The following is a 57,671-nucleotide window of genomic DNA, read 5'->3' as shown; positions in this document are numbered from 1 at the left end:
GCCTACTCGATCAAGTGACCGTTAGCGGCAAGCAAAATGAACGACAGTGCAAAAAATAAACTATGCCGATAATAATTGATAACATAGAATTAGACGAAACAAATGTTGAATTCAATTATGCTTCTGACTTTGTAAAGCATACGGATAGACTTGTTTATTTAACTGGTAAAGCAGGTACTGGAAAAACTACATTTTTAAAGTATCTAAGAGAGACAACCACAAAAAACACTGTAATCCTTGCTCCGACAGGTGTAGCGGCAGTAAACGCAGGAGGACAGACAATTCATTCTTTTTTTCAAATTAGACCAAGCGTTTATGTTCCAAATGATAAAAGATTGAGAACAAAACCTGATTTGAATGACCCTGACCGTAGTACCATATTCGACCATTTCAAGTATTTCAAAGAAAAAATAGGGATTATTAGAGGTATGGAACTTCTAATAATTGATGAAATTTCAATGGTAAGGTGTGATTTAATTGATGTTGTCGATAAATTGCTTCGTGTTTTCAGGAAAAAGGAGAATGAGCCATTTGGAGGTGTGCAAGTAATTTTAATTGGAGATACTTTCCAGTTAGCACCTATCGCACGAACTGACGAATGGAATATACTTAAAGAATTTTACTCAACAGAGTTTTTCTTTGGCTCAAAAGTAATTGAGAATAATAAGCCTGTTTATATTGAGTTAAAGAAAATATATCGGCAAAATGAGCAAGAATTCATAGACCTATTAAATAGAGTTCGTGTAAACCAAGTTACTGCAAATGAATTAGGGATACTAAACTCAAAGTTTAATCCAACCTTCTCACCTGAAAATGGTTCCAACTATATTACTCTTGCAACTCATAATAAAATAGTTGACAGCACCAACCTTACGAAATTAGCAGAATTAGAAACGGAGTTAAAATTATTTGAAGCGACAGTTACAGGAACTTTTCCTGAAAACATAATGCCAACTGAAAGAATCTTACAATTAAAGCAAGGCGCACAGATTATATTCATCAAAAATGACAGAGCCAAAAGATACTTTAATGGAAAGATTGCTAAAATTAAATCAATAGAAAATAACACGATAATTGTTGAGTTTTCTGAAGGAAATGAAATAACAGTTGAAAAACAGGAGTGGGAAAATATTCGATATAAATGGAATAAAGAGGAAAAGAAAATTGAAGAAGAAATAATCGGAACATTTACTCAATTTCCAATCAAATTAGCTTGGGCAATTACGGTTCATAAAAGCCAAGGTTTAACATTTGAAAAAGTAATAGCTGATTTAGGAGCTGCATTTGCATCAGGTCAAGTTTATGTTGCTTTAAGTCGTTGCACAACTTTTAATGGATTGGTACTAAAGACTAAAATCTACAACAATGCAATAAAAACAGACCCTAAAGTTTTAAGTTTTGCTCAAAACGAAACTCCAAGCACATTGATAGTTCAAGAACTAAATGCTGGAAAAGCTGATTTCTATTACAAAAAATCAAGAGAAGCAATTCAAAAATATGATTTCAATGCTGCTTATGACAATTTTACTCAAGCAATTAAATACAGGAATGACATTGAAACCAGTGGATTTAAAAAATATTTTATCACGATTGCATCAAGGATTTCTTCATTTAAAAGCAAATACCTGGGACTAGGAGAAGTATATGAGGAATTAGTCCAGTGCAAAACGGAAATTGAAAGCAGAAACAATGAATTGCAAAAGGAAAATTCTGAGTATGCAGAAAAAACAACTCAACAGAACGATTCGATAAAATTATTACTTGACAGAGTACAAGAGTTTGAAAGACTGACCAATCAACAAAAAGGAGAAATAAATGATTTAATTGATAAAGTGAACAATCAGGAAAGGATAATTAATGATAAGGATTCAATTATTGGTCAACAGAAAAAGGCGATTTCAGAATTAGAGCAAATATTGAAGAATAAAGAGAATGAAATAATTAGATTAAGAAATTTAAAATGGCATCAGAAATTACTTGGAAAAAAATAATGCCAGCCACTAATAATTAAGCGTTCGAGCCGCGCGCAGCGCAGAGCTTGAACGCGGTGTTGACGTAAACCGGGATTAATAGCCGAAACAAGTATTATGGGTTTTCCGATTGGGAATAAGCTATTTTGCCTGACCACGATGGTCGGGTTTTTTATTTCCGGCCTGCCCCTTGTTTGAGCGAAGCGGTGACGAGGGGTGACGAGGGGTTCGCTGTTTGTCGTTTGCAACGACACTATTGAAACTTGCTGCAAGCATTCGCCTTAGCACAGCTTACAAGCTTGCATGAGCTCTCCCGCACTTCCGGGAGTGCAAAAAAAAAACAGGTGTTGTGGCTGCCCGCTGATTTGCCATAATCCATAAATTTTAACAATTTAGGTCTCGCTCACTGTCAAGAATACACTATAAATGCCGCTTTTGAAACAGTAAAACGAACCAAATTAAACCAATTAAAATGAAATGAATCATCGAGTTACGGAATTTAGCGATGCCTGTCGAGTCTGTTTAGCCATAAGTCTCGATTTTGTCGCATTTTAGATGTGTTTAAAGCACTTTTTTTGATATTTATGCGAAAAAAAAAGCGCTTAAATTATTGAATTTAAGCGCTTTTAATGTTATTTGGTATTTCTCCTGGTACCCCGGACGGGATTCGAACCCATGACCTACTGCTTAGAAGGCAGTTGCTCTATCCAACTGAGCTACCGAGGCATCCTTAAAGCGGTTGCAAAGATATAAAAATATCAAAAAAAGCAATCACCCCAAAGCACTTTTTACTCCTTATAGCGTGCAGCTTGTTTTAAACAAGATGAATGTTGTGTTTTCGGCACTGCTCGTACATTTCGTTGGGCCAGATACTCGACTGAATTTCACCGATATGTGCTTTCCGAAGGAAATACATGCAAATACGAGACTGCCCTATTCCTCCTCCAATTGAGAGCGGAAATTCATTATTCAGCAAACGTTTGTGCCATAGTAAGTCTTTCCGATCCTCGTTTCCAGTCAACTTTAGCTGGTGCAGCAGCGCCTCCTTGTCTACTCGAATTCCCATGGAAGATATTTCGAACGAGCTCTGCAGGGTGGGGTTCCAGATAACAATATCGCCATTCAAGCCCTTATATCCGGCTTTTGTTTCCGTCGACCAGTCATCGTAGTCAGGGGCGCGCCCATCATGCTTTTCGCCACCGGGCAGTGAGCCTCCAATTCCGATAATGAATACGGCTCCGTATTTCTCAGCTATCTCATTTTCGCGCTCTTTGGATGTAAGCGTAGGATACTCGGCTTCCAGATCTTCGGCATGGATAAACGTAATTTCTTCCGGCAATATCGGCTTGATTTGAGGATAATGCTCATAGACAAAAAACTCGGTTCGCAACAAGACGGTATAAATTTTACGGACTACCTTTTTCAAAAAATCCAGATTCCTTTCTTCATCCGAGATCACACGTTCCCAATCCCATTGATCAACGTATAATGAGTGGATGTTGGTCAGCTCTTCATCCGGGCGAATGGCGTTCATGTCGGTGTAAATCCCATAGCCCTGGTCAACATCTAAATCAGCCAATGTCATTCGCTTCCACTTGGCCAATGAATGAACAACTTCGGCAACCTGATCATTTAATTCTTTTACGGGGAAAGTAACCGGACGCTCTATTCCATTTAAATCATCATTAATACCAGTTCCTTTCATAACAAAAAGAGGAGCGGTAATTCGACTCAACTTCAGCTCGGAAGACAGATCTTGCTGGAAAAAATCCTTCACTAACTTGATGGCCTTTTCTGTCTGTTTTAAGTCCAGATGAGACTTGTAGTTTTCTGGAAAATATAATTTCATAGTGTACAAATTAGAACTGTCAGTCGACAGCAACGAATTCAATTAATAATTACTTCGTGCTAAAATTAGGAAGAATCTTTCAGTTTAATAAAAAACAGATCTTTAAATTGAAAATTCGAAAGAGATATAGCCTTTTCGAGATTCACTCACCAATTCTGATTGTTCACCGGTAAAGTTGTTATTTTTGCTGCGTCATGAATCTGTTTAGACATCCAAATATTGTCAACCTTTACCTGATTAAATTCTCTAAGTGGTTCAACTTGGTGATGCCTGTTGTGGTCATTTTTTACCAGGAGAATGGATTGAGCATGCAAGAAATTTTCTGGCTCAAATCCATTTATTCGGTTGCTATTGTGGCCATGGAAATTCCATCGGGTTATCTGGCTGATGTTTGGGGACGTAAAAAGACCTTGATTCTGGGAGCACTGTTAGGATCGGCAGGGTTTGCAATGTATAGTTTTTCGTTTGGATTTTGGGCTTTTGCCATTGCTGAAATCGTTTTAGGTATTGGGCACAGCTTTGTTTCGGGAGCAGATACAGCCATGCTTTATGACACCCTAAAGGTTTCGAAACGAGAGGGCGAATACATGAAACAGGAAGGATGGATTACTTCGTCAGGGAACTTTGCTGAAGCCATTGCCGGAGTTAGTGGCGGATTGTTAGCCACCCTCAGCTTACGGATGCCCTTTTATTTTCAATTCGCTGTGGCGTCAGTTGCCATTCCGGCAGCGTTTCTTTTAACAGAACCTCAAACACAAGTTAAAGCAATCGCTAAAAATTTCAGTAGCATTCTAAAAACTATTCGTCAAACTTTTCAACACCGCGAATTACGGTCAGCATTGCTGGTTTCTTCATTTACCGGAACTGCATCGCTGACCTTTGCGTGGTTTGTTCAACCCTATTTTAAAGCAATAAATTTACCACTTCCGCTATTTGGTACGATGTGGACTTTACTGAACCTTTCGGTTGGGCTTTCATCCATGATATCGTATAAAGTAGAAAGCAAATTAGGACAGCGAAAATCACTGCTGTTAATTATCATCGGATTGTCACTTGGATATTTACTTTCAGCTTGGCAAGTCAGTCTGGCCGGATTATCAATCCTGTTCTTCTTTTACCTCATTAGGGGCATTGCACATCCGATCCTTAAAAACTATATTAATGGCTATACTCAGTCCGAAGTGAGGGCTACCATCTTATCAATTCGAAATTTTGTAATCCGTATCAACTTTGCTGTAATTGGTCCCGCACTGGGGTATTTAACCGATCAGTTCAACTTATCAACCGCCTTGTTTTGTGCCGGAATAAGCTATTTGATTGTTACACTAATTGTTGCACTTCCTCTTCTTAAAAAGTAATGCCGGAAACGATTCATATACTCAGCTTTAACCCATCGTAGGCCAGGTGCACATTGGCAGGCAGTTGTTTCTCCACGTCCTCATGAAGCCCCATCAAGTGCGAAATATGTGTCAGGTAGGCTTGTTTTGGTTTTACTTCTTCAATCAGCTCCAATGCCTCTTCTAAATTGAAGTGAGAAATGTGCTTTTCAATTCGAAGCGCATTAACCACCAGCACATCCAAATCGCGGAGTTTTTGCTTCTCTTCGTCTTCAATTCGATTAATATCGGTGAGGTAAGCCATTTTACCAATCCGGAAACCAAACACCGGGAGTTTATGATGATAGCCGCGAATTGGAATTACATCAATCGAATTCACTTTGAATGGTTTGTTGTTAACCAAATGTAGATTCATTTGCGGAATCCCCGGATACTTATTTTTTTCGAACACGTAATCGAAAACCCGCTTGATGGAGTTTTGAACCCGCTGCTCGGCATAAATATCAGTCGGATGTTTTTGCACCCAATTAAAAGCCCGGATGTCATCCAAACCAAAAATATGATCGGTATGCTCGTGGGTAATTAAGATAGCATCCATCTTCTTCAATCCAATTCGCAACATTTGCTGTCGAAAGTCAGGCCCTGCATCAATCACAATTTTCTGGCCGTCAGTCTCAATAAAAAGTGCCGACCTCAGGCGTTTATCTCTGGCATTAGTCGATTGGCATATCGCACAATCGCATGCTACCACCGGAACTCCCTGCGAAGTCCCTGTTCCTAAAAATTCGATTTTTAAATTCAATGCTTTCTCCATGTACTTGGGCAAAACTACAAAAAATAGATTTTCTTATGTGGGGTGTGTAAATTAATTAATTTTGAAGAAAATTTGAACTATGGCAAGCTTGTATCTCATCCCAATTACTTTGGGCGATAGTGAACTGAATACCGTTATTCCGGAAAATCACAAGAAAATCATTCTTTCAATCTCTCATTTTATTGTAGAAAATATTCGTACGGCACGTCGTTTTCTTAAAAAAGTGGATCGGAATATTGACATTGATTCTCTTCAGTTTTACGAATTGAATAAACATACCAATAAGAATCAACTCCACTCGTATTTAGACCCCGTAACCCAAAACTTGCCAGTAGGGATTATGTCGGAAGCCGGATGCCCCGGTGTTGCTGATCCTGGAGCCGAGGTTGTTCGAATTGCCCATGAACAAAGTGTCCGCGTAGTTCCACTTGTTGGACCATCATCCATTTTATTAGCTATGATGGCCTCGGGAATGAACGGACAGAATTTTGCATTCAACGGCTACCTGCCCATCAAAAAGGGAGAAAAGGCTACACAAATTAAGCACCTCGAAAGTAGAATTTACAGTGAAAACCAAAGCCAGCTTTTTATTGAGGCTCCTTATCGCAATTTACAGCTACTCGATGACTTGCTGCAAAACTGCCAGCCGCAAACGAAGTTATGCGTGGCCTGTGATTTAACCCTGAAAACTGAATTCATTAAAACGCAAAGTATTTCGAACTGGAAGAAGTCGAAACCAGACATCCAGAAACGACCGGCAATCTTTATTTTGGGGAAATAAGTTTCTTTTTGAAGTGAGTTTCAACGAAAGAACAACTTAAATTCGTGTTCGAAATTTGGGGTGAAAATGCTTTTTCCTAAACTATTTGCAAGCTGCTTTTCTGTCCAAAATCGGCCCTCTGTTACTTCATCCGAATGAAGATGGATTCCTTTAAAATCGTTGGTGACAAACACATAAACCAACTCGCGTTCCAATTCGGATTCCCAAATGTATTGTTTGATTAGTTTTGCTGAGAATTCTTTTAACCCAATCTCTTCCCAGGCTTCGCGCTTTAAGGCAGTTTGCAAGTCCTCCCCAAACGAGATATGTCCACCAACGGCCGTATCCCATTTTCCGGGTTGCACCAGCTTATCAATGGGGCGTTTCTGCAAGTAAATATCACCTTTGCGGTTCAATACATGCAAATGCACAACGGGATGAAGCAATTTTTCGCCATTGTGACATACCGAACGTGGAGCTTTGCCAAGCACTTTCCCCTGTTCGTCGACTATGGGTAGCTGTTCTTCGGTTGAAAGCTGTTTCTGTTTTCTTTTCTGCTTTGCAAATTCAATAATAAATACCACCACCCCAAACAAGATATAAAACAAACCACCACTTATAAATGCCCATGCCTCGTTTGACATGTAAAACACCGCATAAAAAACGAAAGCTGTATGCGCCATAAAAACAAAAAACATCAGCCTTAAACTCTGCCGCATTTTATTCATTTGGACTTCCGATATTTCCATATCCTTCATGTATCGGCGGCTCATCAGTTCAACGACATTAACCTTTGAAAAGGCAGATAAGGCTAAAACGGCGCAAAGGATAAGTTCTATCAGTGCAGGCTTTAATTTGAAAAAAATATCGTTGTCCAGGAGAATTGAAATTCCTCCCAAAGCGATCAACAGTAGCGTATCAAAAAGAACAAAGCGATCAAAGCGTTTTTCCTTCACTCCAATCCAAGCCATTTCAATTATACCAATGATCAAGGCGGCAATTACCCCGGCTTTCGTTCCCCAAACTTCGTCAATGACTATAAAAGCAAATAAAGGGATAAAGCCCGGTAGTAACTTCTTTAGAAGTTCTATTCGTTGGTTTTGCATCTAAAAATAAAACCCGCAAAAGCGGGTTTCAAAATTATTTAGTTTGAAGTATTATCTAATCTATAATGCTTATAAACCTCCACATCAAATATTAAGGTTGAAAAGCGGGGAAGTCCAGAAGATGTTGTGGCTCCATATGCTAAATTTGAAGGAATAATTAAAGTAGCCTCACCCCCTTGCCTCATGTGGGTAAGCCCCTCACTGAGGCCAGTAATCACGTCGGAGCTTCCAACAATAACATCATAAGGTTCAAAGTCGCCTGTTGAACCTGCAGAATAGGCACTATCAATAGTCATTCCTGAATAAAAAATCTTTACACGATCACCGACTTTTATTAAAGAATCACCTGTTCCTTCTACATGCTCGATATAGTACAAGCCCGACTCGGTGGGCTCTGTCGTAATTCCGTTAGCCTCAATGTACTCATTGAGCCTAGCCAGTTCTTCTGCTCTTAACTTATCTAAATCAAGACCACTATCCTTACATGAAACGGCTGCAACCAAGGCACAACCCAAAAGAGCAAAAAAGAAAAACAACTTTTTCATATGATTATAATTGTTTGTTTAAAAAGGTTTCATATGTCACTTGCTTGATAATAACTTCTTGGATTGAAACCTATTTATCGAGCTTGTTTCATATAAAATTCCGATCTGTTTTATTCGTAAATATCTTCTAACTTTATAACAAATGCTAATGTGGTGAATGGTGGAATTGAGTTATTACCTCTTGAACCGTAAGCATAATCAGAGGGAATAACAAATATCCCTTCAGCTCCTTTATTCAAATGCATTAAAGCATCATCGAATCCAGCAATCAATCCGCCTGGAGTGAACGTAAATTTCCAAATACTATCAGCATAATGATACGCTGATGCATCAAAAATCCTTCCGTTATCAGGTCTAAATCCTTGGTAGTTGACCCCAATAGAATCACCTGTTTGAACGAAATCTCCTTCTCCTTCTTTCGTAATTGAATAATAAACACCCAGGTCAGTCGTGTCTATATCATATCCTCTGTCCATCAACGTGTCTAAATACTCACCAAGCAATGCATCTTCGCGAGCTGCAGTATAATTAATCGGGTCAACAATAGGATCATCATTAAAGCATGAGTATGCACTTACAACAATAACAGCGAGCAATAAAAATTTTAAGAACTTCATTTTTTTCATTATTACGATTTTGTTTTAACTAATTTTTCCTGATAAACCGGAAGCAGTTTCCTGTATTTATCAAGGGTTTCGGTTAATGATGCATAAATCTCCCCTCCGGCTGCGTTGCAATGTCCTCCTCCATTAAAATTTTCGGAGGCAAACTCATTAACAGCAAATTCGCCCTTTGATCTAAAAGACGCTTTTACCATTCCATCCTTTTCTGAAAAAAGGGTGCTAAAATGGATTCCACGAATCGACAAGGGATAATTCACAAAGCCTTCGCTGTCTCCTTTTACAAAGTTAAATTTAGCTTGCGTTTCCTTGGTCAAATAAATAACTGCTGCATGGTGTTCCGGGAAAACCTCCATACACTCGTTCAGGCAATATCCCAGTAGCCGCATGCGATCGGCAGAATAATTATCAAACACCTGGCTATGAATATAATCCTGATCAATGCCAAATTTTAGCAATTCTCCTACAGTCTGAAACGTTTGCGGATCAGAAACATTGTAATCAAACGATCCGGTATCGGTCATTATACCACAAAAAAGGCATTCGGCCGCACTCTTATTCATGTATTGTTCAAAATCGAGTGCCCTGATAACGTGAAAGACCAACTCTGCTGTTGATGAGCATTCCGGGTGAGAGATGATAATATCAGCAAAATCCTGTGGGTACGGATGGTGATCAATCAGTACCGTTGATTTTGAATAGTTCTCAATCAATTCTTTCATCTTTCCGGTTCTTGAAAGATGATTGAAGTCCAGGCAAATTAACAGGTCTGAATCGTCCAAAAGCTGCTCGACCTTTTTGGGATCAGACGAATAAAAAGTAACTGATTCCTGATCGTCCATCCACTTAAAAAAATCAGCATATTCATTAACACAAACAACATTTACCTGTAACCCGGAGGTTTTTAAGATGTGTGCCATTCCTAAAGCTGACCCGATTGCATCTCCATCAGGGTTTACATGAGGTAAAATAACAACACGTTGATTGGGCTCAACAATGAGCTCCTTAAAAGCGTTTATTAAATCTAATTTCAGTTCTTTCAAAATTCAAATATTTTAACCGGCTACAAATATAAAAATAATGCACCCGGTATTTAATTTTAGTTAATTAATTTTCTATTTTCGTTTGATTTATCAAACCTAACACAAATTACACAAAATGGCTGGAAAACGAACTCTTACCATCATCAAACCAGGTGCCGTTGAACGAAACCTGATTGGGCCAATCCTGGCAAAAGTTAATGAAGCAGGATTTGTTATTAAAGCTTTAAAGTACACCAAGTTAAAAAAAGAACAAGCAGGTGCTTTTTATGCGGTACATAAAGACAGGCCGTTCTATAAAGATTTAGTGAAATTTATGAGCTCTGCACCAATCGTTGTAGCTATTCTTGAAAAAGAAAATGCTGTTGAAGATTTCCGTGCTTTAATCGGAGCAACAGATCCTTTAGAGGCCGAAGAAGGTACGATTCGCAAAATATTTGCGGAATCGAAAACCCACAATGCTATTCATGGATCAGATAGCGATGAAAATGCAATTAAGGAAAGTGATTTTTTCTTTTCCCGAGTTGAACGATTTTCAATTTAACGAAAAATAATCTCTTTGATTATATCTTCGCCCGCTTGTTCATTCAAGCGGGCTTTTAATTGCTCTTTCATCATTACCAACTCACTTCGCAAAGCCGGAGAACTGCTTTTTACAAACAAGGTTCCGTTGTTAATTCGCAACGACTCCGTGTATTTGGCAATCATCGGTCCAACCACTTTTTCCCACGAAGCAATCAAGTCAACTTCTGTCAGTTTTTTTCCAAGTCTGTTTTCCTCGATATAATCCTTTAATATGTCACTCAGTTTTTGTGTATTGCTTCGTCTCATTTTGTTACCTCGTTTACTGTTCCGTCGTTCACCTGAAAAATTTTAAAATCAGCTTCGATCTCCTCAATCATCTGATCTAAATGCTCCCGATTGGTATCGGTTATAAATATCTGTCCAAAATGATCGTCGGCCACTAATTTCACAATTTGCTCTACCCGGTATTTATCCAGTTTATCAAAAATATCATCTAATAGAAGGATAGGGGTCATTCCCGATAAATCCTTGATAAAATCAAACTGAGCGAGCTTTAGAGCGACCAAATAGGTTTTCTTTTGCCCTTGTGATCCAATCTTCTTAATGGGATAATCTCCTAAATTGAAAAGAATATCATCCTTATGAATTCCAACCGAAGTATATTGTAATAGGCGGTCTTTAGGTATCGACTCTTTTAACAGCTCGGCAAAGTCGTGGTCGTAAAGTTTCGATTCGTGTACCATCTCAATTCGTTCTTTCCCTGAAGAAATCAACTCATAATAGTGCTGAAATATGGGCTGTAATTTTTGCAAATATTCAACCCTTTTTTCATGAATCAGTTTTCCGTAATGAACCATTTGGTCACTCCATACCTCAAGGCTTTCTTCGCTATAAAAGCGGTCGGCAGCAAACTGTTTCAATAGTTTATTACGCTGTAATAATGCCCTGTTGTAACGAATCAAATTATCAAGATAAACCTGATCATACTGCGAAATAATTGAATCAAGAAAACGCCTGCGTTCATCACTGCCTCCTAAGATCAGATTCATATCTGATGGCGTGACAATAATCAGCGGAAGCAAACCGATATGCTCCGATAATTTTTTGTACTCTTTCTTATTTCGTTTGAAATGTTTCTTTTGCCCCCGCTTCAGTCCACAATAGATATTTTCTTCATTCTCCAGTCGATGGTACCTACCGTGAATGACAAAAAAATCCTGATCATGCATAATATTCAGCCCATCAATGGAGCTGATAAAACTCTTGCAAAACGATAAATAAAAAATCGCATCCATCAAATTTGTTTTTCCGGCTCCATTATTACCGATAAAACAATTCAGATTTGCGGAAAACTTCAGATCGGCTTCCTCGAAATTTTTAAAATTAACCAGCGATAGATTTTTAATATACATGAAGAAAATTCTTTAGGCTAAACAAAACTAAGAAAATAAAAAATGAAGCAGGAGGCATTTCGTTTACTGTTGAAAAAAATAATTCATTACTCCAGTATTCGTGCCTGAATATGAAATTCATTGGTTTTGGAAACGATAATAACAGCGACATGTTGATTAATATTAAATTTTATAAACCTTTCCTGCTCTTTATTTTATAAAAAAACATATTTTTGCGTCACGAAATTGGAATAATCTATTTAAAAGATGGCAAAAAATAAGGACACCAGAGAGCAAGACAGCTTTTCAGAAGTTGAAAGTACGTTGACAAAAACGGAGCAAATCATTGAAGACAACCAAAAAATTCTAGTAATTGTTGTTGGAGTAATTGTCGCAATTGTAGTCGCTTACCTTGGTTTTACAAAATTATATATTCAGCCTCGTGAACTGGACGCTCAAGAGCAAATGTTCATGGCAGAGCAGTATTTTGAAAAAGATTCTTTTAATCTGGCGATTAATGGAGATGGCAATTATCTCGGATTCCTGGATATTATAGAAGACTACGGAATGACCGATGCTGGAAATCTGTCTAATTATTACACCGGAATCTCGTATTTGAAATTAGGAGAATATGAAGCAGCGTTGGATTATTTGAACGAGTTTGATACGGATGATCTGTTGTTAGTTCCGGTTACCGAAGGAGCAAAGGGCGATGCCTATCTCGAACTTGGAGAATCCGACAAAGCGCTGTCGGCCTATAAAAATGCATACAAAGCTTCAGAAAACGAATTCACCACGCCTATTTACATGATGAAAGCGGCTAACTTATTGGAAGAAGAAGGGAATTTGGACGATGCGTTAGAGATTTATCAAACTATAAAGGAAGAGTACCCAACGTCAAATGAAGGACGAAGCGTTGCAAAATACATCGCTCGCGTAGAAATTAAGCAGAATAAATAATTTCAATTAATATATTTCTGAAAATCCCCTCATCGCAGGGGATTTTTTATTTTTGTAGAAAAATTAAAGGTATGGCAACAAAAAATTTATCAGCATACGACATCGAATCTGTTCCTTCGGCAAAAGGTTATAAAGTTGGAATTGTAGTCGCTGAGTGGAATTATGAAATTACAGGCGCTCTCGCACAGGGAGCTATTGACACTTTAAAGAAGCATGATGTTGAAGACGATGACATCCAGATAAAGCATGTGCCGGGAACTTTTGAGCTTCCACTGGGGGGGCAATTTTTTGCTGAGTACAGCGATGTGGATGCAATCATACTGATTGGTTGTGTTATTCAGGGAGACACTCGTCATTTCGATTTTATTTGCGATGGCGTAACTGCTGGAACAACTGATTTGAACCTGAAATACAATAAGCCCTTTATTTTTGGGGTTTTAACCACCAACAACGAACAGCAGGCTTTGGATCGTGCCGGCGGCAAATTAGGCAACAAAGGCGACGAAGCAGCAATTACAGCAATCAAGATGATTGCACTTCAGAAAGAAATGAAAGCATAAAAAAAAGGGGATTAACCAAATCCCCTTTTCTTTTTTCTACTAACTAAAACTAAACCCCTATTCGACTATTCTATTTTCCGGGTCTAACATTGCCTCCTCGTTGATCGGGCGAACGTCTTTTCTTCATTCGCTCTTCTTGTTGTTTCTGCATTTCATCAAACTTTTCAGCTTGCTCCGCATTCAGCATACTTCGGATTTCGACATTTCTGTTTTTCATCGTTTCGCGCATTTTAGGAAATAAAGCCTTGCGAGCGTCCTCGTCAGCAGCATTTTTCATTTCCTCACGCATTTTTTCCGATTTCGCCTGATACTTTTTATTGATCTCGTGCAGCTTGTCTTGTTGAGCTTCATCAAGCCCAAGTTGCTCCACCATTCTCTTTTCCATTTCTTCAGGACTCCTACGTTGACCCTGTCCTGGCTGTGCATAGCTAAATCCGACAACGGTAATCAATAAAACAACCAATAATTGTATTCTTTTCATGTGATTAAAATTGTTTATTTATAAGGTATTACATGGAACTCTCGATGAAATTTAATTATGCTTGTTTGTGAAATATCGCAGATTAAATTTCATGTTCGTTTCATTGGGATATTTTTAAATGTTTAGTTTTATTGACTCTCAAAAGCTCATTTCGTTTAATCACTCCATTTCCTTTCATGAAAGATTCCACTATTTTTACCCAAAAGAAAGAACTATGCAAGCAATGATTTTTGCAGCCGGACTAGGAACACGGCTTCAGCCACTTACGAACGACAGGCCCAAAGCACTGGTGAAAATTAATGGGAAAACTCTGCTCGAACGATGCATCGTGAATTTGCAAAAGCATGGAATTCAAAAAATCATTATCAATGTTCATCATTTTTCTGAACAAGTTATCGCTTTACTTCAGGAATGGACTTTTTCAGGTTTAGACATCCAGGTTTCAGATGAAAGCGAGATGCTTTTAGATACCGGTGGAGGAGTTTTAAAAGCTGCTCCGTTGTTTGATAAAAAACAGCCTGTTTTATTACTGAACGTTGATGTACTGACAAACCTTTCTTTTCGAGAACTACGATCTTACCATCAGCGAGAAAAGACACTTGCAACTTTGGTTGTTCGCAAGCGTGACACCTCGCGTTATTTGCTTTTCGACGACAATCGACAACTAACAGGATGGAAGAACTACAACACGGGTGAAACAAAGATCTCGAAGCCTGATGAGTTTGAACAATCAACCCCTTATGCTTTTAGTGGTATTCAGATTATTCAGCCCGAATTATTGAACCTCATCGAAGAGAAGGGTAAGTTTTCAATTATCGATTTATACTTGCGTCTGGCAAAATCGAACTCGATTAAAGCATTTGTTGACGACCAATCAATATGGATGGATCTAGGTAAGTATGAACAAATGAACGAAGCCGAACAGCTGGTCAAACAGCTGGATTTAGAATAAAAAAATGGCGAAGTACATCGGTACTTCGCCATTCAATATCTAATGCGTTAATAAACTATTCTTTGGGTTTGAAAACCACATCAATCAAATCTGCTCCTTCGAAGAAAGAAGCAGCAAACTTTTGAATATCTTGTTTGGTCATTTCATTCAGTAGCTCTTCGTAATTAGCGGGATCTGCCGAGTTGATACCAGAATAATAGTAGTTGTATAATGAATTCATCCAGAAACTATTATGCTCTAAAGACTGCTGGCGATCTTTCAATAAATTTGAAACGGTTTTGTTAAAGTCCACATCCGTTGGGCCTTCTTCAATAATTTTGTTGATTTCCTGATAGATCAACGATTTGAGCTTTTCTGTTCTGCTTGGATCACAATCAAACATGATTTTAACTTGAGCTCGCTCAACCGGATATTGGCTCAATCCACTTCCAACACGAACGCCATAAGTTCCACCTTCATCTTCACGCACCGACTCGGTATAACGTAAATCTAGAATGCCTTTCAGAACCTTCATCGCCAGAATGTTTTCCTGATTGTATTCAATATCATTTACATAGGTCACATTTACATTGGCTTTGGGAGTTTCAAAAGCAATCGGAATAACTTTATCAGTTTTTCCTTCCGGAGCTCTAACGCCACGATCAACCCAGTTTTCTTCACGATCATTATCGGTTAATGATCCGAGGTATTTCGTTGCCAATTCCTTCACAACTTCCTGATCAATATTACCGACAATAAAGAAGGTGAAATCTCCCGCATCCTGAATACGATCTTTATAAATCGATTCGATTTCTTTAAAATCTACATCAGTCAAATAGTCAGGATCCATTGTTCTTACGCGTGGATGATAGTCTGACAAAATATAGGTCAAAGAATCCTGCATGATTTTCTGCGGATTTTTAGCCATGTTCGAGATGTAGGCCACATAACGAGACATCAATGCATTATGCGCTTCTTCATCAAACCGCGGTTTTTCGAAGTACAAATAAACGAGTTGTAGCATTGTTTCAAAATCCTTTGGAGTACTTGAACCATTAAATCCTTCCGTCAATGAGGAGAAAGTTGGTGATACTTCAACCTTTTTACCTGTTAGCATTTTTTGCAAGGTGATTGCATCAAAATCTCCAACCCCATAAGCACTAACAAAAGTCTGTGCCATTCCTGCTGAAGGCACCATGTCATTTTCAACTTTCGAAGTTCCTCCATCACTGTATGCCACGAGAGAAACGGCATCTTTTTCATAATCTGCATGGCGGAAAATGACCTTTACATTATTTGCCAGTGTCCATTCAACGGCATCAAAAGCATCTAGTTTCCTGGTATTGACAATTGCAGAACCCGTCAAGTCTTCGTCGATAAGCGAAGCATCGCCAGCAGCATCAACATAAGGCTCAATCTCCATTGATTCGACTTTTGTAATAATGCTTTTTGCTTCAGCTTCTGTTAAGTGTTCGGCATCGGTTGGACCTGTTATAACAATGGTTCTGTTATCGTCTTTTATCCACTCTTTGGCTTTTTGTGAAACCTCTTCAGCCGTTATCGTTGGAAGTATCTGGTTGGCAAATTCATACTCAACATCAATCCCCGGAGCCGGAGTCATTGTCAAATAATACTCGGCGTACTCGCGTGCGTAACTATCATTACTAATCTTATCTTTCTGTTTGTAGTGGCTTTCCAGTTCGGTTAAAAAGTTGGTTTTGGCTCGCTCCAACTCACTTTCAGCAAACCCGTAACGTTTGATACGCTCGGTTTCGGTCATAATGGCCTCCAGCGCTTTTGCTTCATTATTTGGGTTGGCTGTTGCCGTAATACTGTAGGCATCGTACCCCCGCACAAAGCCTGACATAGTAGTTGATCCCATTATAAAAGGCGGCTCCCCTTTTTGCAACAGCTCCTGAATACGCATGTCGGTCATCGAATTGTAAAGGCTTTGAATGTAGTGATTCTTTAAGTCTTCGTAGGCTTTTGGCTTCCCATCGTTATTTTCTTCAAGAATAAAAACAGAAATACTGGATTGAGTCGCTTCTTCATCTGTTGCAACTACAAAATAAGTTTCATCGTGTGATGGAATCTTGAATGTTGGACGCTCTTTGGCATCTTTTACAGCTGGTATTGGAGAGAAAATCTCTTTCACTTTTTGCTCAACCACTTCTACATCGATGTCTCCCACAATCGCAATAGCTTGCAAATCGGTTCTGTACCAATCATGATAAAAATCTCTTAACGTACTAGGCTCATGATAGCGAATAACAGTTGTGTCTCCAATTATATCGCGTACAGCCCATTTCGATCCTTTAAATAAAACAGGAAACCACTGATTCCGAAGTCTGAAGCTTGCATTCCTCCGCGTTCGCCATTCTTCGGTTATCACGCCTCTTTCGGCATCAATTTCTTCTTCAGTCAGTAATAAATAATTTGACCAATCATGAAGAATAAGCAAGCAGGTGTCAACTAATCCATCATGAGTTGTTGGCACCTCACTCAAGTTATAAACCGTTTGATTAAAAGCTGTGTAGGCATTAATATTACGCCCAAAAGCAACGCCATGGTTTTGTAAGGTGTTTAAAATGCCTTTTCCTTCGAAGTTCTCAGTGCCATTGAAAGCCATGTGCTCTAAAAAATGCGCCAGACCATTTTGGTCATCATTTTCCAAAAGAGCTCCCACATTTTGGATCATATAAAAGCTAGCTCGATCCTTGGGCTCTTCGTTGTGACGAATGTAGTAGGTCATCCCATTCTCGAGGACTCCTGTTTTTACATTCGGATCAAGTGGTACTTGATCTGTCAATTTAAACTCGGACTGAGCCAACACTGGTAGTGTTATAAACAGTAGTAAAATGCTTTTTAATCTTCTCATTTCTTATTATTTATTTTGAAAATAGATGCTCTTGATTACGAAAATACAATTAGTTATCATAGCAAATGTCAAGGTTGTTGAATTCGTTCGTCTTCAAAGAATAAGTATTAAGCTCTGCCGTAAATTACACTTTGAAATTATAAATTATTGATCGAATTTCTATCTGGGGCACAAATCCAGTTGAAAATATAAAAGCCTATTGTTTTTATATTTTGATGGCTCAGAGAAGGAGAAGAGGGTAGGCGTAGAGCTGAACTCCTTGTATATTAGTTTTTTTTGAATTCGTTTCCTTGAAAAAGTGGTGACTAATTCTAATGCTAACCTCAATAATTTGACTGTGGTTTTCCCAATGAACACTAGGCGCGGGCATTTAATAATAAACTGAAAAGAATGTGTGACACATCCTCTCTTTTAAGTATTTCTGCTTATTCAATTTGCTAAGGTCACGCTAAATAATTGAGAAAAAGCTAACGAAAAATTGGTAAATGAATGTCGTTGGGCGTTGCTGTAAAACGTGGTATTATTATAAAAATTCCACACTAATGAGGTGCGAAGTCTACAATCAATGTCTTATAATGTTTTGATAGTTAGCTTATTGATGGGTTTGGCACCAGTTTTGGCAAATGATAAGATGATTTTCAACCACCCAAAAGATAAAGGTTCATTGATGTGATTGAAAAAACGGTGGAATAGCTTATGCAGTAATGGTTTAACAGATTAGTTTTAATCGCTATAAATTAGAAACAAATTGAATACATAAACATGAATACAATAAAGATTTTTAAACTGGCTTTAGTGTCCTTGTTGATGGCCGGATTTTCAGTTTCGTGCAATCAGTCGGCAAAGAATAATCGTAATGAAAAAAGTAGTGGGATTGATTCAATGGAAGTTATGGGTATTAACAATGCCCGCCATGATGAGATCCGTGGTAGAACGCAGAGTGAAATGGAAAGGGTGCGCATGCGCCTGAATAGTTTGGATGAAAATGATCCTGATTTTAATGGGAAGTTAAATCAGGAATTGGATCGGTTTAATGCTGACATGGATAGTATAAACGCTCATTTAGCTAACAATAATTTTGAAACGAGTGATGATTATAGAAGCCGGTACGATTCGGTGCGTATTAAAAGCAATGAGTTGAAAAACAAGCTGGAAAGGTGGACTGACAAAACCAGTGAAAATCTCGAGGAGCTGGAAGATGAAATAAAAACGGAGTTCAGGGAACTTAAAGAATTTTTGAAAAACGATAAAAATTAAAATATGAAAGCAAAAAAAATTACTGAAGCATTGATTGATCATCACAATGAAATGCGAAAATTGGTTAAAGAAATAGAAAAGGATGCAAGCAAATTTATCTTCTTAAAAAAGCACCTCGACATTCATCATGAATTGGAGGAAGATCTGTTGCTTAGTAAATTACACTCCAAGAAAGATATAAAAGATGAATCGCTCGAATCGCAGGAAGAGCATGTCGTTTTAAATCAGGCACTGCTTGGCCTTGCTGATTTTCCGAAAGACAACCAACGCTGGATGATTAAATTTAAGGTTTTTGATGAAATACTCGACCACCATTTGGAAGAAGAGGAAGAGGATTTGTTTCCTGAAGCTGAAAAAGCTTTGAGCGAAAAGGAGCTAACCGATTTGGGAACTCAATTTATTGAACTGAAAAAGCAGCGACTTTCAGCTGTATTGGAAACCAAACCAGTAAAAGAACTGGAAAAACCGAAGGCTAAAAAGTAAAGGTTAATAAAAGTCTGCTTACTGTAGCGTCAGTTTTATTTGATGCGGTTTTTATTCTAGCTGGCAAAAAAAAGCTGCTCCACATTGATGGGAGAGTAGAAGGCAGTTGAATTTATAACAGAGGCATATCAACATTGCAAAGCCATTGCTGTGTAGGGTGGGGGAGTCGATTGGCTGATGGAAATTGATGGGTTCACTTCAGTCAAAAAAAGAAGAAATGAAGCCAGGTATTTTTATTGATGCTTCGCTTGGTGAATTTGTAAAAGTGATCGCACATCACAGGTTCTGGGAACGCGAAAAGAAAAAGAAAACTGAAACAATTGATTTGCGAAATCTCGTAAATATTAAGCATAAACATATTTGACAAAGAGTCTATAAATCAGGCTGTTTGAAAAAAATAATCTGCAGTCTCTTGAAGCGTCAACGTATAATAGGTTGAATATGGTCAACTTATAACGAAACGCTATTGAAATTTGATGTCGTTTTAAAGTGAATAAATCCAATTAAAAATAAAGGTGAGAATAACATTTTTTTTATATTTGCAACGCTTAAAAACAGAACACGCCAGGTTGATTAAGTTCCAATTTGTTCAGGTTCCATTTTTAATGCCCAGATGGTGAAATTGGTAGACACGCCAGCTTGAGGGGCTGGTGACCGATTATGGTCGTGCAAGTTCGAGTCTTGTTCTGGGCACTAAGGAGTTGAGAAATCGGCTCCTTTTTTTTATTTTCATAACTAGCCACTTACAGCTAGCCGATGTTGCTAGATCTTCTAAAATGGAATCATGATGGAGACATTTCCGGGTTATACGTTACGATAGTACAAAATAATTGATTTAAATGACGCATACTCGTTCTATAACTCCTGTGTGTTGAGTACCGTAGGAATCTATTGAACTTTGCTTGGAAAGACTGGTGACTCCTTGGGGTGATTTGAAACGTGGGAGTTCTGCAAAGAGCTCCGCATAAACCTCTTTTATGGCGTATAATTGAACCGTATTTCGTGCTATCGGGTCGAGGGTGTTGTTCCGTGTGAAATTGTATGCTGGGCGATCTTGGATCACATTTGGATACTGCTGTTTTTACTCTTTCTTCTCATGCATTCTTTTCGTAAGTAATTTGTTTTTCAATCGTTTTTAGTATATGTGTTATAGAACATTTATGTGAAAAAAGCAACGAAATTTAATAAAGGTAAAAAATACTTTTTATAGTTTTGACCACATGAAACAAGCATGTAAAAGTTCTTATATAACGGAGGATGATTATATGCGAGGTTCATATGATCCCTAATAAAAAGCAAACGATTATAATCAGATGAAACGATCAAAAGAATTTTTGTCAGAATTATATGGAGAGCATCCAAGGCATTATGTTGCAGTTGACTGCGTGATTTTTGGTTATGACAGCGGCGAGTTGAAGTTACTATTATACCCCCGTAGTTTTGAGCCGTCAAAGGGAAATTGGTCATTGCCGGGGGGGTTTGTTCAGAATGATGAATCGTCGGATCAGGCGGCAGAGCGAATATTGAAAAAGACCACGGGATTAGATGATATTTTTATGGAACAAGTAGCAGCCTTCGCTGATCCAAATCGTGAAAAATCGGCAAGGGTGATCAGTTTGGCGTATTACGCGTTGGTCCGTCTTGATCGGTACGACGAAAATCTCTTAAAAGAACATGGTGCTACCTGGTATTCACTGGCCAAAATGCCGGACTTAATTTTCGACCACAATGAAATGGTTGCAAGGGCTCTTTCTAAACTCCAATTTAAGGCCGGACATGGACTTGTTGGTACAGAGTTGCTGCCCGAAATGTTCACTCTTACCCAGTTAAGAGGGCTATATGAAGCTATTTTTCAACGGGAATTTGATCCCGGCAATTTCAGAAAGAAGATTTTGTCACTTGGGATTTTGAAAAGACTAAACAAAAAGGATTCCAGCGAATCGAAAAAAGGAGCCTATTATTACTGTTATCAGGCAGAAGATATTAACGCAAAGGAAATTGGTCAAATTATAAAAATCTAACAAAAATAAATTATTTAACAAGATGAAAACGAAAGATTTAAAATCCTACGAAGTTTGGTTTATTACAGGTAGTCAAAACCTATACGGCGAAGAAACTCTCAAGCAAGTTGATAGTCATTCAGAAAAAATCGCTAAAGCTTTTGATGCGTCTCCGTCAATACCAGTAAAAGTTGTGTTCAAGCCTGTAGTTAAAACTCCCGAAGAAATTTATAATTGCTGCCAGGCGGCTAACACAAATGAAAACTGTATCGGTATCATCACTTGGATGCACACATTTTCACCAGCTAAAATGTGGATTCAAGGGCTAAGCGTTTTAAATAAACCATTTTTACACCTTCATACTCAGTTTAACCGTGACATTCCTTGGGATACCATTGATATGGATTTCATGAATCTAAACCAGTCGGCACATGGCGACCGTGAGTTTGGCTTCATTTGCTCGCGCATGCGCAAAAATCGTAAAGTGGTAGTTGGTTATTGGGAAGATGAAAACGTTCAACAAAAGGTTGGAATTTGGGCGCGTGCCGCAGTCGGTAATAATGAATCTAAAAACTTGAAAATTTGTCGTTTTGGTGATAATATGCGTTATGTTGCTGTTACCGAGGGTGATAAAGTTGAAGCACAACGAGTTCTCGGATGGCAGGTTAATGCACATGGCGTTGGAGAGTTAGTTGCTAGTATGGACACCATCTCGGAAAAAGAGGTTGATGATTTAATGGAAGTGTATGCAGCAGAATATCAATTAGAGGATAAATCAAATGAAAATATTCGTTACCAAGCGAAAATTGAGCTTGGAATGAAAAAGTTTTTGGATAAGCATGGCTACAACGCTTTTACCACAAACTTCGAAGATCTTACTGGCATGAAACAACTTCCGGGCTTGGCAAGTCAGCGTATGATGGCTCAGGGTTATGGGTTTGGTGCTGAAGGCGATTGGAAACAATCAGGCTTGGTACGTATTATGAAAGTGATGTCGCAAGGTTTGGAAGGTGGATGTTCGTTTATGGAAGACTATACTTACCATTTAGACCCGGTACAGCCAGCGGTATTGAGTGCACACATGTTGGAAATTTGTCCTTCGATTGCTGAAGCTAAACCTAAGATTGAGGTACATCCATTGGGAATTGGTGGCAAAGATGCTCCTGCTCGTTTGGTGTTTAATGCACCCGAAGGTGACGGTGTAAATGCAACCTTGGTTGATATGGGCGGACGGATGCGTTTAATTCTTAATCCAGTAAAATGTATGACACCAAAAGCCCTTCCGAAATTACCGGTCGCTTGTGCGTTGTGGGTGCCAATGCCAAATCTTGAAGTCGGCGCTGCTGCCTGGATCCTGGGTGGAGGAGCTCACCATACAAGTTTCAGCATGGCTCTAAACAAAGAATTTCTGGAAGATCTGGGTGATATGCTCGATCTTGAGATGATTGTAATTGATGAGGATACTAAAATTTCAGAATTCAAAAAAGAGTTGAAGTGGAATGACTTGTATTATCATCTTTCCAAAGGACTATAAGGATTCAATAAAACTAATAAACATAAACTAAAAACTATCGCTAATGGGTTTACTTGACTGGATCGTAATCGGAATTTTTGCGCTCGCCCTAATTGGTATTATTGTGTGGGTGTTTAGGCAAAAGGAAGAAACCTCAGGAGATTATTTCCTTGCTGGTCGTGATGCCTCATGGATTGCCATTGGAGCATCCATTTTTGCATCCAATATCGGATCAGAACACTTAATTGGATTGGCTGGAGCAGGAGCTTCCAGTGGTATGGCAATGGCACACTGGGAAATTCAAGGATGGATGATTCTTATCCTTGGATGGGTATTCGTTCCTTTTTACTCTCGAAGTATGGTTTCAACCATGCCTGAGTTCCTCGAACGACGCTATAATAAAGAGTCCAGAACAATATTGTCGTTGATTTCCTTGGTTAGCTACGTCTTAACTAAAGTTGCTGTTACGGTCTATGCCGGAGGGCTGGTCTTTCAGCAAGTGTTTGGTATTGAAACCATGTGGGGAATCGACTTCTTTTGGATTTCTGCAGTTGGTTTGGTATTGCTAACAGCTGTTTATACGGTAATTGGTGGAATGAAATCAGTGTTGTATACCTCGGTTCTGCAAACTCCTATTTTGCTGTTAGGTTCAATTATTATTGTTGTACTCGGCTTGAAAGAGCTGGGGGGATGGGATGAAATGATGCGCATTACAAGTGCTGTTCCTGTGAATGAACATGGTGATAGTATGGTTAATTTGATACGCAGTAATCGAGACTCGGACTTCCCATGGCTTGGTGTATTTATCGGCTCTGCGGTTATTGGTTTTTGGTACTGGTGTACCGATCAGTTTATTGTACAACGTGTGCTTTCGGGTAAAAATGAAAGGGAAGCACGCCGGGGGACCATTTTTGGTGCTTACCTGAAGCTTACTCCGGTATTCTTGTTCATGATTCCGGGGATGATTGCTTTTGCCTTGCATCAAAAATATCTGGGACAAGGTGGATTTTTACCATTGCTGGAAAATGGCATGCCAAATGCCGATGCAGCATTCCCAACCTTAGTTGCAAAGCTATTACCTGCAGGCGTTAAAGGTCTTGTTGTTTGTGGTATTTTGGCTGCTTTGATGAGCTCTCTGGCTTCATTGTTTAACTCGTCGGCCATGTTGTTTACAATTGACTTTTATAAGAAATACCGACCCAATACAAGTGAAAATAGATTGCTTCAAGTAGGGCGTATTGCAACTGTTGTAATTGTTATTTTAGGTATTCTCTGGATTCCTATTATGCGTAACATTGGAGATGTATTGTATACGTATCTTCAAGATGTTCAATCCGTTTTAGCTCCGGGTATTGCAGCGGCATTTTTGTTGGGAGTTGTGTCATCTAAGCCAACACCAAAAGGAGGTATGTGGGGAATGATTTCCGGATTTATTATTGGTGTATTGCGTCTTGGGGCGAAAGTGATGTATACAAGTATGGCAGGAAGTGCCGGCTATGAAGATGTAAAACTTTGGGCCACTGAAACAGGAGTAAATAATTTCTTTTACACTTTGTTTTATGATGTAAACTGGTTGTTCTTTAGTGGAGGTATGCTTGTGTTCAGTATGGCAGTTGTTCTGGTTGTAAGTAAATTTACAAAAGCGGCATCTGCCGAGCAGCTCAATGGACTGACATTCTCATCAGCGTCTGAAGAAGATAAAGCTGCAACTCGAAAGAGTTGGAATCATTGGGATGTTATCCACTCCGCAATTATTATTGGATTAACTGTTGTGTTTTATATTTATTTCTGGTAAAAAATTAGAAATGTTAGAAGAATTAAAAGAACAGGTTTGTCAAGCCAATCTCGACCTCGTGGAATACGGTTTAGTTGTATTCACCTGGGGGAATGTGAGTGGCATTGACCGAGAAAAAGGATTAGTTGTAATCAAACCCAGCGGTGTTTCGTATGACGGTATGAAACCTGCTGATATGGTGGTGCTCGACTTGGATGGAAATATTGTTGAAGGACAATACAAACCATCTTCGGATACTGCAACTCATTTAGTTTTATACCGCAACTTCAAAAATATTGGAGGGGTTGTTCATACTCATTCCGAGTGGGCTACCAGCTGGGCACAAGCTGGGAAGTCGATTCCTGCTGTCGGAACAACGCATGCCGATTATTTTTATGGCGAAATACCATGCACCCGTAAAATGACGGATGCTGAAATTGAAACTGATTATGAACTGGAAACAGGAAACGTAATTGTAGAATGTTTCAAAGATCTGAATCCTGATTTTATGCCCGGGGTTTTGGTAAACAATCATGCCCCGTTTAATTGGGGAACTGATGCACATAATGCGGTGCATAATGCCGTGGTTTTAGAGGAAGTTGCGAAAATGACATTCCGCTCATTTCAGTTAAATGCTGAAACTGAAATGTCACAGACTTTATTAGACAAGCACTTTTTGCGCAAGCATGGTAAAGACGCTTATTACGGTCAGAAGTAGTAAAACAAAAAAAAATCAAATTAAAATGACTCAAACAAAATATACAATTGGGCTCGATTACGGATCAGACTCCGTTCGTTCACTGATTGTAAATGTCGACACGGGCGAAGAAATAGCCAGTGTGGTATTCGAATATCCACGTTGGAAAAAAGGAATGTACTGCGATCCGGCAAGAAACCAATTTCGCCAACATCCTTTGGATTATTTGGAAGGATTGGAATACACGATTGTTGAAGCTTTAAAAGAAGCTCCGGCCGGAGTGGCTGAAAATGTAGTTGGTATTTCAGTTGATACAACTGGTTCAACTCCGGTTGCCGTTGATGAAAAAGGAACGCCTTTGTCGTTGACTCCGGGATATGAGGAAAATCCGAATGCGATGTTCGTACTTTGGAAAGACCATACTGCTGTGAAAGAAGCCGACGAAATTAACGACTTGGCTCGCAAATGGGAAATTGATTTTACAAAATACGAAGGTGGAATTTATTCATCAGAATGGTTTTGGGCCAAGTTGTTGAAAGTTTCTCGTGATGACGCTGCTGTTTATCGGGCAGCAAATTCGTGGGTGGAACATTGCGACTGGATTCCTGCTGTTTTGGTTGGGAATACTCGCCCAAAAACACTCAAGAGGAGTCGTTGTGCTGCCGGACATAAAGCAATGTGGCACGAGGCTTTTGGCGGACTTCCTTCTGATGAGTTTTTAACGGCTCTGGATCCAATGTTGGGTGGTTTGCGCGATCGGCTGTACAAAGAAACATTTACTTGCGATGTGGCAGTTGGTAACTTGTCAAGCGAATGGGCCGAGAAACTAGGCCTTTCAACAGATGTGGTAATCGGCGTTGGTGCTTTCGATGCTCACATGGGAGCTATTGGTGCCGAAATTGAACCTTATCACTTGAGTAAAGTGATGGGAACTTCAACTTGTGATATGTTGGTTGCTCCAATGGAAGAGGTTGGCGATAAGTTGGTTTCAGGTATTTGCGGTCAGGTTGATGGTTCAATCATGCCGGGGATGCTGGGAATGGAAGCTGGACAATCTGCTTTTGGCGATATTTATGCGTGGTTTAAACGGGTGTTGATGTGGCCGGCAGCGCAAATTCTTTCGAAAACCGATTTAGTAAGCGAAGAGCAGCGTCAGGCGTTGATTGAAGAGCTTTCGGATAAAATGATTGCAGAATTAACTGTTGAAGCTGAAAAATTGGCCATTGGTGAAAGTAGTGTACTGGCTATCGATTGGATGAATGGACGACGTACTCCGGATGCCAATCAAAACCTGAAGGGGGCTATTGCCGGCTTAAGTTTAGGAACTGATGCACCGCGAATTTTCCGTGCTTTGGTTGAGGCTACTGCTTTTGGTTCAAAAGCCATAGTAGATCGTTTTCTAAATGAAGGTATACGTATTGACGGTGTGATTGCACTGGGCGGCGTTGCTAAAAAATCGAAATTGGTGATGCAAATTGTTGCCGATGTGCTGAATATGCCAATTAAGGTTGCTCGCTCGGAGCAAGCTTGTGCGCTAGGTACTGCAATGGCAGCAGCGGTGGCAGCAGGTGTTTATGCAACAACCAACGAGGCTCAGAAAAAGATGGGTGGCGGCTTCGAAATGGAATATCATCCAATTCCTGAAAACGTTGAAAAATACCAAAAGCTGTATGAAGATTACGTTGCTTTGGGTGGTTTCATCGAGAAGGATCTGACAAAATAAGAATCAATCAATTCAGATTAGATATTACGGGAGTTTGTTACGGCAGGCTCCCGTTTGTTTTTGCAATATCGGGGAGTCTTAAATCAGTGTCCAGTCGTTCGTTTAGTTGTTTAATGAAGTGAGCAGAAAGGGTGGGCGATTCTTTCTCGAGATTCTGATGCACAAAAAAATAGATGTTTTGCAGGCCTTGTTTCACCCATTTCTCAATTCGGTCTACCCAGTCATCCAATCGTGAGAAATCGCTTGTCGGATGATTCGAACCAACATATCGAACAAAAGCAGTTGGGGTGGTTAGTCGCATATGCAGTAAATCTCTGCGACCAGCCGTATCTACTAAAATGTTGGTTATTTCGTTTTCTTCGAGCAGTTGAAAATAGTCTTTTGCAATTTGCTCGTTGCTGAACCACTCCTGATGCCGAACTTCGCAGGCTAAGGGGATTGCTTTTGAAAAATTTTCAAAGAATGTCTTCAGGCGATCAACGTTTTTATATCCAAAATTATTATGAAGTTGAAGAAATGCCATCCCCAGCTTTTCTTCAAAGTTGACCATATTGTCGCAGTATTCCTCAGTTAGTTGCTCTACATTGTTTAGTCGCCGCATGTGACTGATCGACTGCGTGACTTTCGGAAAGAACTTAAAGTCATCCGGAGTTTTTTCTTTCCAGCTGATGATTTGCTCTGCTCCAAACATGCGGTAAAAAGTCGCATTTAGCTCAATGGAATTAAACTGAGTGGAGTAGTAGGCCAGCTCGTCTTTTGTGCCGCGAGGATAAAAATTCTTTAAATCCTGCCTATTCCATTTAGCGCAACCCACATAGATATTTAGCGGTTGGCCTGCTTTGCTTTTTGAAAGCACTCTTTTTGTTTCCGGATGATCCTTCGGTAGGGCAAAATCAACTTGATCCGGATGATCAACTTTTCCAAATTTCATAAATTATCTGTTGGTAAGGAATTAAATAAAACGAGAGAATTAAGGCGATAACCGCTTGTATTCCCATTGGTTTGAATCGATCTTATAATAACGAATTCGGTCGTGAAGTCTGCCGGGGCGACCTTGCCAAAATTCTATTTCTGTTGGGTTCACCTGATAGCCTCCCCAGTTTGGTGGTTTCGGAATTGAAAGTCCTTCAAATTGAGCTGTCGTATCTCTGAATTTCTGTTCGAGTTCGTCTCTGCTTTTTATTATTTCGCTTTGCGCCGAAGTCCAGGCACCAAGCTGGCTGTCTCTTGGTCTACTGTTGAAATAGTCTTCAGAAAGGTTGTCGTCAGTTTTTGATATGATGCCTTTTATGCGCACTTGTCGTTCAAGCTCTGCCCAAAAGAAATTTATAGCAACATGATTGTTCTCAGCAATTTGTTTCGCTTTAGTGCTCTTGTAGTTTGTGTAGAATAGGAACTGGTCATTGGAAACCTCTTTCAAAAGTACAATTCGGGTATCTGGTTCATCGTTGACAGTGGTTGCCAAAACCATTGCTGTAGGTTCATTTACTTTGTTATGAATAGCCTCGTCCAGCCATAATTTAAATAAATGAATAGGGGTTTCAGGAATGGTGCTCTCTTCCAGCGTGTATTTCTGATAATTGTTTCGTATATCTCGTAGCATTTACAATTGTTTAAGATTATTTACAAACAAGATTGAAAAAGGTTTTGTTATTTAATAGTAATCAATATTAAAAAGATATGAAAATCTTATTATCATTTATTTTTGTTTTCTTAGGATTTATTGCTTTTGCCGGAGAGAATCAATTGTCTGTTGGCGATAAAGCTGAGCATACTTCTGTCAAAATGTTAGGTGTGTCGGGCGATAAAATGTCGTTGGATGATGCTGTCGATCAAAATGGCTTAGTGCTTATATTTTCCTGTAATACTTGTCCTTTTGTTAAAAAATGGGAAGGGCGTTACAATGGGTTAAAGAAGTGGGCCGATGAACATGAGGTCGGGATGGTGGTAGTGAATTCAAACTATCGTAATTTCGACGGTGTCGATTCGTACGAAGCGATGCAAAAGCACGCGAAGGCTCAGTCTTATAATTTCCCGTACTTAGTCGATGAAAATAGTTTATTGGCTAATGCATACGGTGGACAGACTACTCCTCATGTTTTTCTTTTTAATGAAGATTTTGAGTTGGTTTATAAGGGGGCAATTGATGACAATTACGACGATGCCTCGGGAGTAGATAAAGCTTACTTGAAATCAGCTATCGAGCAACTGGCTTCAGGTGAGGAAATTACCCAAGCCGAAACCAAACCTGTTGGTTGCAGTATTAAACGAAAATAAAAACGTTAAAAATAGTAAAGCCGATGCCTTCCACATCGGCTTTACTATTTAACTATTTTTTTTTCTGTAGGGGTTTCTTGGCGTGGTCCATGTAGTTCCAATTAGTCAGTTCGTTGTAGCTTACGGTTACAGTAAAAAATCCTTCTTCCATTTCGCATCGCAGCCCTTCCCATCAATTCGAGCTTACAGCTCCTTCTGCAATATTGTGAATCCTATTGTCGCAAACATTCTCTAAATACAGCAGGACTAGATAATTCCCTCCCATTTTTTTTAGTTAATGTAAGTGGATTAGTGTCTTTCGACTTGTTGTAACACCACAAAGATTACCCTGTCTATTGTAGTGTGTTGACCTAAAGTCTATTGTTGAGATCGTAAAAAAACAGCGACGCAATATATTTAATCAATAGAATTGTGGCTTTTAAAAATAGTTTTATTAATTTTGTTATACAATGTACTACATTGTGTAACAATTTTAAGAGGTATGGAATTTCTTTCAAAAGTCAAATCAGAACAGGAGTTGATTAAAGAATTTAAGCGATTGGCCCATGTGTGTCATCCTGATAAAGGTGGTAGTGTTGAGCTTATGCAAGGTTTAAACGAGGAATACCGATCGATGAAAAGGTACTTCAATGCACATGGGACTGATTTTTCAGCGATTAAAGTTCAGGATACAGTGTATGTTAATGGCACAGAGTGCCAGGTGACGCATGTGTCAGAATATGCTTTTATTGCCAAAGCAAAACATAAGAATAGGTCAGCAGTGTTTGATAAAAATACAGGAAGGGCCGTCGGAAATAAGCGCTATCGGGCACGATTGTTTTAAAATATGTCAAAAGATCAGAAAAAGATATTAACAGGTTTCCGGTTATCTGAAGGAAATGTGAACTTCATAGAAGATACCAGCAAACGCTTGGGGTTGAATAAAACATCAGCCCTGGATATGCTGCTTACCGTTGTTCGAAAAGACAAGCGTCTATTGACGGATTTAATAAAAAAGGCGCTGGAAGAGTGACCGTGATAGTATGGTAATTGCTTTTGGTTGAATTTATTTATATTTTCATTTTTCGTATGCACGAAGTAAAAGTAGATATGGTTGAAGGGGGCGAAGGTGGTGTCATAAACTTTTCCGGTGATTTGATATTTGAAGATATTCGGCGAATAAAGGAGCAAGTTGATGCTGTTTTATCCGAATGGAATCGCAAAAAATTAAGCATTCGTATTTCTGGTGTAACTTCATTTGATTTGAGTTTCTTGCAATTGCTCGAGGGGATTGCTGCATATCTCGAAAAAAGGGAGATTGAACTAAATGTTGAATGGAACATGGATGATGAAACTCGCTTGTTGTTAGAGCATACTGGCTTTGAGAAATATACCTAATATGGAAGAAAAGCGTAAAAAAGTAATTGTGCTTGCAGAGGACTCAAAAAGTATTCGTGAAGCGGTTGCTTTTGGGTTGGAAGAGCATGGTTTTGAGGTATACGGTGCCGAAGATGGCAAACTTGCTTCGGCTCTATTTGATGGGCGTAAAGTTGATTTGTTATTGACAGATTATCACATGCCTAACATGAATGGACTGGAATTGATTAAACATGTTCGCTCAGATGAACGTTATCAGTATGTCCCTATTTTGGTGCTCACCACCGAAAATCGAAAAGATCTTATTCTTGAAACAAAGAGGGCCGGGGCCACCGGTTGGGTTGTAAAACCCTTTAAAGTGGATAAATTACTCCAAACAATTCATCGAATTATGCGCTGATGGAAAAATTTCAGAAACGCTTTATTGACGAAGCGAACGAATATTTTGAAAGTCTGGAGTCTGCTCTGCTCTACCTCGAAAACGACTTCTCTGACACCCAGCGAATTGATGAGATCTTTCGCGTCATGCATTCTTTAAAAGGAAGTGGGGCGATGTTTGGTTTTGATTTGCTGAGTGAAGTTACCCATGATTTGGAATCTCTTTATGAGCAGGTTCGTTCTCAGGAAATTCAACTCAATGCAAAGATTATCAGTTTCACTCTTGGAGCTGTCGATCAGCTAAAAAAGTTATTAGTGCTTAATGCAGGTAACGAGGAGAGGCAATTGGTTGTGGAGTTGAAACGTGATGTTGCATCGCTGTTGGAGAATTCACCATCATCTTCGACAACGTCATCATCTTCTTCTAAAAATGAAGTAGTTGAAAACAACGAACAGGAGACTGAAAATGGCAGGAGCTTTTTTGTATTTTTCCAGCCTAACGAGTCAATTCTCGAAAATGGAACAAACCCTCTTTACCTGATTGATGAGTTGAGCACGCTCGGAGAAAGTAAAATTGAAGTTTCTTTTGCCTCGCTTCCTGATATAGAGGAATTTAACCCACAAAAGTGTTTTGCAAGCTGGAAGGTTGTCGTCTACACACAAGAAGATTTAGACACTATTCAGGATGTGTTTTTGTTTGTGCAGGATGATTCTCGTATTGAAATAGTTGAATTGCAACACGGTAATGTTTTAGAGAATCAGGAAAAAATTGCCAGGTGTTTCTCCATTTCTGTCGATGAGGTTGAAAGCTTAATTGGCGAGGATGCTGATCAGGCGGAAAACTCAGAGCCAATTGAAAATCAAATACAGGTTTCTGAACCTGTCAAGGAAAAAGCAACGGAAGAGCCGGTTACAAAAGCAAACGAAGAGAAGCGAAATCAGCTGGTCTCCGGCGTTCGCCTGGATACCATTCGTGTGAGTTCCGCCAAAATTGATGAGTATATGAATTTGGTCAGTGAGCTAATTACTGCTCAATCGCATTTGGACTTGATCGCTGAAACCCAAAAAGAATTTGAGCCCGTTTCGGAGCATTTTGCCAAATTAATTCGTCAGCTTCGCGACAATGCTTTTGACATGAGCCTTATTCCGTTAACGAATATGGCTACGCGTTTCAGGCGCTTGGTGCGTGATTTGTCAGCCGACTTGAATAAAAAAGTAAACCTGGTTACCGAAGGACTGGAAACAGAAGTGGATAAGACAATTATCGAACAGCTCGGCGAACCCCTGTTACATATTATACGGAACTCAATCGATCATGGAATTGAACCAATTGAACAACGGCTTGAGAATGGGAAGGTTGAGGAAGGAACAATTTCAATAAAAGCTTGCGTTGTTGGAACGTTTGTAGAAATTGAAATTGCTGACGATGGCGCCGGAATAGATTTGTCACGTATCAAGGAGAAAGCTATTCAAAAAGGATTCTTCAATGCGGACGATTCAATTTCTGATTCGGAGCTTATTGCTGTGATTTTCAAACCGGGATTTTCGACATCTGAGACTCTTTCTGATATTTCGGGGCGCGGAGTGGGAATGGACATTGTTCGTAAACGGATTACTGACTTGAGAGGAGATGTTGAAGTTGATACAACGATTGGAGAAGGAACAAAATTCACCATTCGCCTACCTCTTTCTATTTCAATTATTGATGGTTTATTGACTCAGGTAAATGACGATTTATATATTATTCCGACGGGTAGCATTGAAAAAATATATGCACTGACTGCCGATCAGAAAAAAAATGCACTCCGCCAGGTTGTTGTTTTCGAGGATCAGGAAATTCCATACTTAGATCTGCCAATGGAGTTTAGTACAACTCCGAAAGAGCAAAAGCAGCAATACATGATTGTTGTTCGATACGATCATAAATTATTTGGCTTGGTTGTGAATGAGGTATTCCGAGAGCATCAGGCTGTTGTGAAACCCTTGGATCAAATGATTGGTCATCATGAACTTTTTCTAGGGGCAAGTATAATGGGAGATGGACGGGTGACACTTGTTATTGACGTAAATAAAACGATTCAAAAATTCTCAGCATAATGGAAAATGAAATAATATCAGGACTTGACTCATACCTGAGTTTCCGATTAGGCAATGAAAAGTTTGTTGTTAATATTGGGTATGTTAAGCAAATACTCGAAATGACAACGATTACAAAAGTTCCGCATATGCCGGACTATTATAAAGGCGTAATCAATCTGTTTGGAGATGTATTACCGGTAATCGATAGCAGAGTAAAATTTAATTTAGAAGAAAAACCATACGGTAAAAGTACTTGCATTATCGTTTTAATGATTTCAAATCAAGATGTAACTGCGAAATTTGGGCTCATTGTTGACGAAGTTCGTGCAGTTTTGCAAATAGCAGACGAGCAGATTAAGGAACCCCCTGAGATTGGAGGCAAATTCAAAAATGAATTGATCCACTCGATTGCCAATGTAGATGGCGAATTTATTATAATACTCAATGTGGATGATATTTTTTCCACTGACGAGATAACACTAGTTAATCCTAATCAACCTTAAACTATAATTTTATGCGCTTTATTGATTTAAAAATAAGAACGAAGTTGTATTGGGCTTTCGGTGTGCTTTTTTTTGTTGGTTTGTTGCTCAGCGCAAACAGCTTGTATACGATGTGGAGTTTCGAGAATGATGTAGCCGCATTAACCGAAGAATTGATTCCCGAACTACAATTGGCTACCAACATTAGTACGGAAACACAGCAGGTAGCTTTTTATATGGAGAGCTATTTGTTGACAGGAATGTCAGAGAATTACAGAAAAGCAAAAGCAGAACTCGAGCATCTGAAGCAAACCCTTGTTGGTGGAGAACAACTGTTGAGCCAATCAAAGCACCTTGTACGACTAGAAGAAAAACTCAGTGTCGCTCGCATGTTAATTCCTAAATATGAGCAGACAATGCTGATGGCTTTTAAAAACAACCAGGATATCACCATCTTGATTTCAAGAATGGGAAAGAATCATGATCAAATTAAAAAGCTGGGGAAGGAATATTTGGAATGGCAGAACGAACTGTTAAATGCGGAGATTAGGCGGAGTGCAGTTAGTAGTTCCCGGCAGGAAAAATTGAAAAGAATGAGTGACGGAATGTTGGGTTTAACGCTGGTTCATGAAGATATCTCCAACGCAAGCAATTCGTTGGATGGGGATTCTTTTCAGAAGATGGTGGAAAAGTTCGAGAACTTATTCGTAGAACTTGAAGCCCTGAAAAACATGACACAACAAGCAAAGGAGAAACAATTAATAGCTGAAATTGAGAAAGAGTTGATTGCCTACCATACTTCTTTAAATTCATTGCAAGAGAAAATTGATCTTCTCCAAAAATATTCAAATGAACATCAGCAGCTTTCAAAACAATTGGTTGATAATTCAGAACGTTTGACCGAAACTGGTGTCGAAGATTCAACACGAACTTCTGAGAATTTGTCGGAAATTATAGATAAGTCGATGACATTCAATGTTATAATGTTGCTTGTTGCAATTGTTGTTGCAATTCTATTGGCGATTGTTATGGCTCGGTTGATTTCAAAACCAATTTATAGAGGAATTGAGTTTGCGAAACAAATGGCAAGTGGTGATTTTACTAATGATCTGGACGTGAATCAGTCTGATGAAATTGGAGAATTGCTGGAAAATCTGAAGACAATGGGATCGCAAATCAGGGATATTATTACAGGTGTTACCATGGCTGCTGACAATATGGCGTCAGCGAGTATGGAGTTGAGCTCTACCTCGCAGCATGTGTCACAAGGATCATCCGAACAAGCTTCTTCGGCTGAAGAAATTTCTTCTTCGGTACAGGAAATGGCAGCTAATATTCAGCAAAATACCCAAAATGCGAAAGACACTGCGACTATCTCATCTACAGTCGAATCGCATATTGTGGATAGCAAAGAAAAGGTAGATAAAACGGTGTTGGCAATCCAGGAGATTGCAGATAAAATATCTATCATTGGAGATATTGCTTTCCAAACAAATATCTTGGCCTTAAATGCATCTGTTGAAGCTGCGAGGGCAGGAGAGCACGGGCGTGGCTTTGGAGTTGTTGCTGCTGAAGTTGGGAAATTAGCCGAGCGCAGTAAAATAGCTGCACAGGAAATTAATGTTCTTACAAAATCAGGGGTTTTTTATGCAGGTGAAGTTGGACAACTCATGGCCCATATTGTTCCTGAAGTTAATAAAACATCAAAACTGATTCAGGAAATTGCGGTTGCAAGTGTTCAGCAAAGTGGAGGTGCAGATCAAATTAATTCGGCTGTTCAACAGTTGAATCAGGTAACTCAACAAAATGCAGCAGCGTCGGAGCAATTAGCAACCAATGCGGTGGAAATGTCGAGTCAGGCTGAAAATCTGCAGGAAATAGTATCTTTTTTCAAAGTTGTAATTGACGAGAATGGCGGAAGAAAGAATAAAGGGCGGACAAATACTCCGGAATTGAAAGCTGCAGACGAAAAGCATAAAAAAGATAACAAAGGGTTTCTCTTGGATTTAGGTGATGAAGAAGATGATGAGTTTGAAAGATTTTAGAGCGAATGAGTGTTAAATTTGCCGAAATATCAGAACAAGATTTCTCTATCCTAAGTAAAATGCTTACTGAAAAGTATGGCATCAAACTTCCGATGGAAAAGCGGATTATGTTTCAGGCTCGACTTCAAGTCAGACTCAGAGGATTGGGATATGCCAGTTTCTCCGATTATCGCGATTTTGTTCTTAATCCGGAACACACCAAACAGGAATTGAGGGAGATGATTGATCTGGTATCGACCAATAAAACAGAGTTTTTTAGAGAAAATGAGCATTTTGAATTGCTCAAGAAAGATATTTTGCCTCAATTGATGTCGATGATCAATTTGGAAGAGCCATTTCTAAATTGTTGGAGTGCTGGATGCTCCAAGGGGCATGAGGCTTTTACGCTGGCTATGATTTTTGATGACTTTGAAAGAAATTATTTACCGGGACTCGATTTTCATATTCTTGGCACCGATGTTTCACGACAAATAATACAATATGCTCAAAAAGGCATCTATCCTTTCTGCGAGTCAGAACAGATTCCAGAGGAATTTCGAAAAAGATATCTCCTGAAAAGTAAGAATCAAACGATCCCAAAGATTAAAATAGCAAATACTCTTCGTTCGCGAGTTGACTTCTGTTATGGTAACTTGATGGATGAAGAATATGGATTGAAGTCCCGGTTCCAAATTATCTTTTTACGAAATACATTGATTTATTTTGAAACCAAGACGCAGACAGCGATTTTACGAAAGGTGATCAAACAGTTACAACCCGGAGGATTCTTATTTATTGGTCATTCGGAGTCGCTGATTAACCGCGGCTTACCAATTGAATCGGTAGCTCCAAGTGTGTATCAAAAGACGATATTATGACAGAACAAGCAAATGAAAAATTACAGGAACAATGTCGGGCTCTGCTGAATAGGGTCGATGAACTTTCGACTAAGCTGTATCGTGTCAATAAAAAACTACACGATGCAGAAGCGCTAAAAGGGCATTTTATAAGCAATGTCGCTAATGAAATTGTCAATCCGTTTTCGAGTATTACAGCATTGGCCGAAAATATTCAGCATTTGAAAGAAAACCAGATGAATGATGCAAAGAATATGGCATCAATGATATACTCCGAAGCTTTTCATCTCGATTTCCAATTAAAAAATATTTTTGCAGCAGCTGAAGTTGAAGCTGGTTTAGATAATTTAAAACCGGTTTCGGTAAACATGGAGAGCTTATTTCATAAAGCGATCCAGTTTTTTCAGAAGCAATCTGATCAGAAGCACATTAAAATAGAACTAAGAATACAAGATCGGAATAATGGATTAACATCGTTTGTTACAGATGAGGCGAAGTTAGAGTTGATTGTAAAAAACCTTCTGCATAATGCAATCAAATATAGTTTTGACAGCGGAGTCATTTTAATAGATGTAAAGAAGGTGAAAGATGAAATCCTTTTTAAGATTTGCGATTCAGGAAAGGGGATCAATGGAGAAGAAAAGCAATTTATTTTCGATCGTTTCAAAAAGCTGGATGAATGCATAAATTCTATTAATACAGGGCATGGCTTAGGACTTTCAATTGTAAGTGCGTATCTAAACTTGTTAGAAGGAAAAATAGAATTGTCTGACAACGGACATCAAGGCACTTGCATTGAAATATCAGTCAAGGAACTAGATAAGGATGATGATTGGGAAGAGTTAGACCAATTTCTGATTGATCCCGAAGAAAGCTTTTGATGTTGGTAGATCTTAAAACATATTACTTGCATCAATCAAGGATGATTGTGTCGGAAGAACCTCTGACGGTGAATACCGTTTTGGGATCGTGCGTTTCGGTCTGCATGTTTGACACAGAGTTTAAAATTGGTGGAATAAATCATTTTATGCTACCGCTTTGGAATGGAGAAGGATTAGAGAGCCCGCGGTTTGGCAATGTTGCGATACCTAAATTAATAGATGAGTTATTGAGATTAGGTGCAACAAAGGAGAATTTAATTGCGAAGGTATTTGGAGGAGCTATGGTGTTGGTTGAAGGGGATTCGCATTTTCGAACGGGCGAACGAAATTTGTCGGTTGCCTTTCGGTTGCTAAATGAATATAATATACCAATGGTAGCATCGAGTACCGGAGGAAATAGAGGAAGAAAAATACTTTTTGACACGTCGACAGGAAAGGTGCAACAGAAGTACCTTAATAAGCGATAGAACGATAATGACTGAAACAACGATAAAAATCTTGATAATTGAGGATTCTGTCATGGTGCAGAAAGTACTTCAAGACATTTTGACGAGGAATAAGCTTTTTGAGATTATTGGGATAGCCTCTGATCCGTATATTGCCGCAAAAATAATTGCAAAGGAAGTTCCTGATGTGATCACTCTGGACATTGAAATGCCTCGGATGAATGGTCTCACATTCCTTAAAAAGTTAATGCGACAACACCCGATACCAGTGGTTGTTATTTCATCGCTTGCTGAGAATCGATCTGATGTAGCTATCAAGGCGCTGGAGCTTGGTGCATCCGAAGTAATCAATAAGCCCCGGTTGACCTGTAAAAAGGAAGTTGAAGAATATCAGATCAGGATTGGTGATGCAGTAATTGCAGCAGCAAAGCAAAAGAGCGGATATATGTCGGTTTCTCCCAGCGGAAATCTGAATGAAGGCGTGTCGACTAGTGAGAGAGCTGTTTCGACGAAAAGTCAGCGACATAAAATTATTGCTATTGGTGCCTCTACAGGGGGTGTTGAGTTAATTTCAGATATTATTAAACATCTTCGAAGTGATTTACCACCGATTGTTATTGTTCAGCACATGCCTGGTGAGTTTACGAGAGCCTTTGCAAAGCGGTTAAATCAGGACTCTGACCTAACGGTGAAGGAGGCAGAACAAAGTGAGAGTTTGAAAGTTGGTCATGTATACATTGCAAATGGAGACTTTCATTTAGTTGTTAAAGAGCGGGCTAATGATTATGTTTGTGAGCTTGTTAATGGAGAGCTAGTTAACCGACACAGACCATCTGTCGATGTACTGTTCGAATCACTAACTCGCATAAGAGGTAGATTCATGGGGGTGCTCTTAACCGGAATGGGAAAGGATGGAGCAAGGGGTTTACTTGAGCTTAAAGAGAAAGGAGCTGTCTGCATTGCTCAAAACGAACAATCATCTGTCGTTTTTGGGATGCCCAAAGAAGCAATACAACTTGGCGCAGCTGAATTTGTGGGGGACCCGTTACAGATAATAAACTGGATTAATAATTTTGTCTAACTAGATATGGGATCAACTAAAAACGTACCCAGAATTTTGATTGTTGAGGATATGCCAATTAATATTGACTTGATGAAGTCAATACTGGCTAAACGCGACTATCAGATTGTTGCTGCCAAGAATGGAAAGTCGGCTATTTCAAAAGCTAAAGCTAATCGATTCGATCTTATTCTTTTAGATATAATACTTCCGGATATTGATGGCTTCGAAGTTTGTCGTGAGATAAAAAACGACAGCGTGAATATCGGTACTCCAATCATCTTTTTAACAGGGCAACGCGATAATGACAGCTTAGTCACAGGTTTTGAATTGGGAGCTGTTGATTATATCTTGAAGCCTTTCAGCGAACAAGAGCTTTTAGCCAGAGTAAACCTTCATCTGACCTTGTCGCAAACTCAAAGGGAGTTAAAAGAAGCAAAAGAAGACGCCGAACAGGCTGCAAAAGAAAAGGCGATGTTTTTAGCTAATATGTCCCACGAAATTAGAACTCCGTTAAATGGAATTGTGGGGATGATCGATATTTTGAAAGGTACCGAGCTTGATGAACAACAAAAAGAATACGTTGAAATTGTCGATATTTCGAGCGAGACGTTATTGATGATCATCAACGATATCCTCGATTTCTCGAAAATAGAGGCTGGCCAAATTACCTTTGAAAGAATTACTTTTAAACTTGAGCGAGAAATCAATGAGGTTAAAAAGCTCTTAAATTATAAGGCTGAACAGAAAGGTCTTGAGCTAATCGTTGAAATAGACGACAGTGTCCCTAAAATGATCCTCGGAGATCCACTTCGGTTAAAGCAAATTTTAATTAATCTAACCAATAATGCCATTAAGTTTACTGAAGCAGGCTTTGTGAAAATAAAAGTAAAGCTAGATAGAAATTTAGGTGATAAAAACAGGTTGCGTTTTGAAGTTATAGATTCAGGGATTGGTATTTCTGAGGAGAATCAGACAAAGCTATTCAAATCATTTTCTCAGGCTGATACCAGTACAACCCGCAAGTTTGGTGGTACCGGTCTGGGCTTGGCAATTTCAAAACGATTATCAGGTCTTATGGGAGGCGAAATTGGGGTAACCAGCGATGAAGGAAATGGTTCAACTTTTTGGTTTACGGCAGTTCTTGATATTCCAAAGGAAATTTCCAGTAAAGACGATTTAGACCAGATTGAAGTTTCTCGTGAAAAGAGTGATAAAATTGTCTTGAATATTTTATTGGCTGAGGATAATGCTATAAACCAGAAAGTGGCGATGCTAAATATTAAGCAACTCGGACACCATGTTGAATTGGCGCATAATGGGGTTGTGGCAGTAGAAATGTTTGCAAAGAAACAATTCGATTTTATCCTGATGGATATTCAAATGCCCGGCATGGATGGCATGGAAGCAACAAAGGCGATTCGAAAAATAGAGCAAGAGAGAAATGAGCAACATCCGATTCCGATTATAGCGCTAACCGCCAATATGTATAAAGACGATATTAAACGTTTTTTGGACTCAGGAATGAATGCTCACCTGGGCAAGCCATTTAAACCTGACGACCTGCAAGATGTTATTCAGAAGAATGTGGTATAATTCATTGTTTTTGTTTTATCTTCAAGGTAAAAAAGGAGACTATGGCTGTTGAATCACCCGATCTTTCATCGAAAACAGTACTCGTTGTTGAAGATAACAATACAAGTACAATTTATTTTAAAGCTGCACTGCAGAAGCTGAGTATCAAATCTATTTCGGCTACTACCGGTGTTGAAGCTGTCGCTATTTTTCGTGATAATAAACATATTGATCTCGTATTGATGGATTTAAATATGCCGGAAATGGATGGCTTTGAGGCAACCAAAATTATGAAATCTATCCGTCCGGAGGTGCCGATTATTGCTCAAAGTGCATTTGTGTTGTCCGGTGAAGAAGAACGTAGTCTGAAAGCTGGGTGTAATGAGTTTTTATCGAAACCAATCCGCCTCAATCTTTTAACTGAAATGCTTTATCGTTATTTAAAATAGACGAATATAAGCTCCAAATTTGCTGTTTTTTGAAGGCGCCGTTAAAGCAACAAAGCCTTTTCTTAAAAGTCGATCCTCTGTTTCAGGAGGATTTTTTTTTGTTTCGAGATTTGTAAAGTCCAAAAAGTTTTGTTGGGGATTATAATAGATCTCAAATTGACCGCAACTTTCAGGATGAATCCTTTGTTCTATCCGTTTGCTTAAGATCCCCATATTGCATCTTGGATTTATTTCCAGACAGGGGTGAATTTTCACCTGCTTTTCATCCGAAAAAATCAAAGCATCTATTCCCAAAAAACCTCTGTAGTGCGTTGAGAATAGACTATCGCGAAGTCCGTTGAGTAATTGCTTTGTCAATTCGGTTAAGAGTCCGGCACTAACGTATTCGCTAAGTTGATCCGGCGAAGGGTTTAAATAATGACCAAGATATTGGCCATTTTTGTTGGTTTTAAACTGACTTATCCCATGAAAAATGACTTTGGTCTCACTTTTGATCTCAAATTGAAATGATAAGTCAGCCAGCTTATCAAAAAGAGGCTCTCCAACCAGGTATTTTTGCTGTTTTAAGTTTGTGTTGATCCACTGGATATTAGAAGTATTAAGGTGATTTTTTCGGATTACTTGTAATCCTCTGCCACTCGAGCTTAGTGGCGATTTTAATACGATTTGTTGCTTCTGTAGCAGGAAGCTTTCGACTTCTTCTACCGAACGGAGTATTTGTGGCTGTTGATGCCCGTCCGGGAAGAGAGAATTTGGATATTTTTCGGTTAATTGAGTTAGAAATCGGATCGCGTGTTTACGTTCGAAAAGGTCACTGTTTACCGTTTTTTGTGTGTATACTTTTTGCTCCTTTATTTGGTTGTATGCAGATAAATAATTGACTTCTGCCGGACTCCAGCCCCAGGGAGCGAGTTCAACAGTTTCATTGTGCAATAGCTCTAAAGATTTCTTTTTAGAGGCCAGTTTTACTTCTGCAAGTCCCAATAGATCGAATGTCTTTCTGAAGTTCTCGTCAACCCCGATTTCTTTAAGAACATGGTCGCCGCTATTCGCAAAAAAGACCATCAGAGTGGCCAGTTCTTCCTCAAAATTAGCCAATAATTCAGGTGCATTGTAATAAGGCGATTGGTTTGCGATGGCAATTTCACAAGTTGGATTGAAATGGAATATCTTTCGGTTTTTTGTCACATCGTTCAATTAGAAACCCTCAAAAATAGTTATTTTAAGGCTTTTCAGGAGTGATGATCAAATCTAAATACAATACTTTAGCTTTTTTTTGATCATTCTATCATTCTTATTTCAAATTTATATTGTACATAAAAGACATAATTTGTACTTTCACAGCACGACTTGCTGTTTTTTTAATTCCATTTATAAAATGATTCGTGAAAATGGACGTTAATAAAGCAGATTTATGAAATTACTAACTTCAATATTGGCATTTTTTTTGGCTTTTTCCCTTTCTGCCCAAGAATTATCGACAAAGGATAAAGGAGCCCAAAAGCATTTTCAAAAAGCTATTCTTTTTTATCAGGCGAAAGAAAATCTGGATGCAATTAGTCAGTTGGAGCAGGCTTTGGATGAAGATCCAGCGTTTGTTGAGGCGGCGTTGCTTTTGGCTGACGTTTACAACGAAATAAGAGAAGATAGTCTGCAAGTGGTTTATCTTGAAAGGGCTTTGAAAATAGATTCAAACCATGCCGACAAAATAAATTACGTGTTAGGGAATACTTACTATCGAATGGGAAAGTACCAATTAGCGTTAGATGCCTATCACCGTTTTTTAGAAGAAGCAACGACAGATCACCCGTTCTATACTAAAGCAAGGGAAAAGGTGAAGCTTTGCCGATATGCAGTTACCTTATTAAGTAATGCAACTGTTGTCGATGCCATTAACATGGGACCAGAAATTAACTCCGCTTATGACGAATATTGGCCGAGTCTGACTGTAGATGGTAAAACGATTATTTATACACGCTTAGTTCCTCCCGGGAAGGGTAGTCTTGCAAGTCAGCGATTTCAGGAGGACTTTTATGTTGCCAGTCAGCAAAATGGAGTGTGGCAGAAGTCTCGACCGATGACATCCATAAATACGGTTTATAACGAAGGGGCTCAAAGTATCTCGGCCGACGGTAAATTATTGTTTTTTACGGCTTGTACACAAAATGACGGGTATGGAAGTTGCGATATTTATTACTCGAGAAACAAAGGAGCTATTTGGTCAAAACCTCAAAATGCCGGTTTCCCGGTAAATACGGCTTCTTGGGAATCTCAGCCGTCGATCTCGGCAAATGGAGAGTATCTTTATTTTGCCAGTAATCGGAAGGGGGGCAAAGGTGGAATGGATATCTGGCGTTGTCGGCTCAATGGTTTTTACAGTTCGGGAGATCCCCGTTGGAGTGAACCAGAAAATTTGGGCGATTCAATAAATACCTCGGGTAACGAGACATCACCTTTCATTCATGCTGATGGGCGGACGCTATACTTTTCGTCTGACATGCATCCTGGGCTTGGTGGCTCTGATGTTTTTTATTCCCGTTTGATGGGAGATTCAATCTGGAACACTCCCGAGAATATGGGCTATCCGATTAACACCCATAAAGACGAGCAGGGGCTAATTGTAAATGCAGCTGGTGAAACGGCCTATTTTTCATCCGATCGGCCCGGATCGGAAGGCTTAGACCTATATCAATTTGAGCTGGCAGAGAATGTGCGCCCTACACCCGTTTCCTATGTGCAGGGGAAAGTCTATGACAAGGAGAGTGAACGTCCGCTATGTGCGCAGATTGAGCTAATTAATCTGGATAATAATCAAGTTGTTGCAAAAACTGAATCTTGTTGGGAACGGGGTGAATTCTTAATGTGCCTGCCGCTGGGGGAAGAATATGCCTTCAACGTTTCAAGAACCGGGTATCTTTTTCACTCCGAAAATTTTGCTCTTAAACAAGTTCGAAAAGCGGACAATCCAATTAAACTAAGTATTCCGCTTAGTGCTATTAAGATTGGAAATACTACTGTTCTCCGAAATATTTTTTTCGAAACGGGTAAATACAATTTACTTCCACATTCTAAAACTGAACTGGAGAAGTTAATCGTCTTTTTGAAAAATAACCCACAGGTTAAAATTGAAATTGGGGGACATACTGACCATGTAGGAGGAGAAGAAATGAACCAGGTGCTTTCGGAAAAACGAGCAAAAGCAGTTTTTGATTATCTTGTTAAAAATGACGTTAGTCAGGATCGATTGACTTATGAAGGATACGGATTTTCAATGGCTATTGAGAGTAACGAAACCAAAGAGGGGAGAGCAAAAAATCGCCGAACTGAATTTAAAATTATTTCAACCCAATAAAAAATGAGCTGCATGTTTCTTCTGTTGCAGCTCATCACTATTCTCAATTTCTTTTCTGTCAGATGGTTTTCAAAATTGCTTTGATTACATTATTTGCACCTGTTGCAATTTGCTCAATAGTCGCATCCAACATGTAACATGGCGTTGTGAAAACCTTGTACTTTTCGTCGTATACCACCTCGCCGTGAGTTGTGTCTGTATGCTTGCCTCCCATTTTTTCAATGGCTCCAGCCGTTCCCGAATCATTGCCGATAGTCACTTCCACATCTTTCAATATCTTTGTTATTACAGCAGGAGCAATACAAATAGCACCAATTGGCTTGCCGGCATCAACAGTATCAAGCACTGCTTTTTCAACATCTGAATTAACGGAACAGTCAGGGCCGTCAAACGCAAAGGAACATAGGTTTTTAGCTGCTCCAAATCCTCCGGGAATTACCAAGGCATCAAAATTTTCAGCTTTGTAGGTGTTTAAATCTGCAATATTTCCACGAGCTATTCTAGCTGATTCCACCAAAACATTTCGTTTTTCAGGCATTTCTTCTCCGGTGAGATGGTTGATTACATGAGCTTGTTCAATATTGGGAGCGAAGATTTCGTAGCTAGCTCCTTGTTGCGCAATAGCAAGCATGGTTAATGTTGTCTCATGAATTTCTGATCCGTCGTATACGCCATTCCCGGAAAGGACAAGGGCTATTTTTTTCTTTTTTGTCATCGCATTGAATTTTTGGTTCGCTTAAAATTAATGAATTTTCAAGAACCATAAAATTCCCAATACGGCGATTATCGAATATCTTCCAGATCGTAAGGCGTCAACTGATAAACGTAATAGTTGAGCCAGTTGGAAAACAGCAAGTTGGCTGCAGATCGCCATTTCATAATCGGCTTTTGTGACGGATCATCATCTGGGAAATAATTTTTAGGAACTTCAATTGGAAGTTTTTTCTTCAAATCGCGGTGATATTCATTACTCAAGGTTTCTCTGGAGTATTCAGAATGCCCTGTTATGAACAATTGGCGTCCGTTTTTGGCTATTACCATATTCACACCGGATTCTTCTGACGTGGAGATGACTTCCAGCTCAGGAACTTTGTCAATATCCTCTTTTCTAATTTCGGTATGCCGCGAGTGTGGTACAAAATACTCATCATCAAAGCCCCTGAAAATCGGAATCTTATTATCAGAAGGTCGATGTTTAAACACCCCAAATGTTTTCTTTTCCAAGTCATATTTTGGAATGCCGTAGAAATGATACAAACTGGCTTGCGATCCCCAACAAATGAATAGAGAAGAGGTTACGTTGTGGACTGACCAATCCATAATTTCTTTCATCTCATTCCAGTAGGTCACTTCCTCAAAAGGAAGCTGCTCAACCGGTGCTCCGGTAATAATCATGCCGTCATATTTATTCTTTTTGATTTTATCAAAAGTAGTATAAAAAGCCCGCATGTGTTCTGCTGAAGTATTTTTATGCCGATGACCTTTGATTTTCAAAAAATCAATTTCAACCTGCAACGGAGTATTCGACAATAAACGCAATAAATCGGTTTCCGTTGAGATTTTTAATGGCATCAGGTTTAAGATGACAATTCTCAATGGGCGAATATCCTGATGAGATGCTTTGGTTTTGTCAATGACAAAGATGTTTTCCTTTTGAAGCAACTCAATTGCTGGTAATTGATCTGGAATATTTAATGGCATTTCTCTTTGTTTTAAAAAGTCTTCCGGATGTCAGTTCAGAGCATCCGGAAGCTATTTGTTAACCTATTTGGTTTAAAGCCTGCTCAAAGTCGGCTTTAATGTCGTCAATATGTTCTAGTCCAACTGAAACACGAAGCTGTGCCGGATAAACTCCTGCTGCTAATTGTGCTTCTGCTGATAACTGCTGATGCGTTGTTGCTGCAGGTTGAATAATTAAAGTCTTTGCATCACCCACATTGGCTAGGTGGCTCACCAACTTTAAGCTTTCGACTACCTTTTTGGCATCTTCTTCTTTTCCTTTTACAAGGAATGAAAGCATACTACCAGCGCCCTTCGGCAGGTATTTCTGTGCCAGTTCATACGAAGGACTACTTTTCAGCCCGGGGTAGTTTACACTCTCAACTTTTGGATGGTTTTCGAGCCATTCAGCCAGCGCTTTTGCATTCTCAACATGCCTGTCAAGACGCAAAGATAAAGTTTCCAATCCTTGTAGCAATAGGAAAGAGTTAAAAGGACTAATTGCCGGTCCAAAATCACGCAATCCTTCAACGCGAGCTTTTATGATGAACGCAATATTACCAAATGGTCCATCGAAATTGAAGACGTCCCAGTATTTTAGCCCATGGTAGCCCGGCGAAGGCTCGGTGAACCCCGGAAATTTTCCGTTACCCCAGTTGTAGTTTCCGGCATCAACAATCACACCGCCAATACTTGTTCCATGTCCGCCAATCCATTTGGTTGCCGATTCTACTACGATGTTGGCACCATGCTCGATGGGGCGGAACAGATAGCCGGCTCCTGCAAATGTATTATCCACAATCAAAGGGATGTCATATTTTTTAGCAATTTCGGCTATCGCATCGAAGTCAGGGATTACAAAGGCCGGGTTGCCGATCGTTTCCAGGTAGATTGCTTTGGTTTTGTCATCGATCAACTTTTCAAATGAAGCTGGTTCCAAATCTTTCGTCAGGCGAGCGTCAATTCCGTGACGTTTAAATGAAACGGTAAATTGATTGTATGAGCCTCCATATAAGTAAGGAGAACTTACAAAGTTGTCGCCCATTTCAAGCAGTGTGTTGAATACCAAAAACTGTGCAGCATGACCGGAAGCTACTGCTAATGCTGCCGCACCGCCTTCAAGGGCTGCAACGCGTTGTTCAAACACATCGGACGTCGGATTCATGATGCGTGTGTAGATATTTCCAAACTCTTTTAGTGCAAAAAGATTAGCTGCATGGTCAGAATCATTAAACACGTACGATGTGGTTTGGTGAATTGGAACTGCACGCGATCCTGTTGTTGGATCTGGCTCTTGTCCTGCATGAAGCTGCAGCGTTTCGAATTTTAATTTTTCGGTAGTCATTGTACTAATTTTTGTGGTTAATTATTAAAAAATATTTTGTGAATCTCTTGTATCGCTTTTATTTTATCCTGTTCATCAACAACCAGGTAGCTGACAAGGTCAGATGCGCCCGAACCGCTTATCAGCACATTGATTTTGTGTTTCGCGACAGCTGAAAACAATTGAGCAGAAATACCATGGTTTGTTTGCATGCCATGACCAACAATGGCGATCAGGGAAATGTTCGAAACCACTTCTGCTTGACTTACTGATGGTAGCTCCAATTGCTGACTTATCGCTTCGGCTTTAACAGCCTCAGATTTGTTGATAATGATATTAATGCTGGTTTGAGCTGTGATAACCGATCGGATGTTGATCTGATGTTTGGCAAAAGCCGAGGTTACAATGGATAGAATACCAGGCTTAAAACCAACTCCCGGCCCATTCAGCTTAAAAATGGCGATATCGTCACTGTGAGCGACACTTTTTATTGTTTTGTTTTTGTTGATATTGGAGGAATTGATTGTCGTTTTCAGTTGTTTTTTTCCTTGGTACAACTCATAGATTTTGATTGGGATGTGTTGCTCGGTTAGCGGTTCTACAATTCGTGGATGAATCGAAGAATGCTGAAAATAGGCTAACTCTGAAGCTTCAGCATAAGTCAGATTTTCAATGTATTTAGCATCTCGGATTATGGTATCATCAGCGGTTTTAAATGATTTACTGATTTCCCACAATTCCAATTGCTCAACTTGTAAAATTGAAGCTATTGCGGCGGCGCTATAATCGGCTGCCCGCTCTCCCAGTCGAGCTATTTTGCCCGCCTTGGTTATGCCAAAGGATCCCGGAACAAAGGAAAGTTTGCCCCAGTTATGACTTTTAATTTTTTTACTTGATGCTTCTTTATGTATGGATGCATTACCGTATTCATTGCTTGCAATTAGTCCGAGTTGGTGAGGTAATATGAAATCGGATGTTTGACTATGGTGAATTAAAATATCTTGAAGGAGAGCAGCTGTTAGTATTTCAGCATAACTCAGCACGTGGTCTTTAAGTGATAGCGAATAATCTCCAGTATATTCAATCCCCTGTAAAAGCGGCTGAAGCTCGCTTAGAGAATCCTCAAATGAATTAAGCTTAGTGAATCGATAAAGTTGAACAATTTGCTTAGCTTCCTGGTGCAAGTCTGCAATTACTTCAGCATGTTTTTTTGATGAAACACTTAGTAAGTCGAGAGCTGAAATTAATACGTGTTGAATTCTTTCCGAAGCCGATATAACAACGATATGCTTGTATTCAGCTTTTGTTACAATCGATAAAAACGATTGAATAATTTCAGGCTTACTGATATTGTTTCCTCCAAGCCTTACGACATGTATAGACATAAATCTTCAATTAAATTAAACGAAAATAAACGAAAAGGTGTAATGTGATGGGTGAAATTGTGGGGTGCCTTCAATCCGTACTAATGACAATACTGAATGAAGGCTATCGCATGCACATAACTGCGCATGACATGGACATAGACATTTCAGCAGCACCGATGAAAAGAGCTGTAGAATTTTGCTGATATGTTACTTGGTTATCCATTTTTGTCTTCAATAGAGATGCAAACCTATATATTTTTATTTAAAAACAAAAGTTATTTAGAAAAAGTTTAAATGGCTATTGGGGAAGTCATAAATACAAAAGGGTAGCTGGAATCAGGTATTCTTCTTAATACGGAGGGTGTTGCTCTTGTTTAAAAAGCATTTCAATTTGATCGTCATCTACCGGTAAGATTAGTTTTATAAATTGAGCACTTGGTACTGACTTAAAAAAGACTTTTCCTTGCATCGAATAATTACTCTCAAGTGTCGTTTTTCGAACCGTGCTGCTTGCCCAATCTTCGCGTAGCATATTTAAATTTTGAGTTTCAATTTCATTTTCGACACCCTCAATCTGGGTGGTTTCAAAAAGATGAGTTCGCCAGTGATCATTTCGAGGATTATCATCACTTATTACTGCAATTTCTGTTGCAATATCGATACCTGCAGCAATTAAACTCAATCCCAGTTGGTTTTTCGAACGAGCCTCGTTAACCGATAAGCTTTTGTCTATTCCCATGATTTCTTCTTCCGGATCAATGGCACGCATTGGTTCAACTAGTTGTTTATTCATGAGTGTATCGTAGGCCATGTACGAGAAGTCAACAGGATCAATCAATATTGGCATATTGGATCGGTTGATGACGTGAAAGTCGAACCAGTATTCATCATTTACAGTACGGTCAAAACCAACTTCGTAGATAATCCCGTAGAGTGAATCAACAGCAAATGATTGTCCAAAAAGCCATTTGATATCTTCATGTTGAGGCTCGAGTTTGATAATGTTTTTTGGAGCACTGCACGAGCTCATGATCAAAACCATCAACCAGAGAATGGAATAGTTACGATTGCTTTTCATCGTGTTTTGTTTTTTTGCACTAAGCATCAAATACGGTGCCAAATTCAATAAACAAAATGACCTGGCTGATGCCTGTTAAGTCGACCAGAATAGATCAACGCTTTTTGAGATCGACTTAACTGCCGTAATACCGATAAATTATAGCGTTGGATACCTATTGTGAAAGAATCTAATTTTGTTTAATTTTAATTAGAAGAGTAAGATGTCTTAAAATATTATTAATCGATGTGTTTTTGGACTCTCACCTGCTAACTTAAGATTAAAATGTATGGAAATAACTGAAATAGCGGCACTGGTTGCTCCAGTATTGGGCTCCATTCCTATTGTTACGAAGTGGATCAACGACCGGTCGAATGAAGCAGCTAATCGCAGAAGCTTACAAAAAGCCAAAGCTCAAATCGAGTTTTGGCAAATGTGGTTAAAAGCACAGCGTGAAGTTTCAACAGATGAGCGTTTTAACAGGTTGAAAGACGATGTTGCCAGGCATTTTGATGAGCTTGTTGTAGAGAAGGAAGAATTTGGAACCAAAAAATCAGCAGCCGATGGAGATGAAATGCACCATTCCTTTTTGCAACGAATGCTGTTAGCCTATTTCCCTCATACTGGTTTGGGCTGGATTCTGCATACACTCTTTTATATTAGCTTGTCTTTTGTTGGGATGATGCTTTTGGGTTCAGCAATTCCCGAAAATAAACCCAATGATCCAATGAGTTGGGATGTTTTTGTCACTCAACTTGACTTTGTAATCCCTTTACTTCTCGTTTTTGCAGTATTCGCTTTCATTTTAGTACGCTTGGCAAACCGGGCAGAAAAACGATATCAAAAGAAGATTGCAGCAGCGAATAGCGAAAAACAACAAGAACCATCCTAAAGGTTTTTGAAAATTAAATGTCCTGCCGCTTTCGAGTCTTTAATGATCAAGCTTTCGGAGAAGCAAGTCGTGTAGGATATAAAAAAGCCCTTCGTTGCTAAAGCTCTTGAGGGCGAAACTGGAGTTGTCGGGAATCGAAAATATAGGTATTTGGCACTAAATAAGCTGTTTGTGGAGAGGTGGATTTGAGTGTTAACCGAATCGTTCACCAGCGTTGTTTTTACATTTATTTTGGTATTAATTATTGCTTTTTGAATATTTCACTATACCTCATTTCAATCTGATTAACTTCGGTTTCGGATAAAACTTCATATTCTTTTTCTTCCGCACGTTTAGATAGCACTCCGTTGTTCTGTTCTAAGAACCAAACCAATAAAGCAACCATTTTATCCGGCGTTTCAAATTCATCATCTACAAAAAAAAACATATTCTCCTGCTGTATTGACAGGTCGGTTCAATATCAACCAGAGTTCTTAATTGTTCCGTTGAGTAATGCTGAGTAATTTTTCGAAATACCAGGAGGTTGATACCTTCATATTTCAGTGCAAAAATCAAATGTTTGTACAATGCTTCAATTCCTGTTATTTCAAAACTATCCTCAGGTAGATATGATTTGGGAAGGATTTTCCAATCATCGGTTTCATAGTTTTTATCCTAGTTACATATCAACGTAATTTGATAGGGAATTGGAATTGGTAGTCTTAATTTATCGATGATTGCAGCGTAGCCAACTATATATCCTTTTTCAGGACACTGTTTTCCATGATAAATGGGTGTTTTTGAGTAAAATGAGCGCTATTATTCATTACTTGAAAAATATAAGTGCAACGTAAGGATGAAATGAGTGTTATACAAGAAAAATGAGTATATTATCATCTTCTGTAGAGAAGTGAGTTTTGACAAAAATGATGGTGAAAAGATTTGATTTTGCTCTATGGGTGTGCAGAATAAGACAATGTTATATTTACTTATGCCCTTAAAGTCAGTTTTTTATAGAGATGTTTTTTAATGGACGGAACCGCATAAGTTCAAATCCGATTGGAGAATATTAAAATTTATCCTTCCTTTACTACTCAAATAGCGCAAAAAGTGGACAACCGCCTGGATAAAAATATTGAAGGTTCTCAGTGGCAGGAGGTCTGGGACAAATTTAAAAAAGGTGATCGTAAAGCTTTTGATACGATTTATTATGAGCATGTTGACTTTTTGTTTAGCTACGGACGAAAATTAACAACAAATTCTGATTTGGTGGAAGATGCTATCCAGGACTTGTTTCTTTATATATTGTCTAAACGGGAGCAAATAATCACACCAAATTTTATCCGATATTATTTATTGAGGGCATATAAACGAATCCTGTTAGAGAAGGTGAAAAGGGAAAAATCTGATAACTCAGATTTAGAAAGCGGGAAATTTGGTTTCAATTTCTATCTTGAAGTTGATGCCCTTCATGAAAAAAAAATAGAAGAAAAAAAGATTGAATTGATCGAGAGCCTCATTAATCAATTGGACTCACAAAAAAAAGAAGTAATTTTTTTAAAGTTCTACAGCGGTTTGAGATATGCAGAAATCGCTGATATTGTTGGGATCAAACCAAGCTCGGTAAAAAAACTTGTTTACAGGACTATTTCCTCGTTTCGAGAGATTGTAAAAGATAAAGCGATTGAACTTTTTGTCCTCTTTTCGAAAATAGCGAAAAACTAAATATCCTTCATTCGCAGCGCTTTTTTAGCCATCAACGGATCATCCCCAAAAAAAAGCGATTTTTCTTGTCCACCTTTTTCAAAATTCCTTACTATATCAGTAAACAATGAAAATTAAAATGAAGGGAATCGAAAAATATATTGACAATCCGTTGTTCATCAAGTGGGTTTATGAACCTTCTGATGATATCAGTGAATATTGGGATTTCTATTTTGGTAAAAATCCAGATGAAAAAATCATTATCACCGCGTTAAGGGACGAACTTCGATTATTTCAAATCACCAATCATAAAATCAGTGCTGAGCAAAAGAAACTATTGGCAGATAAAATTGCTAAGCGCATAAAAAAGGACAGGAAAAAGTATAACCTTCGGTTTTTGGGCAGTCCTGCACTAAAGTATGCAGCAATATTTCTTTTAGCGATTTGTATTTCGGGCCTCTTCTTTTATCAAAAGTTTAACCCAGCAAAGGATTTGGAATCCGGAGCGAATTTCACCACGGCTATTGCTGAAAATGGTCAAATTTCTAAACTCATCTTGCCAGACAGCACCGTAATCTGGTTAAACTCGGGGACAGAAGTAAAATACCCAACTGATTTTGCAGTCAAAAAAAGGGAAATTTACCTTGAGGGGCAGGCCTTTTTTCAGGTTACAAAAAACAAAAAAATGCCATTAAGCGTTTTTTGTGGTGGACTGGAGGTCAAAGTTTTAGGAACCCAGTTTGATGTCAATGCCTATCCCGGACAGAAAAATATTGAGGTCGTGCTTGAATCGGGGAAAGTTAAATTGCTAAAACCAGAAGAAACAGGGTTTGATTACGATCTGTTTCCAGGACAAAAGGCACATTACGCCATTTCATCTGGAACTGTTTCAATGAGGCAAGTGGAACTTGATCGGTTTTTAAAATGGAAAGAGGGTTTTTTGATTTTTAGGGACGAGCCGATGTTAGATGTTATACCGATACTTCAAAGAAAGTATGACATCCAGATTGAAGTCGAAAACTCGGCGATTTTCAATTCATTGTTCACGGCCACTATTAAAGATGAGCCCTTTGAGGATATTCTCAAATCGATTGCTTTCACATGCTCTGTCAATTACAAAATAATTAAAGGAGATGATGAAAATAAAACGAAAGTATTATTAACCCCAAAATAGTGACATGGGGAATTAATGGAGAATTATAAGAAAAAAGGAGATGCTGGTAACATCCCCTTTAATCTCTGCCCGAATCATTAGCATGAAGGGCAAAATAATTTGATGTCTAATTTCAAATCAAAACAAATTTATGAAAAAAAAACAATTTTTAATGGCCCCGGATTTTTATAAAATCTGGAGATCTAAACTATGTAAAACAATGAGGACAATTCTTGTTTTGTTTCTAGCTACAATCTCGCAGGTACTTGCTATCAGTTCATACTCGCAGAGCACTCGTTTAAGCCTGAATATGGCAGATGCAAAGATAAAAGATGTTTTACAGGAAATAGAAACTAAATCCCAGTTCTTTTTCATGTACGATGCCACGAAAGTGGATGTGTCGCAGGAAGTAAATATCAATTGCGAAGACCAGTCGGTTCCGGAGATACTCAATAAAGTCTTTATCAATACAGGGATCACTTACGATATTAATAACCGGCAGATCGCATTGAATTCATCGAAGTTCAGTTCCGTTTCTGTTGATATAACCGTTAATGGGAAAGTGACCGATTCTGGCGGAACCCCTCTTCCCGGTGTTACAGTAGTAATAAAAGGCACTACTTACGGGACAATTACCGATGGCGACGGTAATTATTCGCTTTCAAATGTCCCGGGAGATGGTGTGTTGGTTTTCTCATTTGTGGGTATGAGAACGCAAGAGATTTCTGTGATGGGGAAAACTTCCATCAATGTGGTGATGGCTGAAGATGCCATTGGCATTGAAGAAGTTGTAGCCGTAGGGTATGGGACTCAGAAAAAAGTAAACTTAACAGGGGCTGTCAGCTCAGTTGATATGACAACTGTACTGGGGAGCAGGCCTGTGACTGACGCCTCAAAGGCGCTTCAGGGAGCTATCCCGGGCTTGCAAATAACCTATGGGTCAGGGCAGCCTGGTAGTGAAACAGATATTAATATTCGGGGGTTTACTTCTATTAATGGAGGAGAGCCATTGATACTGGTAGATAATGTGCCGATGCAATTGGAAGATATCAACCCAAGAGATATTGAAAATGTTTCTGTATTAAAGGACGCTGCTTCTACTGCCATTTATGGAGCACGGGCTGCATTCGGGGTGGTATTGATTACGACGAAAAAAGGGAACCGAAATCAACAGCCTCAATTCAACTATTCAACCAATTTTGGATGGAGTTCTCCCTCTACTTATGCGGAAAAAGCTTCTCCAAGGGAATTGATGCAAGCATTGAAAGATTGGAACCAAAGTAATTTTTGGACCGGTCAAAATGTTGATACCTGGCTTGAATACATTGAAGAATACGAGAGTAACCCTTCTGCTTACCCTGATGGCATAATTAAAGATGAAAATGGGTTAAGGTATGTTGTTCGGGGGACCAATGCCGTTGCCGATCTACTAAATAATTCGGGTTTTCAGCAGCAACACAATTTTTCGGTTAGTGGTGGATCTGAGAAAAGCACTTACAGAATGTCGTTAGGCTATAATGATGAGGATGGTATTATGGCAGGAGATAAGGATACCTATCGGAGATATAATGCAAGTATGAATCTTACAACAGACCTTACTTCCAGACTCACGACTTCGGTTAACATGATTTACAAAAATGGTTTAAGAAGTGATCCTGCCGGAGGTGATTGGGAACAGATATATAAAGATGCGATTAATATGTCGTCTACGATTCCATTGGGTTATGGAACCTTAGAAAATGGAGAAACAGTTCCATATAGAACTCCCGCGAATTGGGTGAAATTGGCACCAGCAAGAACTGAACTTAGTGAAGTGATACGTTTGTTTGGGAAAGCAACCTATCAAGTGTCAGATGATATCAGTATAGTCGGTGAATACACTTTCCAGAGGAAAAATGGAAGGAAGAGCACACCCAATTATGTTCCGGGATGGATTCATCCGGCAACGTTTAATTATGAGCCCTATAATCCAACTAGATCGTCCTATGCAGAATCTAGGTCAGAAAGTAACTATCGGGCGCTTAATGTATATGGAAATTATTCAAAAAAGATAGGAGAACATGAACTTGGTGTTTTGATTGGAATAAACCAAGAGGAAAACGACAATAGTGGGATCTCAGCATCAAGGCAGGAACTGCTTACTCCCGATGTGCAAGGCCTGTCATCTGGAATAGGAATACTCGATGCAAACGATTTTTATTCAGACTATGGTGTATTGGGGTTCTTCGGTCGATTGAATTATGCCTATAAAGACAAGTATCTATTAGAATTCAATGGAAGATATGATGGTTCTTCAAGGTTCCCAGAAGGAAACCGCTTTGGGTTCTTCCCATCTTTAAGTGGAGCTTGGAAAGTCTCAAATGAGCCATTCATGACAAGCCTTGACCGGGTTGTTTCTAGATTGAAATTAAGAGGCTCAATCGGAGAAATTGGAAACCAGGATATTGATAATTATGCCTACTTGCCCACAATGAATTCTTATTCTGTTGCTTGGATAAATAGTAATACCGGAATTGAAGCTACCAGTTTAAAATCGCCAAAATTGGTTAGCGGAGATTTTACCTGGGAGACGGTAAGAACGTTGAATATTGGGATTGACCTTGGATTGTTTAATAATCGCTTATCAACGAGTTTTGACTGGTATAATCGTCAAACATTAGACATGCTTGCTCAGGGTGCAGAACTGCCTGCTGTACTTGGGGGAGATGCCCCGTTACAGAATGTTGCCGATCTGTCGACTAAGGGCTGGGAATTGGATATTATATGGAAAGATCAGATAAATGATTTCCATTACAGCGTGGGATTCAACTTATATGATTCTCAAACCGAGATTACAAAGTACGATAACGACGCGGGGCTGTTTAATACGTATTACGAAGGGAAAACACTTGGAGAAATCTGGGGGTATACGACCATGGGATTCTTTACGGTTGATGATTTTGTTCCCGGAACGCTGAATGATGACCTCACAGGAGGAACACTTTTGGATAATATTGCCCCATATCGAAGCACAAATCCAAACCCCGGAGACATACGGTATGTGGATATTAATGATGATGGTGTTATTTATCAAGGAAATAAAACACTTGATGATCCAGGAGACATGAGTGTAATTGGGAATGATACCCGGAGGATGCAGTTTGGATTCAATTTTTCAGCAGAATATAAAAATTTTGATTTTAGTATGTTCTTGCAAGGAATTGGCAAACGTGATTTATGGTATGGGGGATCTCCTGAAGTATTTCCTTTTACTCATCGTTGGACAACAGTTTACAAGCATCAGTTAGATTATTGGACCCCTGAAAATACAGATGCGTTTTACCCACGAAACTACACTTATGGACGAGGTAATTACAGGTATAGCCGTTTAGTACAAACTCGATATTTATACAATGGAGCCTATCTCAGGGTTAAGAATATAACTTTAGGTTATAGCCTTCCTAAAGGCCTTCTCAATAGATTTGGGATTTCTAATTTCAGGGTGTTTTTTACAGGGGAGAATCTATTCAACTTTGACCATTTACCTGATGGACTTGATCCGGAGCTTGATAAGGTAACAGGATCTGAAGGGAATTATCCATATATGAAGAATTATAGTGCAGGAGTAAACATTACTTTTTAAAAATATGAAATATGAAAAATATAAATAAATTAATCCGATATATATTTTTGATTGCTGTTGTCAGTCAATCGGCGTGTTTAGACGATACGCTCGATAAAAGCCCAAAATTATCTTTTTCGGAGTCAAACGCATTTCAGAGTTTTCAAAGTACTCAAGCTTATGCCATGGGATTTTATGGCGTATTTGAAGGTTATGAGCCGTGGAGGGATCTGTTGAACAGTGAGTTTAATGCCGATTTTATTATGGATAATGAAAATATCTTTGGATCGGACTGGGTATGGAATAGGATAAACGTTCCTACTTCATCGGATGCTTGGGATTTTTCAACTATAAGAAGAATCAATCTGATGCTGGCAAACATAGATAATTCAGAAATGACTGAATTAGAAATAGACCATTGGAGAAGTGTTGGTCGTTTTTTCAG

General features: G+C 39.0%; 54 protein-coding genes and 2 tRNA genes (1 of these 56 only partly in view). 36 read left to right on the top strand and 20 right to left on the bottom strand.

From position 1 onward, the window contains the following. Positions 1 to 62: 62 nt before the first annotated feature. The gene (locus GR929_RS13410) at positions 63 to 1,991 is read left to right on the top strand and encodes an ATP-dependent DNA helicase (RefSeq protein ID WP_159520607.1); all 1,929 of its coding nucleotides are present in this window, start codon (positions 63 to 65) and stop codon (positions 1,989 to 1,991) included. Positions 1,992 to 2,619: 628 nt separating this feature from the next. Here the strand turns inward: GR929_RS13410 and GR929_RS13405 are convergent. Together GR929_RS13405 and asnA are read right to left on the bottom strand one after the other, a co-directional pair. After that, a tRNA-Arg gene (locus GR929_RS13405) sits at positions 2,620 to 2,696 on the bottom strand. An 88-nt stretch (positions 2,697 to 2,784) separates the two neighbouring features. Further along, positions 2,785 to 3,819, bottom strand: a complete 1,035-nt coding sequence (gene asnA / locus GR929_RS13400; RefSeq protein WP_159520606.1) for an aspartate--ammonia ligase — start codon at positions 3,817 to 3,819, stop codon at positions 2,785 to 2,787. 194 nt (positions 3,820 to 4,013) lie between these two features. Between asnA and GR929_RS13395 the strand changes: the two genes are divergently transcribed. Continuing rightward, entirely contained in the window at positions 4,014 to 5,177 is a 1,164-nt protein-coding gene (locus GR929_RS13395) for an MFS transporter (RefSeq protein WP_159520605.1), read from the top strand. Positions 5,178 to 5,190: 13 nt separating this feature from the next. Here the strand turns inward: GR929_RS13395 and GR929_RS13390 are convergent, their stop codons facing one another. Further along, positions 5,191 to 5,970 carry an MBL fold metallo-hydrolase gene (locus GR929_RS13390; protein WP_159520604.1) on the bottom strand — a complete coding sequence of 260 codons (780 nt, stop codon included), beginning with the start codon at positions 5,968 to 5,970 and terminating at the stop codon, positions 5,191 to 5,193. A gap of 79 nt (positions 5,971 to 6,049) precedes the next feature. Here GR929_RS13390 and GR929_RS13385 point away from each other — a divergent pair, with 79 nt between their 5' ends. Continuing rightward, entirely contained in the window at positions 6,050 to 6,751 is a 702-nt protein-coding gene (locus GR929_RS13385; RefSeq protein ID WP_159520603.1) for an SAM-dependent methyltransferase, read from the top strand. 20 nt (positions 6,752 to 6,771) lie between these two features. Here the strand turns inward: GR929_RS13385 and GR929_RS21795 are convergent, their stop codons facing one another. The 4 genes from GR929_RS21795 to GR929_RS13365 all read right to left on the bottom strand — a co-directional run bounded on the left by GR929_RS21795 (position 6,772) and on the right by GR929_RS13365 (position 10,044). Beyond that, a complete protein-coding gene (locus tag GR929_RS21795; protein WP_201301010.1) occupies positions 6,772 to 7,836 on the bottom strand; it encodes a septation protein IspZ in 1,065 nt (354 codons plus the stop codon). A 38-nt stretch (positions 7,837 to 7,874) separates the two neighbouring features. Further along, positions 7,875 to 8,381 (bottom strand): FKBP-type peptidyl-prolyl cis-trans isomerase, encoded by a 507-nt coding sequence (locus GR929_RS13375; protein WP_159520602.1) that lies wholly within the window; start codon positions 8,379 to 8,381, stop codon positions 7,875 to 7,877. 110 nt (positions 8,382 to 8,491) lie between these two features. Then, positions 8,492 to 9,007 carry an FKBP-type peptidyl-prolyl cis-trans isomerase gene (locus GR929_RS13370; RefSeq protein WP_159520601.1) on the bottom strand — a complete coding sequence of 172 codons (516 nt, stop codon included), beginning with the start codon at positions 9,005 to 9,007 and terminating at the stop codon, positions 8,492 to 8,494. A 2-nt stretch (positions 9,008 to 9,009) separates the two neighbouring features. Beyond that, positions 9,010 to 10,044, bottom strand: coding sequence for a DHH family phosphoesterase (locus tag GR929_RS13365; protein ID WP_159520600.1), 1,035 nt, complete (start codon positions 10,042 to 10,044; stop codon positions 9,010 to 9,012). A gap of 115 nt (positions 10,045 to 10,159) precedes the next feature. Between GR929_RS13365 and ndk the strand changes: the two genes are divergently transcribed. Continuing rightward, complete coding sequence (gene ndk, locus GR929_RS13360) at positions 10,160 to 10,585, top strand: nucleoside-diphosphate kinase (RefSeq protein ID WP_159520598.1); 426 nt, start codon at positions 10,160 to 10,162, stop codon at positions 10,583 to 10,585. Here ndk and GR929_RS13355 read toward each other — a convergent pair. Beyond that, the gene (locus tag GR929_RS13355; RefSeq protein ID WP_159520596.1) at positions 10,582 to 10,872 is read right to left on the bottom strand and encodes a DUF721 domain-containing protein; all 291 of its coding nucleotides are present in this window, start codon (positions 10,870 to 10,872) and stop codon (positions 10,582 to 10,584) included. The two genes, ndk and GR929_RS13355, sit on opposite strands and share 4 nt — an antisense overlap. Then, positions 10,869 to 11,978: a DNA replication/repair protein RecF gene (recF, locus tag GR929_RS13350; RefSeq protein WP_159520594.1), complete on the bottom strand. Its 1,110-nt coding sequence runs from the start codon at positions 11,976 to 11,978 to the stop codon at positions 10,869 to 10,871. Before recF ends, GR929_RS13355 begins: the two co-directional genes overlap by 4 nt. Before the next feature lie 246 nt (positions 11,979 to 12,224). On the opposite strand from recF, the gene GR929_RS13345 reads away from it, so the two are divergent. Together GR929_RS13345 and ribH are read left to right on the top strand one after the other, a co-directional pair. Further along, complete coding sequence (locus GR929_RS13345; protein ID WP_159520592.1) at positions 12,225 to 12,917, top strand: tetratricopeptide repeat protein; 693 nt, start codon at positions 12,225 to 12,227, stop codon at positions 12,915 to 12,917. Positions 12,918 to 12,988: 71 nt separating this feature from the next. Continuing rightward, positions 12,989 to 13,477: a 6,7-dimethyl-8-ribityllumazine synthase gene (ribH, locus tag GR929_RS13340; protein ID WP_159520590.1), complete on the top strand. Its 489-nt coding sequence runs from the start codon at positions 12,989 to 12,991 to the stop codon at positions 13,475 to 13,477. A 70-nt stretch (positions 13,478 to 13,547) separates the two neighbouring features. Here the strand turns inward: ribH and GR929_RS13335 are convergent, their stop codons facing one another. Further along, positions 13,548 to 13,958, bottom strand: a complete 411-nt coding sequence (locus tag GR929_RS13335; RefSeq protein WP_159520588.1) for a Spy/CpxP family protein refolding chaperone — start codon at positions 13,956 to 13,958, stop codon at positions 13,548 to 13,550. A 214-nt stretch (positions 13,959 to 14,172) separates the two neighbouring features. Here GR929_RS13335 and GR929_RS13330 point away from each other — a divergent pair, with 214 nt between their 5' ends. Then, positions 14,173 to 14,910, top strand: a complete 738-nt coding sequence (locus tag GR929_RS13330; protein ID WP_159520586.1) for a nucleotidyltransferase family protein — start codon at positions 14,173 to 14,175, stop codon at positions 14,908 to 14,910. Positions 14,911 to 14,965: 55 nt separating this feature from the next. Here GR929_RS13330 and GR929_RS13325 read toward each other — a convergent pair whose 3' ends face one another. Next, positions 14,966 to 17,767 carry a M16 family metallopeptidase gene (locus tag GR929_RS13325; RefSeq protein WP_159520584.1) on the bottom strand — a complete coding sequence of 934 codons (2,802 nt, stop codon included), beginning with the start codon at positions 17,765 to 17,767 and terminating at the stop codon, positions 14,966 to 14,968. Between the two features lie 762 nt (positions 17,768 to 18,529). Here GR929_RS13325 and GR929_RS13320 point away from each other — a divergent pair. The 9 genes from GR929_RS13320 (at position 18,530) to GR929_RS13280 (ending at position 27,214) form a co-directional block, all read left to right on the top strand. Beyond that, on the top strand, positions 18,530 to 19,024 hold the full coding sequence (locus GR929_RS13320) for a hypothetical protein (protein WP_159520583.1): 495 nt from the start codon (positions 18,530 to 18,532) through the stop codon (positions 19,022 to 19,024). A 3-nt stretch (positions 19,025 to 19,027) separates the two neighbouring features. Continuing rightward, a complete protein-coding gene (locus tag GR929_RS13315; protein WP_159520581.1) occupies positions 19,028 to 19,507 on the top strand; it encodes a hemerythrin domain-containing protein in 480 nt (159 codons plus the stop codon). Positions 19,508 to 19,724: 217 nt separating this feature from the next. After that, positions 19,725 to 19,871: a hypothetical protein gene (locus GR929_RS13310; RefSeq protein WP_159520579.1), complete on the top strand. Its 147-nt coding sequence runs from the start codon at positions 19,725 to 19,727 to the stop codon at positions 19,869 to 19,871. A gap of 243 nt (positions 19,872 to 20,114) precedes the next feature. Next, a tRNA-Leu gene (locus GR929_RS13305) sits at positions 20,115 to 20,200 on the top strand. A 620-nt stretch (positions 20,201 to 20,820) separates the two neighbouring features. Further along, positions 20,821 to 21,528: an NUDIX hydrolase gene (locus GR929_RS13300; protein WP_159520577.1), complete on the top strand. Its 708-nt coding sequence runs from the start codon at positions 20,821 to 20,823 to the stop codon at positions 21,526 to 21,528. 22 nt (positions 21,529 to 21,550) lie between these two features. Further along, entirely contained in the window at positions 21,551 to 23,041 is a 1,491-nt protein-coding gene (gene araA / locus GR929_RS13295) for an L-arabinose isomerase (RefSeq protein WP_159520575.1), read from the top strand. Positions 23,042 to 23,084: 43 nt separating this feature from the next. Further along, entirely contained in the window at positions 23,085 to 24,815 is a 1,731-nt protein-coding gene (locus GR929_RS13290; RefSeq protein WP_159520573.1) for a sodium:solute symporter, read from the top strand. Between the two features lie 10 nt (positions 24,816 to 24,825). After that, entirely contained in the window at positions 24,826 to 25,512 is a 687-nt protein-coding gene (gene araD, locus GR929_RS13285; RefSeq protein WP_159520571.1) for an L-ribulose-5-phosphate 4-epimerase, read from the top strand. Between the two features lie 25 nt (positions 25,513 to 25,537). Then, positions 25,538 to 27,214, top strand: a complete 1,677-nt coding sequence (locus tag GR929_RS13280) for a ribulokinase (RefSeq protein WP_159520569.1) — start codon at positions 25,538 to 25,540, stop codon at positions 27,212 to 27,214. A 37-nt stretch (positions 27,215 to 27,251) separates the two neighbouring features. Here the strand turns inward: GR929_RS13280 and GR929_RS13275 are convergent, their stop codons facing one another. Next, positions 27,252 to 28,145: a DUF72 domain-containing protein gene (locus tag GR929_RS13275; RefSeq protein ID WP_159520567.1), complete on the bottom strand. Its 894-nt coding sequence runs from the start codon at positions 28,143 to 28,145 to the stop codon at positions 27,252 to 27,254. 39 nt (positions 28,146 to 28,184) lie between these two features. Beyond that, on the bottom strand, positions 28,185 to 28,817 hold the full coding sequence (gene pdxH, locus GR929_RS13270) for a pyridoxamine 5'-phosphate oxidase (RefSeq protein WP_159520565.1): 633 nt from the start codon (positions 28,815 to 28,817) through the stop codon (positions 28,185 to 28,187). A 77-nt stretch (positions 28,818 to 28,894) separates the two neighbouring features. Between pdxH and GR929_RS13265 the strand changes: the two genes are divergently transcribed. The 14 genes from GR929_RS13265 (at position 28,895) to GR929_RS13200 (ending at position 41,078) form a co-directional block, all read left to right on the top strand. Beyond that, a complete protein-coding gene (locus GR929_RS13265) occupies positions 28,895 to 29,491 on the top strand; it encodes a thioredoxin family protein (RefSeq protein ID WP_159520563.1) in 597 nt (198 codons plus the stop codon). 481 nt (positions 29,492 to 29,972) lie between these two features. Then, a complete protein-coding gene (locus tag GR929_RS13260; RefSeq protein WP_159520561.1) occupies positions 29,973 to 30,314 on the top strand; it encodes a hypothetical protein in 342 nt (113 codons plus the stop codon). Between the two features lie 3 nt (positions 30,315 to 30,317). Next, positions 30,318 to 30,503, top strand: a complete 186-nt coding sequence (locus tag GR929_RS13255) for a hypothetical protein (RefSeq protein WP_159520559.1) — start codon at positions 30,318 to 30,320, stop codon at positions 30,501 to 30,503. A gap of 56 nt (positions 30,504 to 30,559) precedes the next feature. Continuing rightward, positions 30,560 to 30,868, top strand: coding sequence for an STAS domain-containing protein (locus GR929_RS13250; protein ID WP_159520557.1), 309 nt, complete (start codon positions 30,560 to 30,562; stop codon positions 30,866 to 30,868). 1 nt (position 30,869) lies between these two features. Continuing rightward, positions 30,870 to 31,247, top strand: a complete 378-nt coding sequence (locus tag GR929_RS13245) for a response regulator (RefSeq protein ID WP_159520555.1) — start codon at positions 30,870 to 30,872, stop codon at positions 31,245 to 31,247. Continuing rightward, on the top strand, positions 31,247 to 33,322 hold the full coding sequence (locus GR929_RS13240) for a chemotaxis protein CheA (protein ID WP_159520553.1): 2,076 nt from the start codon (positions 31,247 to 31,249) through the stop codon (positions 33,320 to 33,322). The genes GR929_RS13245 and GR929_RS13240 overlap by 1 nt, the downstream gene beginning before the upstream one ends. Then, on the top strand, positions 33,322 to 33,807 hold the full coding sequence (locus tag GR929_RS13235) for a chemotaxis protein CheW (RefSeq protein ID WP_159520551.1): 486 nt from the start codon (positions 33,322 to 33,324) through the stop codon (positions 33,805 to 33,807). The genes GR929_RS13240 and GR929_RS13235 overlap by 1 nt, the downstream gene beginning before the upstream one ends. Before the next feature lie 11 nt (positions 33,808 to 33,818). After that, positions 33,819 to 35,831 carry a methyl-accepting chemotaxis protein gene (locus GR929_RS13230; RefSeq protein WP_159520549.1) on the top strand — a complete coding sequence of 671 codons (2,013 nt, stop codon included), beginning with the start codon at positions 33,819 to 33,821 and terminating at the stop codon, positions 35,829 to 35,831. Positions 35,832 to 35,836: 5 nt separating this feature from the next. Then, the gene (locus GR929_RS13225; protein ID WP_159520547.1) at positions 35,837 to 36,688 is read left to right on the top strand and encodes a CheR family methyltransferase; all 852 of its coding nucleotides are present in this window, start codon (positions 35,837 to 35,839) and stop codon (positions 36,686 to 36,688) included. Further along, positions 36,685 to 37,548, top strand: a complete 864-nt coding sequence (locus GR929_RS13220; RefSeq protein ID WP_159520545.1) for a sensor histidine kinase — start codon at positions 36,685 to 36,687, stop codon at positions 37,546 to 37,548. Before GR929_RS13225 ends, GR929_RS13220 begins: the two co-directional genes overlap by 4 nt. Then, positions 37,548 to 38,015: a chemotaxis protein CheD gene (locus GR929_RS13215; RefSeq protein WP_235934325.1), complete on the top strand. Its 468-nt coding sequence runs from the start codon at positions 37,548 to 37,550 to the stop codon at positions 38,013 to 38,015. Before GR929_RS13220 ends, GR929_RS13215 begins: the two co-directional genes overlap by 1 nt. 7 nt (positions 38,016 to 38,022) lie before the next feature. Next, positions 38,023 to 39,075 (top strand): protein-glutamate methylesterase/protein-glutamine glutaminase, encoded by a 1,053-nt coding sequence (locus GR929_RS13210; RefSeq protein WP_159520544.1) that lies wholly within the window; start codon positions 38,023 to 38,025, stop codon positions 39,073 to 39,075. 6 nt (positions 39,076 to 39,081) lie between these two features. Further along, entirely contained in the window at positions 39,082 to 40,650 is a 1,569-nt protein-coding gene (locus tag GR929_RS13205) for a response regulator (protein ID WP_262886051.1), read from the top strand. 41 nt (positions 40,651 to 40,691) lie between these two features. After that, positions 40,692 to 41,078 carry a response regulator gene (locus GR929_RS13200; protein WP_159520540.1) on the top strand — a complete coding sequence of 129 codons (387 nt, stop codon included), beginning with the start codon at positions 40,692 to 40,694 and terminating at the stop codon, positions 41,076 to 41,078. Here GR929_RS13200 and GR929_RS13195 read toward each other — a convergent pair. Beyond that, the gene (locus GR929_RS13195; protein WP_159520538.1) at positions 41,070 to 42,266 is read right to left on the bottom strand and encodes a hypothetical protein; all 1,197 of its coding nucleotides are present in this window, start codon (positions 42,264 to 42,266) and stop codon (positions 41,070 to 41,072) included. The two genes, GR929_RS13200 and GR929_RS13195, sit on opposite strands and share 9 nt — an antisense overlap. Before the next feature lie 226 nt (positions 42,267 to 42,492). On the opposite strand from GR929_RS13195, the gene GR929_RS13190 reads away from it, so the two are divergent. After that, positions 42,493 to 44,430, top strand: a complete 1,938-nt coding sequence (locus GR929_RS13190) for an OmpA family protein (protein WP_159520536.1) — start codon at positions 42,493 to 42,495, stop codon at positions 44,428 to 44,430. A gap of 58 nt (positions 44,431 to 44,488) precedes the next feature. Here GR929_RS13190 and elbB read toward each other — a convergent pair whose 3' ends face one another. From elbB to GR929_RS13165, 5 genes are all read right to left on the bottom strand, one after another. Continuing rightward, the gene (elbB, locus tag GR929_RS13185) at positions 44,489 to 45,145 is read right to left on the bottom strand and encodes an isoprenoid biosynthesis glyoxalase ElbB (RefSeq protein WP_159520534.1); all 657 of its coding nucleotides are present in this window, start codon (positions 45,143 to 45,145) and stop codon (positions 44,489 to 44,491) included. 68 nt (positions 45,146 to 45,213) lie between these two features. After that, entirely contained in the window at positions 45,214 to 46,131 is a 918-nt protein-coding gene (metA, locus tag GR929_RS13180) for a homoserine O-acetyltransferase MetA (RefSeq protein WP_159520532.1), read from the bottom strand. A 58-nt stretch (positions 46,132 to 46,189) separates the two neighbouring features. Then, complete coding sequence (locus GR929_RS13175; protein ID WP_159520531.1) at positions 46,190 to 47,494, bottom strand: O-acetylhomoserine aminocarboxypropyltransferase/cysteine synthase family protein; 1,305 nt, start codon at positions 47,492 to 47,494, stop codon at positions 46,190 to 46,192. A gap of 17 nt (positions 47,495 to 47,511) precedes the next feature. Next, the gene (locus GR929_RS13170; RefSeq protein WP_159520530.1) at positions 47,512 to 48,858 is read right to left on the bottom strand and encodes an amino acid kinase family protein; all 1,347 of its coding nucleotides are present in this window, start codon (positions 48,856 to 48,858) and stop codon (positions 47,512 to 47,514) included. Positions 48,859 to 49,189: 331 nt separating this feature from the next. Continuing rightward, positions 49,190 to 49,918 (bottom strand): hypothetical protein, encoded by a 729-nt coding sequence (locus tag GR929_RS13165; RefSeq protein ID WP_159520529.1) that lies wholly within the window; start codon positions 49,916 to 49,918, stop codon positions 49,190 to 49,192. Between the two features lie 268 nt (positions 49,919 to 50,186). Between GR929_RS13165 and GR929_RS13160 the strand changes: the two genes are divergently transcribed. Continuing rightward, positions 50,187 to 50,789, top strand: coding sequence for a hypothetical protein (locus tag GR929_RS13160; protein WP_159520528.1), 603 nt, complete (start codon positions 50,187 to 50,189; stop codon positions 50,787 to 50,789). Positions 50,790 to 51,030: 241 nt separating this feature from the next. Here GR929_RS13160 and GR929_RS13155 read toward each other — a convergent pair whose 3' ends face one another. Further along, on the bottom strand, positions 51,031 to 51,216 hold the full coding sequence (locus GR929_RS13155; protein ID WP_159520527.1) for a hypothetical protein: 186 nt from the start codon (positions 51,214 to 51,216) through the stop codon (positions 51,031 to 51,033). A 611-nt stretch (positions 51,217 to 51,827) separates the two neighbouring features. Between GR929_RS13155 and GR929_RS13150 the strand changes: the two genes are divergently transcribed. From GR929_RS13150 to GR929_RS13135, 4 genes are all read left to right on the top strand, one after another. Next, positions 51,828 to 52,493, top strand: coding sequence for an RNA polymerase sigma factor (locus GR929_RS13150; protein WP_159520526.1), 666 nt, complete (start codon positions 51,828 to 51,830; stop codon positions 52,491 to 52,493). Positions 52,494 to 52,599: 106 nt separating this feature from the next. Beyond that, positions 52,600 to 53,646 (top strand): FecR family protein, encoded by a 1,047-nt coding sequence (locus tag GR929_RS13145; RefSeq protein WP_159520525.1) that lies wholly within the window; start codon positions 52,600 to 52,602, stop codon positions 53,644 to 53,646. 199 nt (positions 53,647 to 53,845) lie between these two features. Further along, positions 53,846 to 57,247, top strand: coding sequence for a TonB-dependent receptor (locus tag GR929_RS13140; RefSeq protein WP_159520524.1), 3,402 nt, complete (start codon positions 53,846 to 53,848; stop codon positions 57,245 to 57,247). 11 nt (positions 57,248 to 57,258) lie between these two features. Next, a protein-coding gene (locus GR929_RS13135) for a RagB/SusD family nutrient uptake outer membrane protein (RefSeq protein WP_159520523.1) crosses the window boundary here: on the top strand, positions 57,259 to 57,671 show its beginning. Its footprint extends 1,393 nt past the window's final position; the window shows 413 of its 1,806 coding nt (coding positions 1-413); it begins with the start codon at positions 57,259 to 57,261; its stop codon lies beyond the right edge, outside the window.

Source organism: Sunxiuqinia indica (assembly GCF_009847015.1).
Classification (GTDB): domain Bacteria; phylum Bacteroidota; class Bacteroidia; order Bacteroidales; family Prolixibacteraceae; genus Sunxiuqinia; species Sunxiuqinia indica.
The sequence above is the reverse complement of the archived record's forward strand: the minus strand, read 5'-3'. Positions and strand labels throughout refer to the sequence as shown.

Bases quoted from the DNA above. Each gene is read 5' to 3' on its own strand.
- GR929_RS13410 (WP_159520607.1), top strand. From the start codon at position 63: ATGCCGATAATAATTGATAACATAGAATTAGACGAAACAAATGTTGAA.
- asnA (WP_159520606.1), bottom strand. From the start codon at position 3,819: ATGAAATTATATTTTCCAGAAAACTACAAGTCTCATCTGGACTTAAAA.
- GR929_RS13395 (WP_159520605.1), top strand. From the start codon at position 4,014: ATGAATCTGTTTAGACATCCAAATATTGTCAACCTTTACCTGATTAAA.
- GR929_RS13390 (WP_159520604.1), bottom strand. From the start codon at position 5,970: ATGGAGAAAGCATTGAATTTAAAAATCGAATTTTTAGGAACAGGGACT.
- GR929_RS13385 (WP_159520603.1), top strand. From the start codon at position 6,050: ATGGCAAGCTTGTATCTCATCCCAATTACTTTGGGCGATAGTGAACTG.
- GR929_RS21795 (WP_201301010.1), bottom strand. From the start codon at position 7,836: ATGCAAAACCAACGAATAGAACTTCTAAAGAAGTTACTACCGGGCTTT.
- GR929_RS13375 (WP_159520602.1), bottom strand. From the start codon at position 8,381: ATGAAAAAGTTGTTTTTCTTTTTTGCTCTTTTGGGTTGTGCCTTGGTT.
- GR929_RS13370 (WP_159520601.1), bottom strand. From the start codon at position 9,007: ATGAAAAAAATGAAGTTCTTAAAATTTTTATTGCTCGCTGTTATTGTT.
- ndk (WP_159520598.1), top strand. From the start codon at position 10,160: ATGGCTGGAAAACGAACTCTTACCATCATCAAACCAGGTGCCGTTGAA.
- GR929_RS13355 (WP_159520596.1), bottom strand. From the start codon at position 10,872: ATGAGACGAAGCAATACACAAAAACTGAGTGACATATTAAAGGATTAT.
- recF (WP_159520594.1), bottom strand. From the start codon at position 11,978: ATGTATATTAAAAATCTATCGCTGGTTAATTTTAAAAATTTCGAGGAA.
- GR929_RS13345 (WP_159520592.1), top strand. From the start codon at position 12,225: ATGGCAAAAAATAAGGACACCAGAGAGCAAGACAGCTTTTCAGAAGTT.
- ribH (WP_159520590.1), top strand. From the start codon at position 12,989: ATGGCAACAAAAAATTTATCAGCATACGACATCGAATCTGTTCCTTCG.
- GR929_RS13335 (WP_159520588.1), bottom strand. From the start codon at position 13,958: ATGAAAAGAATACAATTATTGGTTGTTTTATTGATTACCGTTGTCGGA.
- GR929_RS13330 (WP_159520586.1), top strand. From the start codon at position 14,173: ATGCAAGCAATGATTTTTGCAGCCGGACTAGGAACACGGCTTCAGCCA.
- GR929_RS13325 (WP_159520584.1), bottom strand. From the start codon at position 17,767: ATGAGAAGATTAAAAAGCATTTTACTACTGTTTATAACACTACCAGTG.
- GR929_RS13320 (WP_159520583.1), top strand. From the start codon at position 18,530: ATGAATACAATAAAGATTTTTAAACTGGCTTTAGTGTCCTTGTTGATG.
- GR929_RS13315 (WP_159520581.1), top strand. From the start codon at position 19,028: ATGAAAGCAAAAAAAATTACTGAAGCATTGATTGATCATCACAATGAA.
- GR929_RS13310 (WP_159520579.1), top strand. From the start codon at position 19,725: ATGAAGCCAGGTATTTTTATTGATGCTTCGCTTGGTGAATTTGTAAAA.
- GR929_RS13300 (WP_159520577.1), top strand. From the start codon at position 20,821: ATGAAACGATCAAAAGAATTTTTGTCAGAATTATATGGAGAGCATCCA.
- araA (WP_159520575.1), top strand. From the start codon at position 21,551: ATGAAAACGAAAGATTTAAAATCCTACGAAGTTTGGTTTATTACAGGT.
- GR929_RS13290 (WP_159520573.1), top strand. From the start codon at position 23,085: ATGGGTTTACTTGACTGGATCGTAATCGGAATTTTTGCGCTCGCCCTA.
- araD (WP_159520571.1), top strand. From the start codon at position 24,826: ATGTTAGAAGAATTAAAAGAACAGGTTTGTCAAGCCAATCTCGACCTC.
- GR929_RS13280 (WP_159520569.1), top strand. From the start codon at position 25,538: ATGACTCAAACAAAATATACAATTGGGCTCGATTACGGATCAGACTCC.
- GR929_RS13275 (WP_159520567.1), bottom strand. From the start codon at position 28,145: ATGAAATTTGGAAAAGTTGATCATCCGGATCAAGTTGATTTTGCCCTA.
- pdxH (WP_159520565.1), bottom strand. From the start codon at position 28,817: ATGCTACGAGATATACGAAACAATTATCAGAAATACACGCTGGAAGAG.
- GR929_RS13265 (WP_159520563.1), top strand. From the start codon at position 28,895: ATGAAAATCTTATTATCATTTATTTTTGTTTTCTTAGGATTTATTGCT.
- GR929_RS13260 (WP_159520561.1), top strand. From the start codon at position 29,973: ATGGAATTTCTTTCAAAAGTCAAATCAGAACAGGAGTTGATTAAAGAA.
- GR929_RS13255 (WP_159520559.1), top strand. From the start codon at position 30,318: ATGTCAAAAGATCAGAAAAAGATATTAACAGGTTTCCGGTTATCTGAA.
- GR929_RS13250 (WP_159520557.1), top strand. From the start codon at position 30,560: ATGCACGAAGTAAAAGTAGATATGGTTGAAGGGGGCGAAGGTGGTGTC.
- GR929_RS13245 (WP_159520555.1), top strand. From the start codon at position 30,870: ATGGAAGAAAAGCGTAAAAAAGTAATTGTGCTTGCAGAGGACTCAAAA.
- GR929_RS13240 (WP_159520553.1), top strand. From the start codon at position 31,247: ATGGAAAAATTTCAGAAACGCTTTATTGACGAAGCGAACGAATATTTT.
- GR929_RS13235 (WP_159520551.1), top strand. From the start codon at position 33,322: ATGGAAAATGAAATAATATCAGGACTTGACTCATACCTGAGTTTCCGA.
- GR929_RS13230 (WP_159520549.1), top strand. From the start codon at position 33,819: ATGCGCTTTATTGATTTAAAAATAAGAACGAAGTTGTATTGGGCTTTC.
- GR929_RS13225 (WP_159520547.1), top strand. From the start codon at position 35,837: ATGAGTGTTAAATTTGCCGAAATATCAGAACAAGATTTCTCTATCCTA.
- GR929_RS13220 (WP_159520545.1), top strand. From the start codon at position 36,685: ATGACAGAACAAGCAAATGAAAAATTACAGGAACAATGTCGGGCTCTG.
- GR929_RS13215 (WP_235934325.1), top strand. From the start codon at position 37,548: ATGTTGGTAGATCTTAAAACATATTACTTGCATCAATCAAGGATGATT.
- GR929_RS13210 (WP_159520544.1), top strand. From the start codon at position 38,023: ATGACTGAAACAACGATAAAAATCTTGATAATTGAGGATTCTGTCATG.
- GR929_RS13205 (WP_262886051.1), top strand. From the start codon at position 39,082: ATGGGATCAACTAAAAACGTACCCAGAATTTTGATTGTTGAGGATATG.
- GR929_RS13200 (WP_159520540.1), top strand. From the start codon at position 40,692: ATGGCTGTTGAATCACCCGATCTTTCATCGAAAACAGTACTCGTTGTT.
- GR929_RS13190 (WP_159520536.1), top strand. From the start codon at position 42,493: ATGAAATTACTAACTTCAATATTGGCATTTTTTTTGGCTTTTTCCCTT.
- elbB (WP_159520534.1), bottom strand. From the start codon at position 45,145: ATGACAAAAAAGAAAAAAATAGCCCTTGTCCTTTCCGGGAATGGCGTA.
- metA (WP_159520532.1), bottom strand. From the start codon at position 46,131: ATGCCATTAAATATTCCAGATCAATTACCAGCAATTGAGTTGCTTCAA.
- GR929_RS13175 (WP_159520531.1), bottom strand. From the start codon at position 47,494: ATGACTACCGAAAAATTAAAATTCGAAACGCTGCAGCTTCATGCAGGA.
- GR929_RS13170 (WP_159520530.1), bottom strand. From the start codon at position 48,858: ATGTCTATACATGTCGTAAGGCTTGGAGGAAACAATATCAGTAAGCCT.
- GR929_RS13165 (WP_159520529.1), bottom strand. From the start codon at position 49,918: ATGAAAAGCAATCGTAACTATTCCATTCTCTGGTTGATGGTTTTGATC.
- GR929_RS13160 (WP_159520528.1), top strand. From the start codon at position 50,187: ATGGAAATAACTGAAATAGCGGCACTGGTTGCTCCAGTATTGGGCTCC.
- GR929_RS13155 (WP_159520527.1), bottom strand. From the start codon at position 51,216: ATGTTTTTTTTTGTAGATGATGAATTTGAAACGCCGGATAAAATGGTT.
- GR929_RS13145 (WP_159520525.1), top strand. From the start codon at position 52,600: ATGAAAATTAAAATGAAGGGAATCGAAAAATATATTGACAATCCGTTG.
- GR929_RS13140 (WP_159520524.1), top strand. From the start codon at position 53,846: ATGAGGACAATTCTTGTTTTGTTTCTAGCTACAATCTCGCAGGTACTT.